Consider the following 57,671-nt stretch of genomic DNA (forward strand, 5'->3'; position numbering starts at 1 on the left):
AAATACGGCTTGTAAGGATCTAGGATCGAAGGGCGCTGCTCTCGCTCCGAATATGTTGGTGTTTTAGCTGGTGCACGAAGGTAGCTTCGCACGGTATTTCTGGAAAGGTTGAGCTTTTTTGCAATCGCGCGAATGCCAAGCCCTTGCCTATGTAATACGTGAATATCCACTAATATCTCCTGAGTAATCATGTCACCGCCTAGCTATTAATCCGGCGGCTATAGTGCCTCAGGTGGGTCAATTTTCATTTGGCGTTAGTGGGTCATTTTTACATTGGCGTTAACACATATGTGCTTAGCGCTTAATAAATACGGCTTTTTTTGCGAAAAAAAAGAATTGTTAAACGTTGAACCAAAACTATATTATCGGCCCTCACAGAACTGAAGAGCAACACTATTGATGTAACACTGAAAGTAACACTTCTAAAATCAAATATTTAAAACAATCAGTTAAATCAAATAGATAGTGAAAAATTAAAGACCCTCTTCTGGGCAGTAATTCAAAAAAAACCCGAATAAATTCAATATTTATTCGGGTTTTTTCGTTTTCGTCTGAAGAGCTACCTGTCCCAAAAAAAGCCCAGCATACCGCCAGTTTTTTTCGAGGCTCCGCCCCTTATCAAAGAGCTAGAGGTCTTCCAGCGTCAAATACACCAATGTCTGATTCAGCAACTGATAAGCCACCTCTCCAAATGTCATAGGCCCAGTTAACTTTCCAGTCTTCTTCCCTTCAAGCTCTGAATACAAAAAGTTTAAAATGCAATTACAAGAAAACGCGATAGCATTACTATCACCACTTGGCAGGGATTGATTAAATTCAGTCACGTAATCATCTATAGGTTTTGCAAAAAAGTATTCTACATCAGGGAATACCGGCGCATACAAGTTGACCGTGCCATCGCACACTTCTTGAATACTCACATTCACCATTACGCCAGAATAGTTCGCAACTAACGGCAAGCGCGTATCAATAGACTTTTCTTTTATATATTCAGAGAAGTTAACGTCTTCACCGTTCACTTTACAAGTCGCGACCTGAAAGCCGTTGTCAGGAAACTTTATGGAATCACCCTCGCCCTGCGAGAATAAATTCACCGTTTTAATATGTGCAACCTGCTGATCGGATAACGGAATATGTATGGCGGCCGCCTGCGTATCACTCAACAGCCCTCCAGCAGGCCCGAAACCGACCTTTGCGGTTCGCGTCTCTAACTCATCAAGATGAACGCCTGCTATCCACCCAATAATAGGCGAGAAAAACATCTTCTCAAAATCAGGTGCATTCTGAGCGTAAGACAAATGAACATCCGAGCTCGCAGGTAAAATTAATATAGTGCACCCATGCTCAGGCGCTTCCAACGAAATACGGGAAATAGTGTTGGCATCATACAATGTTAAGCGAGGTAAATTATTTGAGGCTAAACCAGAAATTACATTTACATATAATTTATCTTGATCGACTTTACCACCCTCGTCCGTCATAAAATACGGAATGGTACCACCAATCCAATTACCCGATGGCAACGATGCGAGCACACGCTCATCGCCAGAGATAACCATGTAATCACCTTTAGAAATCATACTAACAACTTCATCTCGGCTTACTGCCAAGCTTGAAAATGATACGGAACCTGCTGCAGACATCTTCTACTCCGAATACTTAAAATTAGACTACGGCGACTTGCTTAAGCAAAACACCGACTTCCTGACGCATAGACTTTTGATTGTGAGCAAGAAACTCTCGAATACGACGAGCCGCCTCCAGTTTAATAACGGCTTCTGGCTTCTGGCTGCCGACTCACTTGAGCCCTCAGCTTAGCCAGCAATAGGCGGTAGGCAACATGATTGCTCGGCACGAAACCTTCGTCTTCCAATATTTTCTGCCAAACCTCATGCTGCTCACTAGGCAATGCGACTGCCGATTTCTGGCGTATATCCATCGCCCTATTAAGTAAAACTAATTCAGGCTTCAACGATCGGTAATTCTTGCGAACATACTCCCGAATAGTTTCAATTGCCTGAACTTTTTGCTCTTTAGAGCGACCCTGAACAAAGGCCGTTCTCTGACGAGAGACCAAAAGACTCAATGGTATAGATTGCGAATTTAACGTTAAACGCCCGCTTAACAAGTCCAACCAAACAGGGCTTCTTAACGCAGGTAAAACCAATCGCTGCCGGCTCTTCACCGCTCTTGCGCGCTGCTGCAACTTAGCAGAAGTAATACCACATACCTGCTCAATCTCAGCATCCAGCTGAGCGCTATTCTCAGTAAAAAATTGTCGGAGCTCGAGCATCAAACCAACCCGCTCCGCAACAGATGTTGCTTTTGCATACGCCAGCTTCAGTTTACTCAGCAAAAATTTCAGCGGTAATATGTGTGTCCTTACAATTAATTTATCGCAAAGTACACGTTCCCAAACAGGATCAATTTCTGTAGGAAGATAGGCCAAGGCTCTTGCATGAACAGGAACTTTTTCAAGGTCATCCTGAATGGCCTTCAATGTTGCCTCGCCAATATTATAAAGATCTGCAATCACACCGGCGTCAACGCCCTTAATTTGTGCAACTGCCACCTGTTGGCGCAAGAAGTTTGAGTAATGCCGGGCAGGATGCCCAAGAAATGACGGCTGACTTACCAGCTCTCGCGTAAAAAACTCATCATTAGAAAAGGCGGACTTGGGAACCTTCGCGCTAATCAAGCAACTATAAGTTCCAATATTCATATAACGCCAGCGACCAGGAACAGAAACATCAGAAGAATCTTTTTTGGTCGAATCAAATAAACCGAATCGGCGTCTTTTATCTTCTACCTCAAGCTCAACATGAAAAACTTTTTCCTGCTCGTTAATTTCTAGAGATTTAATCGCCCAAGGAGGCTGAATACCTAGAGCACGCTCTAGATTATGAAGATCATTTCGTTCCATCCTGCACCCCTAACCATTAGCACAGACGTGACGCAAATATGCGCCCAGCAATTTGCTGCAATCGATACACAGTAACCCAGCAAGTATACATCCAGTTAAGTTACCACAAGTAAAAAAACGCCTAACGCAATTCTGAATTGATAAAAAAGCCTAAACCTTTTTTAGGCCCGCATGGAAACAGAATTTCAACGTTAATGCAATTTATTCTCGCTATCTTGATCTAGATTTGATTTTTACAATTATTAACTTAACCACGTTTATTCACGCGATAAAAAACTGTAAAAAAATCTGAATACGCCACGATACAAATGCGATCCGAAAAAAAACAATTCACCGCTCATCGCCCGAGCAACTCCACTTATCGATCACATACAAATGCGCTAGCGTATTTATTAAGTAATTCAATCGCCGGATTCATACTTTCTTCAAAAACTAATGACGAGTTAACACTTTCTGGCACCCAAAAACGTTCTGTGGCACCCGTAAGTTTCACATATTGCAAAACATGTTATGTAAACTAAAGCGACACACTGACCTTTTCGCGAGATAAGGAAATTCTTTTCTCTGTGAGGTAAATCACCGCAAAAGTTATCGGTTTTATTTTTGCAACACTTTCGAGATGCGTATGAGGAGCATGTAGTACATGGCTATCCCTTTGAAATTAAGAGTTGGCATTATTGGTTCGGGTAAAATTGGAACCGATTTACTAATAAAGATTCAGCGGTCAAAACAACTGCAGTGCGATCTGTTTGTTGGTCGAAATTTAGACTCCCCGGGCATAAAAAAAGCCCAATCTCTTGGTGTCAAAGTCTCCGACAAAAGTCTGCAAGCATTTAAAGACTACGAGGGGAAACTCGACCTAGTCTTTGATGCAACATCAGCCGCTCACCACCGTGAACATGCAATCTACTTTGAGCGGGAAGGCATTAAAGCTATCGATTTAACACCCGCAAAAGTCGGTCGATTTTGTATCCCGACGATTGATGCCGATGCCGTTACGCACGAGCCTAATATTAATATGGTGACATGCGGAGGACAGGCCTCCATTCCTGTGATCAATACATTGTCTAAAACATATTCAGATATTACCAAGCTCGAAGTGCGCTCTCACCTTGCCGCCGATTCAGTAGGGCCTGGTACACTCGCCAATATAGATGAGTACTACACCAGCACTGCCTCTGCAATTTCAGCCTACTCCTGCGTGCAAGATGTACTAGTTGATCTGCAGCTCGAAAAAAGTAAATGGAAGCCCGACATGCTCACCTGTATTCGGGCGTACACAGACGACTCTGACCTATCCAAGCTGTATGAGCCGCTTCAACAACGCGTTGCCGAGGTAAGAAAGCAAGTGCCTGGCTACAACATTGTGGGAACACCTACATACAAAAATGGCGCTATCGAACTATTAGTTAGCGTAAGAGGGCAAGGCGACTGGATTCCTGCTTATGCTGGTAACCTAGACATAATCAATTGTGCCGCTATTGCAATTGCTGAAAATTATGCAACTTATATGGGGATAGAGCCTATCCAAGAGCATGAGAGTACAAGCGAAGCCACGCACGGAGCCCTTGGCGCCATCTGGGGAATGCTAGGCAAAGGCAACAAAGGCATGGCCACAACAGCTTAATGATTGAAGCGTGACCGTCGTTTGACGCCGAAGAACTGTTTGTTAAACGACCCTTCACGGCTGGATTCCTCATGTTAAACTGCGCCCCTTTTTCATTATCAAGAGACGCATAAACATGACCGATTCAGCCAACAATCCCTCTCTAGAATCCTCTGAAAGCCGTGTGAGCTATGGTATTGGCCTGCAAGTAGGCAAGCAGCTTTCGTCAAACACCTTTGACGGAATGAACTTCCAAGCTGTCGCCCTTGGCGTTGTTCACGCCTTAGAAGGCAAAGAGCCAGTCGTGCCTGAAGCCGACTTACAAGTGGCTTTCGCAGAAATACGTCAACGCGTAGAAGCCGACGAAGCCGAACGCTCTAAAACATTTGCAGCTGACGGTGAAGCATTTTTAGCCGAGAATTCCGCTAAACCAGGTATTACCGTTACAGAAAGTGGACTTCAATATGAAGTTTTAACGGCAGGTGACGGCGACAAGCCTTCTGCAGCATCAACCGTACGCACCCACTATCACGGTACGCTCATCGACGGCACCGTTTTTGATAGCTCGGTAACGCGTGGCGAACCTGCTGAATTCCCCGTCAATGGTGTAATTGCCGGCTGGACAGAAGCATTACAACTGATGCCCGCAGGATCTAAATGGCGATTATTCATCCCTTATCAACTGGCTTACGGTGCACAAGGTGCTGGCGGAGCAATTGGTCCATACTCGGCACTCGTTTTTGAAGTAGAACTGATCGCAATAGTCTCTTAAGGCTGGATGACACATCATGTGGTTTAAAAACCTGCGGATATTCCGCCTAAACCGAGCGTTCGACACAACACCGGAAGCTCTCGCGGAAGCACTTGAACCTTTTGGGTTTCAGCCCTGCGGCAAGCTCGACCCCGTCCGTTACGGATGGGTACCGCCGCTCGGGCGAAACGGCACCGAATTGATTCACGCTTGTAATGGCAACATTATGGTCTGCGCAAAGCGACAGGAAAAAATTCTGCCCGCTGCCGTCATAAAAGAGGAAATGGAAGAGCGCATTATTGCCATCTCCGCCGAAGAAGGTCGCTCCGTAGGGCGAAAAGAACGCGACAGCATCAAAGACGAAGTTATTTTCTCTTTGATGCCGCGTGCACTAGCAAAATCTTCGTTCGACTTTGCTTATATTGCGCCCAACGAAAGCTGGATGATCGCCAACGCATCTTCAAGTAAGCGCGCAGAAGAACTTGCAAGCGGTTTACGAGAAGCACTTGGCTCGTTTCCAGCAATACCACTTTCCAGTCACACCGCGCCTGTAGCCGCAATGACCAGCTGGATAAGAGATGGCGCTGCGCCTGCCCCATTTACACTTGGCGAAGAGTGCGAACTGCAAGCCGCGAAGGAAGGTCGAATAATTCGCTGCAAGAACCAAGATTTAACAGCAGACGAAATACTCAACCACATTAATTCCGGCATGATTGTCAGCAAACTTGCATTAACGTGGAAGGATACGATTCATTTTATACTGGACGACCAATTGGCCATCAAGCGCGTAAAGTTTGAAGATACGCTGCTCGATAAAGCCAACGATCGTCATGCTGAATCGATGGCTGAACAATTTGACGCCGATTTTTCCATTATGGCAATGGAGCTAAAACACTTTATTAGCGACTTGCTCATCGCGCTTGGCGGAGAGAATACTTCAGAATAGTTTGACCACTTTTGCATTCAAAAGCGAAAAACTTGCAGGCAAACGTATAAACCCGCTGGGTCTTACTAGAGAGGGTTTATACGTTTATTTTTATAACTCGTCAAAAAGTTCAAGCAGAAAGTTCGGCAAAAATGGGCGACCACGCTCATTTAGAGAAGTCGCTGTAATTTTAGCGAGGAGAACCGGCGTATCACTACCTTTCCGAAAAATACCTTGGTTAAAATTAAAACGAATTTTAGAAGAGCGAACCAATGAGGTTCCCACCCAAAATACTTCACCCGGCCTTAAAGACTGCTTGTAATCAAGCTCTGTACGAATAACCACCAAATTAATCTTTTTTTCCGCTAACGCCGCAAAATTAACCCCAACCTCCAACAAAAATTCATGACGAGCATGCTCTAAATATTGCTGATACACACTGTTGTTCACGACACCCTGCAAATCACATTCGTAGTCTCTTACCTTCAACTCCAACTTATGACTATATTCCATTAAAATTTTACCTCTAACAATCTCACATCAAAAATTAATACGGCGTTGGGGCCTATCTTATTGCTTGCCCCGCGCTTCCCCCAAGCCAATTCAGGCGGCACGACCAATTCATAACGAGCACCCGGTTCCATTAACATCAACCCTTCGCGTAAACCGGGTATAGCCTCAGACATTAAAAATTTATCTGGCATGCCCGTTTTATAAGTATCGGCTATCACACCTCCATCAGCGCTCAACACTCGCTGGTTCACCACAACGGTGTCGCTTTCCGTTGGTCGGCTACCGTCGCCCTCCTCAATAACACTGTACAACAAACCACTTTCGGTAATCATCGCCTCTGCTCGCAAGCTATACTTTTCTAGATAGGCCTCACCTAGCTTCCGATTTTGCCCTGCCGAGCCTTTATTTAGCTTTTTCTTCTGCTTCATATTCGTTCATACCGTTGTCATTGAACCCCGCGCCATGCCAGAAACAGCCGCACCCTATTAAAACGTAGTAACAGTTCATTTTACACACTCCACCCATCACGCTGACCAAGACAACAGAGTACTCGAAAATCTATTCGACTTACAAAGCAAACAAACGTTTGAACTTATTGACAGTACGCGAAGAGCTATAGCCTGAAGGGGTGTTAATTAAGAAAGGAAAAAAATTTGCCGGCGAGGGACCACGAAAACTACAGACACTCATACGCTATCAGCTAAATGCGTCTTCGGTAAGAAAGATCAAAGAAGGGAGAGAACACACTATAGACATGACGGCCGAATACAAATAAAAACCCAAGCCGCCGTTAGTGCACTCGTTAACTAACTAAAGCTTGGGTCAACTATTAATGACGTCTCTACATGTTACTCAAGATAACGCCATTCGCCCTATTACTTTACAAATGCGGCAGCTGGTAACGATCGAGAACTTGACGAAGAATATCGGTTATTTCCTGACGTAAATGATAATGCCGAGCCTTCGCTTTTTCCCAGTCTCCTATCGCTATCGCGTCGAAAACTTCGACATACGCTTGCGTAGAACTAGAAGGTTTGGGTCGCAATTTCAAGGTTATATTACGCGCTCGGTGTGCTTGTGCACGAACAGTTCCAACCAGTATAGCCAAGCGCTTATTACCTGATAACGATACAAGCAACCGATGAAATTTTTCTTCGGCATGCGCCCACGCATCAATATCATCTACGCTAAGTGCTTGCTGCATTTCATTTACGGAATCTTTCATAGGCATTAATGTATCCGCCCCAAGATTTTGCTTAGCCAGCAACTCTACCGCTGTACACTCTAAACCCGTTAAAACCTGACTTATTTCTATAATGTCGGCTGGAACTAACGGTAATACTCGCATGCCGCGACGAGGTATTAGCTCAATTAATTTTTCCGCCTCTAGCCTAATGAGAGCTTCTCGAACTGGCGTCCGACTAACGCCCAAACTGCGCGCAATCTCGGGTTCTAAAGCTTGATAACCTGGAGGGTATTCATTCCCCAGAATACTACTTTTTAATTTTCGGTAGGCTTTTTCGACTCGTGATAAGCCCGCCTCTTCTACTTCGTATTGTTCGCTCATAATCGCATTCTTATATGTGCAATCTAATGTGTTTTATTTTTATATCCACTGGCAAAAAAACCAGCGCCCCCAATCGAAACAAATTGTATCATTCGCATTCGATTTAAGGGGAAAGATAACGGACGGAATTCGCAATTCAAAGTATGTTTACTTAAAATTCCTACTTTCGTATCAACCTTGCCATGCAACTCTCTTGCGTTAATGGATGCAAGTGAAGTTATGCATGGTAAAAACTAATGGCCGTATCATTAATAAAATAATCCTTTTGTTTGACTACCTTTTGTTGGCTCCTGCAATTTGATTAACGAATTCATTTCATCCCACACTTGTGTTTTCGAAACACCATACTAAAAACTGAAACTATTATGGCTACACCCCCTACAACAGTACTTTAAAATGACCTCCCCCAAACGGCTTTAGTTATGCTTTAATTGTAGGGATGTATTAGGTAGGCTGTTATGAAACCCTTAAAAACGAAAGCTCAGTTACGCCAAGAGTTAAATGACCAGATAAACCAATTTCTTGCCACAGGTGGCGAGGTGGAGAACGTTGCGTCCGGACAAAGTGGGAATACAGATAACACCCACCTATTTTCGAATAGTGCTAGCTTCCCGCCAAAACAAGAGAGAACCCCCGTCACCGAGGTGATCAAGCAAGTTGACGCTCGCCGCCATAACGGCACCCACTCACCCTTAAACCGTACTCGGCGCCCACATAAAAAATTGATCACCGACGATTTTGGTGAACCGCTTCGCTGGGTATGGGTAGATTAGGCTCCACAACGAACCCCAAATATGATGTATTGGCTATTTAAAACTGAGCCCGATGCTTACAGTATCGAAGATCTCGCCGCCGAGCACTCCGCCACTACTCGCTGGGACGGTATTCGCAACTTCCAGGCACGTAATTTTATTCGGGATAAACTCTGCAAGGGTGACGAGGTTTTGATCTACCACAGCAGCTGTAAACCTACCGCCATCGTGGGCACCGCTAAGGTCGTAAGCAATCCCTACCCAGATCCCTCTCAGTTTGATCAACAATCGACATATTTTGATGGTAAATCGAGCACAGCAAACCCGCGCTGGTTCAGTGTCGATATCACCCTGCAAAAACGATTTCAAAAACCTCTGCCGCTCGCTCAGCTCAAAGCGACCGAAAAGCTCTCTGGCATGGTTCTCCTGAAGCAAGGGCGTTTGTCTATTCAACCCGTAACGCCTGAAGAATTTAACGCAATCATGGCACTATCGTCTCGCTAACCCCTACATCGCTCTACGCTCCCGCCACTTAGATCACGCCGTGGCCAATCGCTATTAGGTAGCTTACGAGTGTTATTGCTCCTAGGCACACGAAGATTATGCCCAGCAAGCGCAACGGTTTAAATTCTTTGCGCTCGACGGCATTCACATTACTGGCTAGGTAGGCGTCTACTTTTTTCTGATCGTCAGGATAAAGCTCAGGCATTTAAGTTCTCTAGAAAGGCTTACAACACGTTTAACAAAAGTCGCTAGTGTAGCGCAGCCCCTAAAAGCATTCATCCCTCAGGCCCATCACGCTCGATGAACCTACCGCAATACGCGTCGCTAACAGCTCCACTTCGGGTAATACACGCTGAAAATAATAACGCGCGGTGGCCTGCTTCGCATGCACCAAAATTTCATCATCTAACGAATTTACCTCAATGGCCGCCCTTAACCACATGTAACCGTAGCAGAGGTATCCCATCATATTCAGGTAATCAACGGCGGCAGCGCCCATAGCGTTCGCATCACGCGTTGATTGCTCCATTATATTGGCCGTCGTACTTTTAACGCGGTCTATGGCAACACGCAGCTGGGGGGCAAGCTCTAGACCAATACTGACATGCCCCGCGCGGCTTAGGTAAGTATTGATATCAACAAGCAATAGGCCCAATAACTCAGCATTGCAGGCGATAGTTTTTCGGCCCATTAGATCCATAGCCTGTATACCATTGGTGCCTTCGTAGATTTGCGTAATCCTAATATCGCGCACATGCTGCTCTTGCCCCCACTCTCGAATATAACCATGGCCACCGAAAACCTGCTGGCCTAATACTGCAGTATCAAATGCTCTGTCCGTTAAAAATGCCTTCGCAATAGGCGTAAGCAACGCCACCATTTTCTCCGCGTGCGCTTTTTGTTCAGGGTTTTCACTGAACTTCGCTAAATCCAACCATTGCGCAACAAAAATGTAGAAAGCCCGCCCACCTTCATTTAACGCTCGCATCGACATTAACATTCGCCGAACATCGGGGTGGACAAGCAAAGGATCGGCCTCTTTGTCGGGGCATGTTACACCGCTAGGGCTTCGGCTTTGTAACCGTTCACGCGCATATTCCACCGCACTTTGATACGATGCCTCGGCCAAACCGACTCCTTGAATGCCCACCGCCAAGCGCTCGTAATTCATCATCGTAAACATCGCCGCTAAACCGCGGTTCGCCTCACCCACCAACCAACCTGTTGCACCATCAAAATTCATGGCACAAGTCGCCGAGCCTTTGATGCCCATTTTCTTTTCGATTGAACCGCAATGCACATGATTGCGTTCACCCAGCCCACCATCTTCTCCGGGCAAAAACTTAGGCACCAAAAATAAAGAAATACCACGAGAACCCGCAGGCGCATCGGGCAGCTTTGCGAGTACCAGATGCACGATATTCTCGGCCATATCATGCTCACCCCATGTAATAAATATTTTCGTGCCGGTTAAACAATATTGATCATTTTCAAGTGGTTCAGCGCGCGCGCGAATCAACCCCAAGTCAGTGCCTGCGTGTGGCTCTGTCAGGTCCATAGCGCCGGCCCATTCACCGCTATACATTTTCGCTAAATATCGCGCTTTTAACGTTTCGCTTGCATGTGCATCAATCGCTAAACAGGCGCCCGCCGTAAGCATAGGCGCCAAACCAAAGGCCATACAACTGCCTTGCAACATTTCTTCTACCGCAGCCACTAAGCTTTTAGGCATCCCCATGCCTTCATGTTCGGGATTGCCCGCTAACGCTCCCCAACCGCCCTCGCAATAGTGCTGATAGGCATTTTTAAATCCATCGGGGCTAGCGACCTCCCCCCGATCAAACTGGCACCCTTGCTCATCCGCACCTCGGTTTAAGGGGGCCACTACCTCCTGCATTAATTTCGCAGCTTCCTCTAATATGGCATCGGCGGTTTCCATATCCACATCATCGAGCGCAGGCATAAGCCGCCAGTGATCCTCTGCATTGAGCTGGTGTTTAAGTACAAATCGAATATCCTCAAGTGGAGCTCGGTAAGCAGCCATTAGCTTCTCCTATACGTTATTATTTAAAAGTAGGTGTTAAGAAGAAGAATCTCCAGAGCAATATGCGCCCCAGTTGATCACATATTGCTTCAGAGTAGGGGAAGGTTAAACGAGTTGATCTAGAATTGTGCCTGGCTCTCGAGAACTAAGGCTAGTATTGGCAATACCCTGACTAAGGCGAGAGCTTACGATGTTATCGGCCGCCCGTACCGAACGGCTACCAATATCATCCGAACGACTTGCGGGTTCTCGATCTTCAGTGCTAGCGCCATTAGAAGCAATCACGCCATCTTTATTGCCATCGACGTCTGAGCTATCACTTTCTTCCGTAGAGGCCGTTTGCTGCGCAATAATTTCTCTTTGTGCATCCGCCTGTAACCGTGACGCCTCTGCGGCCACCCGACGATCTTGCGGTGATGGCTCCGCGGGCGCTAGTGCCGCACGCTTAACGATCTCAGCTTTTCGTAAGGTTGCCTCTGGGGATGCTTCACGCCCAACATTAATGGGCACCTCTCCACCTACGGCATAACGAACACCGTCAGGCCCATTTTCATATTGATACTGCGCAGCACCAGCATGCTGGCCACCGACAGACGAATGCGCTTGCTCGTGCGCCCGTACCTCTCTGTCCCGTGATGCCAAACGCGATATTTCACGCTGATCCAGCTCAAGCTGTCGTGCCTCACGCGCATCCTGTTCTCGCCCCACTTCTGAAGATAACGCCAGTGTATCTTCAGTGTCGTTGCCACTGCTGTCCCCAGCTAAAATAGTTCCGAGCCCCTGGCCTGCCTCTTCGCTTTTATCTGGCGAGACACCCAAAGGAGGAGAGTCGGCAGCACCGCTTCGAAGCTGCTGCCGGCCGCTGGCCGCCAACGGCTCCACAGGTTTGAGTGTTGTATCTCTTGCAGACGCCCTCTCATCTCCCTCTGGCGGCTGGCCAGAAGGGTTAAAAACGGCGATCTGATTCGCCAAAGGTGCGGGTAGGTGACTACCAATCATAACGCTCTACCAAACAATAACGAGTTTTATACTCGACTATAAAGCTAGCGGCCCTAATGCGGAGGGCGTCGCCTAGCCTCTTTACGCTCTTCCTCATCTATAGGAATGAGCAATGCCTCTGGCGGCTGGGGCGTTCCTAACAGCCAATGGATAAAATTCATAATAACTTCACGACTTAACATCAATTAGGCTCCCAAGGGCATCATCCGCCACAGAGATAAGTTTGGCAGATGCGGTAAACAACTGCTCTTGACGTCGCAATTCAATCAAAGGTTCAGCAATACTGCCACCTGAATCGGACTTGTTGGAACGCTCTACAGCAGCGAGAGGCTCGTTCGTTGGCAACGGTTTTTGATCAACCGCTTGAGTAGCCGGATTCTCACGCACATTTGCTTTGGCGATTTCATCCGCAGACTTCAGCATTTCTCGCTGACTGTTCTGCATACCACGCAGACCTTCGCTCATCACTGAATTAATCATGGGAAAACCTCATCCGGCAATAAACTTCTTTCACCTAAAAAGTGTACGCAGGTTAGCGGATAATAAACAGTCAAAATGGCGCCGTTTACCGCAATAAGTAAGACTGTTTGGTGGTAACAGAAACGTCATTTGGGGAATTTGTTTATATATACCGCGCAACAGCGCTGAAGACATAAACAAAGATGTCAAATAGAACTGAATCGCATAAAAACGGTAGCGACTGAACGGTAAACCGGCGCAAAAAAAACGCCACTTAGCGCCGTTCATTAAAAAGGGCTTATAACCAAAGATTACAGCCCCTTTTATAAAGTAAATATTAATAAACCGCCTATTCTCGCCACGTTAAAAATTGCAGCTTAAAATCACACCGCCAACAATTCCAGCTATTAAGACGTATCTAAAAGTTAATGCAGGAAGCCTAGTACCGTAAGTTAGTACAGTACTTTACTTGGAAACGGAAAAAATACCTGTGTGGCAGCAATACCAACACCGTTACCCGCTACACCCTGGGACACGAATCGAGCTCCCGTTAAGATGAGTGATTTTTTAGACACCAAACTTTGGGCTAGCAATAACTGCGAAGACGTAAGCTCTGCACGATCGAAATTAAGTTCGTGAAACAGAAACGAATAGAACGTGTTTATTTGCTGTGCATTGTAATAAGGGCAAGGCGTTGTAATGCACACAATACCCGAGGAGCTTACCTCTAAAAAACTGCCTACGGGAGCATTATTATTAGCGCTTCCCCATACGCCCGTTGCCGTCAACATTTGCACATCGAACGTATTATAAGCCCATTCAAAATCACTAAGAACACCGCTTACCAACGCACGCCCTTCGCCAATAAGGCCTTTAAATTCTGTAATTTGGGCGCTGCTTAAACCGAGTTTGGCAAACTCTATACTCGCAACATAAATCGGCGATGGTTCAATAATAACTCCAGCGTCAGCCTCATCAAGCGAAGGAACATGAGTGGATACACGATTAACTGGCGTCAACCAATAACCGCCACAAAGAGGAAAAACGCAACGACGATAATCCGGCGCAACCGAATACACTAATGTATTAATCGATCCAGCCTCCAACGACGATCCAACATTATTCTGAGCCCAGACGTTCGTGGCCATTAAAAAGGCACAACTTAAAACAAACACATGAATTAAACGCTGTATATTTTTCATAATTATTGTTCCCTATTTAAATTTGGATTAAAGGCCACTACCACACCAATATTCATTTGTTTTTACTTCCAATGGCCGAAAGTGATTCTAGGCGGCCTACCCGCGAGTGCAATACATACATGTGGATACAGCTGTCAATAAGGCAGATAAGCCCCCTTTTTTTCACCTTTTTACACTTCTTTACGCCAAATTATCGTAAAAAGAATACGTCAACTTATGTCCCTTGCTCGCGAGCCAACCAAGAGTCTCGTCGAAAAATACATTAAACCATACAGAAATTTAACTTATTAAATAGAACAGACCTGCATTACGTATACAACGATATATTTTCAATTAAAAACACACCAAACAAATACCTCACATCAACTGACAAAATAAAAAAACCAAACAAATAAATACATTTCTGTTAACCAGTATCCAATATCCTTCACATTGTTTTTATTTATATCTTTATTTATAGCAACCGCTTCCGCTACTATCCTCGACCTTTAATCCGTTCATTTATAACAATAATATTGTGGTGTTTCTTGCTACGCCAGATCAATCTCGTAACGCACTAACGCGCACAACATTGCAGCGCCTACATTATCGACGAAGATTAAATTTAGACGGATTTTCTTGATGTCGCGCCCTCTATAACTTTGGCGTTTAACATTCGTCACTAAACAATAATTTTGCTCCGCTGTATTGAGCTAAACACACTGGGAAACGTTATCTCAATGCTGCCAACCGACAACGTTATTCCGGTTTCTCCGATGACCGACGGTTTTTAACCGGCGGCACAATCGCAACAATCAAAAGTAATCATTACATTTAAGGATTCACTATGTCCCCACAAGGGCTTTTACATTTTAAACAGGCGTGCAAATCCCTATCGTTTGCTGCATTAATCTCCACTCTCGCGCCCAGTGTTTTTGCTGCGTGTGATTACACTATTGATAACGAATGGGGAAGTGGCTTTTCGGCGAAGATTGTAGTGTCAAATAACGGCACCAGCGCATTAAACGGCTGGGAAGTTAATTGGGAATATACCGGCGACAACCGTGTAGGTAATGCATGGAATGTTAATTTTTCAGGCGACAACCCTTACACCGCTAGCAACCTTGGCTGGAACGGTTCTATTCAACCGGGGCAATCCGTTGAATTTGGCTTACAGGGCACCACATCAGGCGGCGCGGCAGAAATTCCGACGCTTACCGGCGATGCATGCGACAGCAGTGCCTCCAGCTCATCCAGTAGCAGTTCCACGCCTTCGAGCAGCAGCTCGTCAAGCAGTTCAGTTAGCAGCTCTTCCACACCGTCAAGCAGCTCTAGCAGTTCGGTAAGCAGCGTCTCCAGTAGCAGCTCTTCCACACCGTCAAGCAGCTCTAGCAGTTCGGCTAGCAGCGTCTCCAGCAGCAGTTCTTCGGTTCCCTCTAGCAGCAGTTCTTCCAGCAGCTCTGTCGGTAATGGCGAAGCGCAATGTGATTGGTACGGCACTCTCTATGCGTTATGCGACAACCAAAGTAGTGGATGGGGATGGGAAAATTCTAGCAGCTGTATCGGTCGAGAAACCTGTGAAGGTCAAGACGGAAACGGCGGTATTGTCGGCGGCGGAAACAGCTCAAGCGAGTCCTCTTCCAGTAGCGATTCTAGCTCTAGCTCTAGCTCTAGCTCATCATCCTCTAGCTCTAGTAGCAGTTCTACTAGCTCTAGCTCATCATCCTCTAGCTCGAGCAGCAGTTCTAGTTCTAGCAGCTCCTCTAGCTCCAGCACTGCCGGTAATGTTATTTTTTCAGAGGACTTTGAATCCGGTACTGATGGCCAACAGCCGTCTGATTGGGACAACTTCATCTCATGGCAAGCAAATGGCCCTAACCCCAATGGTTCCACATACGCACTAGTTGAAACGGGCCGCGCCCATGGTGGATCTAACGCTGTACATTTTAGCGGTGGCGCTAATCCCGCGATGATTGCTCGTGCAATCCCATCGGGTACTGACACACTCTATGTACGCGCATGGGTTTACATGACCCGTCAACTGGGTATGAATCCCGGTGACAACCACGAAACGCTCATTGCGTTACGCGGCTCCGCAGGCAACGCCAATAACGAAGTGCGTTTTGGTGAAATTAAAGGGGTTATTGGCACAAACGAAGTTCCAAGTGACAACATTGCACCGACAATGGAAAACTGGGGAAATGGCCCTGCATTCGCGTCTGACACTTGGCACTGCGTCGAAGTCGCATTCCTTTCAGAACCTGCATACGACACGTTGAACGCATGGGTTAACGGTACGTTGGTACACACCATCGATGAAGGTTCCGACTGGAACAATGGCGCGTTAGGCGCAACTTGGATGAGCGACAAGTTTACCGAGATTGCCTTTGGCTGGCATAGTTTTAGCGACAATAATGTCGACGTATGGATGGATGATATTGTGGTATCCACCGGATCGATCGGCTGTAACTGATTAGTGACAACTACAATGCTAACGTAAGCGTTATCCTTACAATACAGCGTGGCCTGTATGCCTTTGGCTATGCTGTATTGTAACGCTACAAGATGCTCGACAAGCATCGAACGCAGAAAACATATTCCTACAGTATCAGCCTGCCTTAATCACGCCCCAACAACCAATCAGTCGTTTTATCCCAGCTAAGGCCAGTTTTTTCTGCCAACTGTTTTTTTAATAAAAGATAATCTGTTTTGGTTAGCAGCGCTATTGGGCCCGAATACATTCCACCGCCTTGCCCGCCGTCATACACATGTACGGCAATTCTATTGTCGTGAGCCAATAATGTAGACGAAAACTCGTAGGCTCTATACTGGCGATAAAAATTCTCTTGCTGGCTAGTCGATTCGTCACCCGTACGACCAATACTCACACCGTTGATAAACGTCTCATCCACATCATCGATTTGACCTAACAATAACACCAGCGTTGTATCTTCTGCCATTGGCAAAGGGCCAAACTGTTTGCGATACCATGCGTGCCCATTGTACGGGCCGACAACTGACTCCCAATAATGCGGAATAAAAACGGATAAAAATCCTGTGTTATCGCTTTCGTTATTTTTCCAATTTGGATCATGCCCTTTACGAAACTCCCAAACACCCCCTAGCGATAATAAGGGCTGTACCAATTCAAAGTGATATACCCCTATTTTACTGTCATAGATCCCTCCGCCCATACGAACATCGTACACACGAACGGCAATAACATTATCACCATCAAAATTCAGAATGTCCGATGGAATAGCGTACGTACGCTCACTCCCCCCACGCAGCCAATACGTTAGGTGGATAACTGCCAATTCCACCAATTTTATGCCCGTTAATAAAGACTTCATCAATGTCATCTATGCGCCCCATTATGGCGTAAAGCGCTTGTGATGAAGCTTCCGTGCTCAACTGAAAATGACGGCGATACCAGGCAAAGCCATCATAGTCGGCGTAGCCCTGATCTTCCCATTTCGACGGAACTACGAGCGTATCCCATGCGCTATCATCAAAATATGGCGCAGCCCATGCGGCGTTATCACCTGTCATAAAACGCCACCGTCCTTGTAAATCAACAATTTTATTATCGTTGTCATCAAGCACAAACGAAACAGATTGCGCAGCGTTATCCGCACTAAACAAATGCCATGTACCCCAAGAATCATCGCGCCCCGTAACGTTGCTAATCAAAGGCAAAAGCACATAGAAAAAGCCTAACAGGATGGCTGTAAAGGCCCCCGCATTACCGCACTTAGATTTGCGGTCTGACATTTTAAAAAAATGTTTTATATCCATTTAGCTACCCTCGGGCTCTTCGGGCTTTGATTTGGCCTCAGAGCCTTTTCTACGATTGACCGCCTCTCTCAGTAGATACTCGATCTGTCCATTCACACTACGAAACTCCTGATGAGCCCACGCTTCAATTTCATTCCAAAGCTTGGGGTCAATACGCAGAGCAAATGATTTTCGTTTTGGACTGACCATAAAAATGAGTACACCTGACAAATGTCTTAAAAAATTAATAGGCTTACAGAGGCAGAAGGTCGTTCATATCCCAATAAGCGTCCATCAAACAGGTGAGGCCCGCTCTTTACCTCACCCCTCTATCTTAATTGTACAAAGTACCAGTATTCACAACGGGGTGTACATCCGACTCTGCACACAGTACAACTAACAGGTTGCTCACCATCGATGCTTTACGCTCAGCATCCAGCTCGACAACGCCGCGCTCAGCCAACTCATCTAGCGCCATTTCGACCATGCCTACCGCTCCTTGCACTATTTTCGCGCGAGCCGCTACTACCGCTTCTGCCTGCTGTCGTCTCAACATTACTTGTGCAATTTCAGGTGCGTAAGCAAGATGGGTTAACCGTGCCTCATCCACCTCTATGCCGGCTTTACCTAAACGTTCTTGCAGCTCGTCTTGCAACGCTTTATTCACGGTGTCGGTTGCTGAACGCAGTACTAACTCGTCACTTTCTTCTTGATGATCGTACGCATATCGACTGGCTAAGTGTCTAACAGCAGATTCACTTTGCACCGCTACATAATGCTCATAATCATCCACATCAAAAGTCGCTTGTGCGGTATCTCTTACGCGCCACACCACCACTATCGCAATTTCTATTGGGTTGCCGCGCTTATCGTTTACTTTCAAACGGTCACCATTAAGGTTACGAGCGCGTAGCGATATTTTTTGCACACGTGTTAGCGGGTTCCGCCAACGAAAACCACTGTTATGAACGGAGCCTTTGTAAGCGCCGAATAAAATAAACAAGGCCGCGGTATTAGGCTGCAACGTAAACAAACCAGCAAAAATAAAAGCACCTGTCGCAGCTGACATTATCGCTAAAATAACAAGCAATGGCACACCCGTGCCCACCCCAAAACCAAAGCACACCAACCCCGTGACCACGGCCGCAACACCTACCAATAGCATTAGCCACCCGCTTTTCGCAATAATCCTTTGCTCTACGTTGAATGTAGAACCATTGTCTTGATTAGCCATTTTCACATCTCCGGTTACCAATCGATACCAAAATGATATCACTTTGAGATCATCTGTCAATGTACACATTCCGGCTATCCATAGTCTCACCACAAAACCGGCAACTTAGGCGTCAATGAAAGGGCTGGAATACAGACTGTAAGCGATAAGACATAGCCCTCCGCAGCAGTCTTGGCGCTATGCGGTGGATTGGGTAAAAGAAAGAACGGAAAAGAAGAGTAAGAAAGCGCTACTCGGCCGCAGCACCAGGTATTAATACGTCAAACTGAAGGTACTCTGCCGCCAGGGCTGGCGTTGCATGATCTAACCATGGAACAAAGCCTAAATACGCATCGGGCAACAAGGCTTTTAACGTGTCGAGATTCTCTTGTACCACACTCATGTCAGGATCAACTTGAGTTGCCGCCCACCCCGCCACGCGAAGGCCGTCTCGCTGCACCGCCTCTAAGGTTAATAACGCATGGTTTAAACAGCCTAGTTTTAGACCAATTACAATAATCACGGGTAAGCCTAACGTTTTGGCAAAGTCTGCCGTGGTCTGATTGGGCGAGAGCGGTACACGCCAACCGCCAGCACCTTCAATAAAACACACATCGGCTTTTCCGCCTTTGGGCGACGGCATCATGGCACCGCGCGTATAACCTACCAACGATTCAACCGACAAGCGCTTCTTCTCACGTGCGGCAGCAATATGTGGTGCCATCGCGTCGTTAAGTAACACGGGATTAACCTGACGGTAAGGAAGCTTTAACGAGGCCACCTGCTGAAGCTGTAATGCATCCTCATTCCGAATGCCGTCAGGGGTCTGAACACCGCCAGCCGCCAGCGGCTTTAGGCCCAATGTTTTATACCCTGCGTGGTTAGCGCATTCTATAAGCGCAGCCGTGATCAAGGTTTTTCCAGCGTCGGTATCCGTACCTGTCACAAAAAAGGCGTGGCTCATTTAGGCTTTTCTCAAATATAAATAATAAACTTCATAGCGTGCAGGCAGCCCACGATCGGGATCTAGCCACGCGCTGTAGGCCTGCTGCAAACGGCTGAACGTACTGCGCCCCATTAGCCCTTGCTGCCGTCCTTCATTAATAGTGTGTGCCCCAATACCTTTAAGCTCACGCATTAAATCGATAACGTCATGGTAATACAGTACAGGCGTTTCAGATTTGTAGGCAACAATGGTAAAGCCCGCTTGTTCAGCGACTTCTTTGATGCTTTCCAACGGCATAAACTGGTTAACATGTGCAAATTCATCTACCTGTTGCCAAGCCGATTTTAATTCAAACAACGTCTCTGGCCCGAGTGTTGAAAACGCAAACCAGCCACTTGGTTTAAGCGCTCGATACACCTCCTCAAACAGCTGCTGAAGATTTTCACTCCACTGAACCGTTAAACTCGAAATACACCCATCAAAGGTGCCATCAACAAACGGCAACGATTCCATATCACCGAGGTGCCACTGAATTTGCTCCCCCAAACCTAAGTCATCAAATTTTTGTTCGGCCTGCTCCAACATGCCTTCGGCGATATCAAGCGCATGTATTCGACCTTCTGGTTGAGCGATAGCGGGAAATTCTTGCAGCATGCGCTCCATGCAATAACCGGTACCACAACCAAGGTCGAGCAACGTCTGGCCAACAGAATCATCCGTTCCTACGCTAAACTCCACCAGAGAATCGACCACACGTTTTTGCAGGCGCGCAAGCGTATCGTACTGCTTAGCGGCACTGCTAAAAGAATTAGCAATGCGTTTTTTACGCTGACTTAAACGCGAAGGCTGATGTTCTAAAAATGAATTAATCGCAGCCGCCACATGACGAGGATGACTTAAATGCGGGGCATGACCCGCGCCGGCAATGGTCTCTACCCAGTGGCTTGGCGCCAAGCGTTGCACCATTCTACTTGCACCAAAAGGCACGAGGGCATCGCCTTTACCAAAAATATGTAGGCCAGGCTGCGGCAAGGTACGCATAGCCGTGCGGTTGTCGATATCCGCCAAGTATCCCAACGATTGATGCCACGCTTGCTGCTGCTCTTCGGCATTAAAATCTTGGCCATTTTTCAGCAAATCACCTACCGTACGACGCTCGCTATCCCCCATTGTCTGTAACGCAAAAAACCGTTTAATGGTTGCGTCACTATCGCGCACAAAGCTCTCACAAAAATCCGTATAGGTTTCGGGCTCCATGGCATGCTTCCAAGGTCTTTTTCCCACACCCGCCGGAGACTCGTCGCGAACAAAACACGGGTTACTGGCTATGGTAATTAAACGACCTACTTTTTCTGGATGACGGCTCGCCAGTTGCGTAGCAATCATTCCGCCAAGGCTCCAGCCAATGAGCGTTGTGTTAGACGGAAGCTGTCGCGATAGTTGCAACAGTAGCTCTTCGCTATCAATAACACTCAAGTCGCGATTAAAACCGAAACCGGGCAAGTCAATAAAGACCATGTCGCGCTCGTCGCCAATGGCTTCCAGTAAGGTAGGTAAAAAAGAGTCCCACATGCGGCTGTCACAACCCCACCCATGCAAGAACACCAGTACAGAACGGTCGGCGATAGGGTTGGTGGGCGCCACTTCTTTTTTGCGCAACAATTTGGTGAGACTGTCATTAATAACAGTCGTGCTCTTTTCCGCGTTACCCGGCGTTTCTATATCAGTCATATGCTATTCCTGCTCTTGCGTCTGTGCGTAAGCAAAGGCTTCGAGTAGTTGGGCCACTTGTGATGGCGTGTGTTCTGCGGTGAACGTTACCCGCAATCGAGCAGTACCTTCCGGTACCGTCGGTGGACGTATCGCGCTAACCCAGCATCCTTTTGTGTGCAGGTGGCGGGCCATATTCAGCGCTTGCTGATCTCCTCCTACCATTACAGGCTGAATAGGGGAGTCAGAGTCCATAAGTGCCAGCCCTAATTGCGCACAACCTGCGCGAAACTGGACGATAAGCTGTTGTAAATGCTGGCGTTTTGCGTTGTTTTTACGCAACAGCGCTAAACTTTTACGTGTGGCTGCGGCGACAGCAGGCGGCAGTGCTGTGGTGTATATATACGAGCGTGAATACTGGATAAGGGTCTCGATTAGCACCTCACTTCCTGCGACAAACGCACCAAAAGTACCGAATGCCTTGCCCAGAGTACCAACCAATACCGGTACCTGGTGTTGATTCAAGCCAAAGAGTTCGACACTTCCTGCCCCCTCTTTGCCAAGACAGCCGAAACCATGGGCGTCATCTACCATCAACCAAGCACCATATTCAGCGGCTAATGTGGCCATGTCCGGCAGCGCGGCGAGATCGCCGTCCATACTGAACACCCCGTCGGTAACGATAAGCTTTCGTGCGTGTTTACTGGCTTGTAGACGCTTTTCGAGGTGGGCCATATCGCTGTGCGGGTATCGAGCAAAGTCGGCACGAGCCAAAAGGCCACCGTCAATAAGGGAGGCGTGATTAAGCTTATCTTGCAACACTAAATCGCCCTTACCTACCAGCGCATTAATGACGCCTATATTGGCCATATAGCCAGTCGAAAATAACAGCGCACGCTCACGGCCCGTAAAGGCGGCGAGTTCTTCTTCGAGCTTATGGTGTTCTTCACTGTGGCCATTGACCAAATGTGAGGCTCCACTGCCCACCCCCCATTGTCCTGCACCGTGTTGTAGAGCGGCTATCACTTCGGGGTGATTGGCTAGACCGAGGTAGTCGTTGCTGCAAAAATTTAACAACTCTACGCCATTCTCTTGAATAACCGCCGACTGAGGAGATTCCACCACGCGGCGCGAACGGTAGCGATGTTGGTCACGACGCTCTTCGAGCTGTGGTTTTAAGGTTTTGTCTAGATTCAAGGAGAGCCTCAATTAACTAGTTTTTTGAACTGGCACAGAGGCTGAGGGCGTAAACGGAGTGATTGCATCTAAAACCCTCGACCTTAGGAAGGCAGAGGATTTATAAAGAGCCCCGGCTCGGGCTCTCGCCATTGCGCCATTGTCAGATCACACTACAAGCCAAGCTTAATTCGCCGCATCGTAAAAAAACTGGTCCATCTTCGCTTCTACTATTTGGTCGGCAATCGCCTCATTTTGCTCTTGCTCTGTGTGCAGCTCTTCGCGAGATTCAGGTTTAATGCCCAAGCGGCTGAACAGCTGCATATCTTTGTTCGCTTCGGGGTTAGGAGTAGTGAGCAGTTTTTCGCCATAAAAAATGGAATTGGCACCGGCCAAGAATGCCAACGCTTGCATTTGATCATTCATATCTTCCCTGCCTGCCGACAACCGAACATGCGATGCAGGCATTAACAGGCGCGCTACGGCTACGGTGCGAATAAAATCAAATGGGTCTAAATCGGCTTGCTCTGCCAAGGGCGTACCCTCAACCTTTACCAACATGTTAATCGGCACCGATTCTGGGTGCTCTTTCATATTCGCCAGCTCTAGTAATAAGCCCACGCGATCGTTTTCTTCCTCGCCCATACCTACAATGCCGCCACAGCACACTTTCATGCCCGCCGAACGAACATTGTCCAGGGTGTCTAGTCGGTCCTGATAAATACGGGTAGTAATGATGCTGTCGTAAAATTCTGGCGAGGTATCAAGATTGTGGTTGTAGTAATCCAACCCTGCGTCGCTTAGCTCAGTCGCCTGCTCGGCAGATAACATTCCCAGCGTCATGCAGGTTTCCATGCCCATGTCTTTTACGCCCTTTACCATGGAGGTGACATACTGCATATCTTTCGCTTTAGGGGAACGCCAAGCGGCCCCCATACAAAATCGCGTAGCACCACTGGCTTTAGCCGCTTTAGCTTCTTCCAATACTTTCTCTACCGCCATCAACTTTTCACGCTCTAGGCCGGTATCATAACGAGCGCTTTGTGGGCAATAGGCACAATCTTCAGGGCAAGCGCCCGTCTTAATTGAGCAGAGCGTGCTAACTTGTACTTCATTGGGGTTAAAATGCTGGCGATGCACCAGCTGGGCCTGGAAAAGTAGATCGTTAAAGGGCAGATCAAACAATTGCTGCACTTCAGCACGTTTCCAATTGTTGCGAAGAGTATTAGCGGCTACGTTCATAGGGTTCCTCACGCTAGCTAAGTCGGTTTCCAAAGGCGGACAATAAAGACGAGAGGGCTTAGTTGTCAACCTGAAAGCCATTTTAAAGTTTACAACTCAGTGCGACTAGCACATGGATCAAGCGAGTGACATTTCACAAGACTATTCAACAAGCGCTTCAGAAGACTCTTAGCCTACTGCTGCCCAACCATTGCCTTTTATGCGATGACCCCTGCTCTGATGCGCTTTGCGAGCAGTGTCAAAGAGATCTCCCTACCCTTGTGCTCTCTTGCGAGATTTGCTCTGTACCCCTAACGGCCACCGGTATTTGCGGCGAATGCCAACAGCACAAGCCAAGCTACGATGCGAGTGTTATTCCCTTTTTGTATGCCGGTCATCTACCAACACTCATCAATCAATTTAAACACCGAGGCCAGAGACGCGTCGGCACACTACTCACAAGCATGCTAGAAAACTCACTAGCTAAAACCTCCGACAAACCAGATCTTCTCGTTCCAGTGCCATTACACTGGCGGCACTTAGCCTTACGTGGTTTTAATCAATCAGAGATTATCGCGCAACAACTGTCAAAACAAACCGCCATCCCGCTTGCACACCCGCTCAAAAAACGTCGTGCAACACGCCACCAACAACAATTAACCCGTAAACAACGCCTCGCCAATAATCGGCACGCCTTCTACCTGAAGCAAGCGTGCTCTGTGAGACACGTAGGCTTGGTTGACGACGTTGTTACAACCGGCGCAACCGCTGAAATTCTCGCGCAAATGCTAAAACGTAATGGTGTCGATAAAATTACGGTTTGCGCGCTCGCTCGAACCCCAAAGCAGCAATAACAGCCCAATAGTTTGATCTTGACAAGCAATTAACAAATACATAACACAATACCGTTGCGTATACCCTCTGCAGGGTCAATAATTGTACGAACCATATCGCCTCAGGCTGCGCGCATGATTCCACGCTCATCGATCTCGACATCACTCAAGAAAGCGAACCTCACCGATATTTGTGCCACCGCTCTACTTGTCATCGCTAGCTCCGTTCTACTCGGGTGGGCACTAGAATACAAACCTCTCACCTCTTTTTCTTGGCAATCCGATTTGCCCACAATGAAAGGCAATACGGCCATTAGTTTTTTAATGCTTGGGATGGGGCTATTGGGCTTACGGCGTGGCTATCAACCTTTAGTAACATTTTGCGCGGCGTGTATTTTACTGGTTGCTGGTAGCGCTCAAATAGAATATTTTTTCGATGTTAACCTCGGCATTAACGACATTTTCTTCGACGACAAATGGTCATTGCGTAATCACGGCAGAATGTCCCTCGCTTCAGCCACAGGTTTTTGCATTGCCTCCGTACTACTGGTTAGCCATGACGCGCTTTCAGAAGAACACCCCCAGCTGTATAGCGTGCTCGTGCTCATCTTTTTGGCTGAACCCTTAATCGCCATAAATATCTATACCGCAAATATGGAATCTATTATTCGTCTTTCGTTTTTTTCATCTTATAGCTTACCTACCACCATCGCCTTCATGCTATTTATTATCGGGTTAATCGGAATAACCAAAACCGGAATGTGCGGCCTACTACACAGTAAAGATAGTGCGGCTCAAATGTTTAGAGTGTGCCTTCTTACTCTAGCGCTAGGGGTTCTTATTTTTAGCGCAGCGCTCAGCGCCCTTATCAAAATGCATTACCTTAATTCCAGCCTCGCCACAGCGCTCTTCAACACAGCGCTACTTCTGTTAATGCTCTTTTTAATGAGCCGCAGCCACCAGAGGTTGCAATTAGCACCGGTTATATCCGCTAGCACTGCAGAAAAGCTCAGTTTTGGCGTGCACGAAAAAGCCTTAATCGAAGTATTAAGCGCTTCGGATGACGGCATTCTTCTCGTTGATCAACGCAGGCGCATACTCACTGTAAACGAGGGTACTACGCGTATATTCGGTTGGGCGCCGGAGGATCTGGTAGGCAAGCCAATTGAACATCTTGTTCCCGAGCGATTCCGTAAAAGTGATGCCGCACAGTTTCACGATTTTCTCCTCTCAAATGAGCGCTGCCGAAATTTTGATACCCGCGGAAAAGCTTTAGGGCTCACCCAGCGGGGTCACGAAAAGGCGCTTGCTATCTCGCTTTATAAATGTAAAAAAATATCCAGCAAAGGCAACACGGAAGACTTGCACGTACTCAATGATGACGGCGTTGCGCCAGTTATTAGCAGTGAAAACATTGTTTATGTGGCCGCGATATTTCGAGAACTCAGTGGATTGGAAACCGAAATAGCAGATTTCAATAGCCGGCATTTCATTGATAGGCTCACAGGGCTGCCAAACCACCAAGAGTTTTTACGTTATTGCCGGCAATTTTCCGAATATGACCCCCGTAAAAGTGATCATTTTCTCAGCATTCTAGTCATCGATCTCGACAATCTAAAACGCGTAAACGAACGTTATGATCGAGAATTTGGCGATAGGGTACTTCAAACCATCACCACCACACTGAAGCATCGCCTTCGCACCACGGACAAATTATTTCGCAACCTGAAAGACGAGTTCATCCTCATTTCCGTCAATACGCCCCTAAACGAAGCCGAGTTAATGGCCGAACGTATGCGCACCTCGGTAAAAGTGTCGCCCACCAAGCTGGATGGAAAGAATATATATGTCACCTGCTCTATTGGTGTAAGCGCCACCAACAAAAGAGATCTAAATTTAAAGACCTGCGTAAACCAGCTCATCACATATCTACATGAAACCCGTGAAGGCGAAAGAGACCACGTAAAAACCCTCTCCGCATAACTTATTCCTTCTGCGGGTTTCAGCCAATATAGTTGCCCGCTGGCTTCGCTTTGCTTGTATGATCCACACCTCTATTCCCAATACTGCCAGCCTTTGCGAGCGACTTTTGACACAAACACCGTTTGAAAATCTCAACCCTGATAAAGTGATAGATGCTATAGAAAGCCATGGGTATTTGTCTGATTTACGGGTATTCCCGCTAAACAGCTATGAAAACCGCGTTTATCAATTTGGGGTTGAAGAAGGCGAGCCCATAATCGCGAAGTTCTACCGCCCCCAAAGATGGAGCGATGAACAAATTCAAGAAGAACACGCATTTTCTCTCGAGCTCGCCGAGATGGAAATCCCGATTGTGGCGCCCATAAAAAACGATAAAGGGATTAGCCTTTTTCATTTCGATGAACATCGGTTTTCTCTGTACCCTCGGCGCGGGGGGCATGCGCCCGATCTTGGCGACCTCGAAACGCTGTACCGTTTAGGCCAGCAGCTCGGCCGTTTACACGCTATTGGCAAGATTAAACCGTTTAAATATAGGCCTACGCTCGACCTACAAAGCTACGCGATTAACAGCCGCGACTTTTTGATGAGCAATGACTTTATTCCGCAGACCCTCACCGAGGCCTATAGCACGCTAAGCCAACACTTGATTGACCGCATGCAGCAAGTTTTTTCAGAAACCCCCTACGAAACATTCCGGATTCATGGCGACTGTCACCCTGGCAACATCTTATTGCGGCCAGAATCTCTCTGGATAGTAGATTTGGATGATGCGCGTAACGGCCCTGCCATACAAGATATCTGGATGCTGCTATCAGGCGACTACCCTCAAAAATGCCAACAACTCGCAGAAGTCATTGAAGGTTATGAAGAGTTCTGCGAGTTTGATCGACGCGAAATCCCCTTAATTGAAACTCTCCGCACGTTGCGCTTGATGCACTATGCCGCGTGGCTAGCCCGCCGCTGGAGCGACCCCGCCTTTCCTCAAGCATTTCCTTGGTTTAACTCAGAACGTTATTGGTCTGAGCATATACTAGAGCTACGTGAACAAATGTCAGCGCTGGACGAGCCATCGTTAAGACTTTCCGACGTTTAGACGCCTACAGATACCCAACAGCATGACCGAAGCCGACGTTATACAGCATGCACTGAAACGCCCTGAAGCCATCGAAGATTACCCCTTCGGCCCAGAGGCTCGCGTCTTTAAAGTGCGCGCGAAGATGTTTGGCTTAATTTCGTACTGCACGTGGCAACACCATAATGGCGTTGCCCGGCTCAACCTAAAATGCGACCCTCAAGAAGCACTGATGTTACGCGATGTTTTTGACGCAGTATTGCCCGGCTACCACATGAACAAAACGCACTGGAACTCTGTGATGCTCGATGGTTCAATCCCATCTGCTGAGATTGAACGAATGATCGATCGCTCCTACGGGCTGATTATTAAAGGGCTACGCAAACCTGAACGACACGCCATGGAAGTTCGCTGGGGCAAAGACGTACTGTTTCGATAATACCCACACACAAATAACGAACGCACTAGCATCTCTGCACTACACATTACAAACTACACCCAGAGCACAACCCCGTAATGGCAATACCACACCTTAAATGGTAAAGTTGCACCCCAATTTTGCTGGTGTTGATTGTAAAACGGTAAAACTGTTTACAAATCGGCAAGTTAATTGCTGTATCGGCTTCCATCTTCGCAAACCTCAGACTTACAGACTCATCCTATGAAAGAACTCTCAGACATCGGCCTAGTCGGCCTCGCCGTTATGGGCGAAAACCTGATTCTTAACATGGCGAACAAAGGTTTCACTGTTACCGCCTACAATCGCTCAACCGCAAAAGTCGATGCCTTTATGGCAGGCCGCGCCCAAGGCAAAAGCATTCGTGGCGCTCACTCTGTTGAAGAGCTAGTTCAATCTCTCGCCAAACCACGCAAAGTTATGCTGATGGTAAAAGCCGGTGCCCCAGTCGACGCCTTTATAGAACAATTACTGCCGTATTTAGACGCTGGCGATATTATTATTGATGGCGGCAATACCCACTTCCCCGACACCAATCGCCGCGTAGAGCTGTGCGAAAGCAAAGGTATATTATTTGTAGGAGCGGGCGTTTCCGGTGGCGAAGAAGGCGCGCTTACAGGCCCCTCTATTATGCCCGGCGGCTCGAACGCAGCGTGGGAACACGTCAAGCCCATATTCCAAGGTATTTCTGCAAAAGTTGAAGATGGCACACCCTGCTGTGATTGGGTGGGTGACAACGGCGCAGGTCACTTCGTTAAAATGGTACACAACGGTATCGAATACGGTGACATGCAGCTTATTTGCGAAGCCTATCAAGTGATGAAAGATTTACTCGGTATGAGTGCCGACGACATGCACGAAGTCTTCGCTGAATGGAACGACGGCGAACTCGACAGCTACCTCACCGAAATTACTCGCGATATTCTTAAAGTCAAAGACGAAGACGGCGCTCCACTCGTCGACAAAATCCTAGATACCGCCGGCCAAAAAGGTACCGGCAAATGGACAGGCGTCGCCGCACTAGAAATGGGCGTACCTTTAACGCTTATCGGCGAAGCCGTATTCGCACGCTGCCTTTCGGCACAAAAAGAAGAGCGTGTTGCAGCCTCTAAAGTTATTTCTGGCCCAACGCCTAACTTTACTGGCGACAAAAAAGCCTTTATCGAAGACTTACGCAACGCCTTGTTCGCGGCAAAAATTGTTTCTTACGCACAAGGCTACGTACTGATGCGTGAAGCGGCTAAAGAATATAACTGGGAATTAAACAACGGCGGTATTGCATTAATGTGGCGCGGCGGCTGTATTATTCGTTCAGCCTTCTTAGGCAATATCAAAGAAGCCTTCGACAACAATCCACAACTGGCTAACTTGTTGCTCGACCCTTACTTTCAGCAGCGCGTTGAAGCCGCCCAGCAAGGATGGCGTAACGTGGTCGCGGCGGCCACTATCAACGGTATTCCAGCGCCTACATTAACCTCGGCGCTTAGCTATTTTGACGGTTATCGAACGGCCCGCTTGCCCGCTAATTTGCTGCAAGCGCAACGTGACTTTTTCGGTGCTCACACGTACGAGCGCATCGATAAACCACGCGGTGAGTTCTTCCACACCAACTGGACCGGTCGCGGCGGCAATACCGCATCGTCTACTTACAACGCTTAAGCCTTTAACCCATTCTGGGTATCGCCTTACTAAAAACCTGCACCCTCTCGGGTGCAGGTTACTTAGAACACATCCTCTTCGTGCTTACCCCCTCGCTACGCGCACAACATTTCTACAATGTCTTGACCCGCAGGTAAACAGTCGACCGACACATCACTTTTTTAAAAAAACATTCAAGCCAACTTAACACGCGCAAGCGTTACAGAACTGTTAGTGGTAATTGAATAGACGCACAAAAAAACTATTTAACATTATTGTTTTCGTGCTTTTATGCATTGTTTAAACATAAAAAAGGATTACTAGAACCTTATCGACCTAAGTAGCCCATCAACCATTCCATTGCTGGACGTTTCTGGCCGTTACCTTCAACAAGGCCAATAACATTTGGGTGCGCATAGAAAATAGGGGCATGGTTTGCATGTACTGCAACTGTGTTTGGTCATTAGTGGCTTCGATATCGTGTTCGGAGATATACAGCGGCAAACCCAATATTGGAATCAAGCCCAACTTGTCTTGAATTTCTTATGCTGTCAATTCCTGTGAATAGTACAAACTGTGCGACTGCAAACCAAGCGCATTAATAACCCTTCCTCATATCGAGGCTCCACCTGTGTCGAGAACTGAACCCGTATTGCGGCACAACACCCACAACCAATACCCTCCTCCAGCCAACACAATCACCATGAGCAAGAGCGCTACAGATGCATACCGCCAATTTCCGCCAAGCAAAACCAGATCAATAATATTAACGTTTGTCTCAATATCCACTGGCCCACGCCGCTCCCCCCCAAACGAAATCGCAAGAATTTGGTCCAGCTGAAAAGCCTGATTTGATAGCGGTATATTATTGGCATCATGCCACCAAACGGGTGTGCGCAAGTCACTCAAATTAATCTCAACACTTGTCCAGCGGTTGGAGCACGAAAACCAAGACGTCGACACACGGTAGGAATGGTAATCTTCGGGGAGGGTATGGTTAGGCTCGAACAAACGGAGGTTAAACGACAACACATTCTCATGTGCGCACTTTACTTTAAACGCTACACGGGAGTATTCACTGAGGTCTAGCAACCGCTCCGCGCGCTCAAGCTTATCAAAGGCCATAATAAAATCTGCGTAGGGGTATTGCCCACTAGAGCTAAGCGTATAGGTAAAATCCAAGCCATAAGTGGCTTCGCCAACAGCAATAACAGAAGCCCCTCCGTCACGCTGATCGTTATGGATAACCGCGTCCCATGACGCAAAGCTATGCGGTGCAGGCAAAAGTGGCCCTCGCACTTCAGCAAACACCCAATACATGTAGCCTAAGAGCACCTCTAACGCTATTAGGCCTACCAAAACCCCACGGGTTTTTCGATGTTTACCGAGCATTTATGCGCCTTTTCAAAACATTACTCCAAAATCAAACCGGCCTTCATTCGCGAGCCCAACCACAAGACCTGCCCTTTCAAACCTCTTTAACAAATCTTTCCTGACGAAATATCATACAACGATTCATGCGCCATCGACAAACTCACCCTCACAAATAAACCTACGCCCGCGCGCGCCCAAGAGCCAAACCCGGAATTCGCTAAGTTCACGCTTGGATAAAACCCGCTCAAGGCATGACAGCCCTCACGCAATTCTGGCACAATCTTTCCCGCACCCACTAACCTCAGAGTTATCCATGCAACTGTACTACAGCGCCACATCCCCTTTCGCCCGTAAGGTCAACATGATGCTCCACTACACGGGCCAAATCGAAAACACCGAATTGGTGCTCACCAATTTTGAGAGCGACGAACTGCGACGGCTCAACCCGTTAGGTAAAATTCCCGCCCTAGTCGACGGCAAAACCACCTTGGCTGATAGCCCCATCATTTGTGAATATCTTGACGAGCACTATGAACAAGCCGGTAATCGTAGCGTTTTTCACTGTGGTCGCAGCTCCTACTATGCCGTGCAATCAGCACACGCCCTTGCCGACGGTTTAGTGCAAGCCGCCGTGAATATCGTATTTGAAAATAAACGTACAACCGAACCCTCCCAATACTGGATTAATCGCTGGCAATTAGCCGTAGAAACCGCCGTTAAGAATGTCGATTTAAAAACCATTGGTAGCGCAAGCGATGTCAATATTGCGACCATTGCGACCATTGCCGCCTTAGGCTATTTGGATTTCCGGCTCGATCATTACTTATGGCGACAGTGGAATACCCCATTAGCGAACTGGTTCGACTCCTTAAAAAGTGAACCCTGGGTAACGGCCACAACCCCCCACCAATAAAGGCTTTAACACAAAACGCCAGAACTGAACGGCCCAGCTATACTGAGTAAACATAGCCAATTACCGTTTAAGAGTCGCCCGCCTAATGCTCAGCCAATATCTAAAACAGCTTTTTTCCGACGACAGCGCTTCCGAAAATCAAACCACCGAAATCGAAGCGCTGCATAAAAAAGTCGCCCGGTTAGAGGCCGAATTAAACCTTGCGCAAAAAATTAAAACCGTCGCCGACCTTCAACGCAACAATCTCGAAAAAGCCATGGAGGAGCAAGAAGCGCTGCAAAAGCTGTGGATGTCAACGGCAACCACCATTTCCGATATTCGCGGCACCATGGCCGCAGCGGCTTCAGAGGCCCATGAGCACAAAGAAAAACTCACCGAATCGTCTATTAATTACCATCAAGTCAAAAATATTATTAGCGCTATCGCCACAGCATTAGGCGAAATGGATATCAAAACCAAGCGTGTTGCCAGCGGCGTAACCGAACTAGCGACCATTGGTGCCGAGATAGAAACCTTTGTGTCTCAAATTAAATCTATTTCCGATCAAACTAACTTACTGGCTCTTAACGCCGCCATCGAAGCCGCCCGCGCAGGAGAGCAAGGCAGGGGCTTTGCCGTAGTCGCCGACGAAGTAAGAGCGCTCGCCAGTAAATCGGCACAAGCCTCACAAGAAATCACCCGGCTAGTGTCTACAATTACCGACAAAACTGCCGATGTTTCGTCCTGTATTGATGAATCTGCAACCACCAGTAACGCGCTATCGTCCTCCACCAATGAAGTGGCCAGTATCGTTGATGATTTTATCGGCCTAGCTAATACTATGGCGCTGTCAATTTCTGTCTCGGCGGATAAAAGCTTTATTCAAACGGTAAAACTTGACCACGTTGTGTGGAAAACCGATGTCTATTGCCGATTTTGGTCAAATGATTCAAGCACCATCAACGACTTAACCGACCACAATCACTGCCGCTTAGGTAAATGGTATTACCAAGGTGAAGGCGCAAATCGCTATAGCCGTTTGCACTCATTTAAGGCCATAGAAGAACCCCACACGCTAGTCCACCAATACGGCATTACGGCCCTCCAATACACGCACGATAACGATAACGTTACCGCGCTTAAAACGCTGGAAAAAATGGAATCTGCTAGCGAACAAGTACTGGGCTACCTAAACACGTTAGAGACCGATATTACCGCCCAACACCAACGAGATTTTTCCTCATCGAACCAACCACAGGAAGTGGATTTATTTTAATATTTACCTACAACACCTTACCCATATTTCATTAGCCGCCATAACACTCGCAAACGCTTTCGTATTTGAGCGACACTTGTAATACACTCTGCCCCATGAGCCGAATCCCCCAAAGTTTTATCGACGACCTTCTCAACCGCCTCGACATTGTTGAGGTTGTAGACCACCGTGTAAAACTCAAAAAAACGGGTAAAAACTACGCCGCCTGCTGCCCCTTTCATGACGAAAAAACCCCGTCATTCAGCGTAAGCCCCGACAAACAGTTCTACTACTGTTTCGGTTGCGGCGCCTCCGGTAATGCCATCGGCTTTTTAATGGAATACGAGCGCCAAGGCTTTGTCGACGCGGTTGAAAATCTCGCCAAAACGGCCGGCATGCAAGTGCCACGAGAAGAGACCACCGAAAGCCGAGAACAGCACTTCAAACAAAAAAACCTCTACACCATTCTCGAAAAAGCGAGTGATTTCTACCAAGCCCAACTCAAAGATAACCCTAAGCGTGACCCTGCGGTTCACTACCTACAAGACCGCGGCCTCAGTGGGGCCATCGCAAAACAGTTTGGCATGGGCTACGCGCCGCAAGGCTGGGATAACCTACTCATAAAATACGGCCTCACAGAAGAAGATATAGGCCTACTTGTAGACAGTGGCCTCGTCATACGCCGCGACGATAACAACAAACTCTACGACCGGTTTCGCCACCGTATAATGTTTCCCATCCGCGATACCCGTGGCCGTGCCATAGGCTTTGGTGGGCGCGTACTCGACGACAGCAAACCCAAATACCTTAATTCCCCCGAAACAGATGTGTTCCACAAAGGACGCGAACTTTACGGTTTGTACGAAGCTCGCCAGAACACCCGAAACCTCGAACAACTGTTAGTAGTAGAAGGCTACATGGACGTCATTGCCCTCGCGCAATACGGCATAAACAATGCTGTCGCCACACTGGGCACCGCCTGTGGTGAAGATCACCTCAAATTAGCCTTTCGCTACGTTCACGAAGTTGTGTTTTGTTTTGATGGCGACAATGCCGGTCGCAGCGCGGCCAAACGCGCGCTACTCAACTCTCTTACGAGCATGGAAGATGGTCGCCAAATAAAATTCCTGTTTTTAGCTGAAGGCCAAGACCCAGACACCTTAGTCAGGCAAATCGGGACTGAGCGATTCCTAGAGCAAATTAAAACCGCCATCCCATTGGAAGACTTTTTGTTTGACGCAACCGCTGAAGGTATAGACATACACACCATGGACGGACGCGCACGTTTCAGCAAAGTGGCAGCACCATTACTGAACAAAATTCCCCTAGGTGTCTACCGTGAACTAATGTTCACCAATTTAGCGAAACGTACAGGGCTGAGCAGCGCCACAATCATGGAGCTAACGGCCGAAAAAGTGCAACTGGCGAATGTAGCTCCCACAGACACGCCCACCACTCTACCAAACGAACCCTCGCCGCCATCAACCAGCGAACAACCACCCGCAAACGACACTTACGCGAATAATGAATTGCACCCTGGCCTGCCACCGGCCGAACCCGAAGTAGACTATGAAGCCGAATACGGCAGCTTATTCCAAGGCGAAACTCCCGCAGTAGGCCACCCACCCAGCGGCCCCTTCCGTAAAAAAACGAACATCACGCTCAACCCCGTTACGGCCGCAACCCTACTACTGCTGGATAACCCACCGCTACTCCAGCAACTGACCGAAGAACAACAACTCACAACCCAGCCAACAGACGATGTAGAGTTGCGCCGCCTATTCAACCTCATCGAATACCTACACACGCGCCCCAACAGCAACTTCAATACCTTGCTGGGTTTTTGGGGTGGCGCCTACGGCATAGACGCACAACAAGAACTCGCCCAAATGCTGGCAACACATGAATTAACCCGCAACACCTCCTTGGCAACGTTCGAATCAACTAAGGTGCTTTGCCACGCTTTCGACAAAATCCGACACCAATACTCCACCCAAGACCTCAATCGAGAACTTGCCGAACTGAAAACGAAAGGCTTAAAAAACTTAACGGCCGACGAAAAAGATCGATTCAGGGCTCTCATACAGTCCTATAGACCCAAAACAAGTACCGATTCTTGATCTTAATCTCAGCTATGCTCAATTTGTCGTACTGATTACAACCGAAATCGTTGATATTCTAGATAGCAACCCCATATACCGGTATAATCGCCGACCCTCCAATATTCACACTTAATAGATGTCGCAGGAACCTTAATGAGCGAACAGGCCCAAAAGCAGTCTCGTATCAAAGATTTGATCAATAAAGGCCGAGAACAAGGCTACCTTACATACGACGAGGTTAACGACCACCTTCCCGACGACATCTCCGATCCGGATCAGGTCGAAGACATCATTCAAATGATCAACGACATGGGTATTCGTGTATACGAAGTCGCACCCGATGCCGATGAATTGTTAATGAACCAAGCGGAAGGCAGCGCCGATGAAATCGCCGCTGCAGAAGCCGCCGCCGCACTCGCAGCCGTTGAAACCGAAGCCGGCCGCACCACAGACCCTGTGCGCATGTACATGCGAGAGATGGGCACCGTAGAGCTACTCACTCGCGAAGGCGAAATAGCCATCGCGAAGCGCATCGAAGAGGGCCTACGCGAGCTTATGCACGCGCTCGCCTACTGGCCCGGTGCCGTACAAAAACTAATGACCGAATACGACATGGTCGAAAAAGAGGAGCGCCGCCTTAGCGACGTCATTAGCGGTTGGCTAGACCCCGCCGACGAAGTAGCCGCCGCCACTCCCGTCACCCCTCAATCGGCAGCGGACAAGAAAGAAAAAGAAAAAGAAAAAGCCGAGAACGGTGACGATGACGAAGAAGAAGCGAACACCGGTATCGACCCCGAATACGCCAAAGAACGCTTCGACGAACTCCGAGATCAACTGGCCAAAACCGAAGCCACCGTAGAAAAGTACGGCCGCGAAAGTAAGCAAGCCGGCAAAGAACTCGAGCAACTGGGTGAAGTCTTCAAATTCTTCAAACTACCCCCTCGTCAATTTGACCCCATCTATAACTACGTACGCCAAGTGCTCGCGCGCATTCGCGCAGAAGAGCGCGAATCTATGCGCTTATGTATCCGCCTAGGCGGCATGCCACGAAAAACCTTTATTAAAGAGTTTCCAGGCAACGAAATTAACGAAGCCTGGATCCCAGACATTGTTAAGAAAAAACGCGACTACTCAGAAGGCCTTCGCTCGGTTCAACCCGATATCCTGCGAAGCCAGCGCAAACTTCAACAGATTGAAAACGAAAGCGACCTAGAACTCGCAACCATTAAAGAAATTAACCGCCGCATGAGCATCGGCGAAGCTCGTGCTCGTCGTGCTAAAAAAGAAATGGTAGAAGCCAACCTACGTTTGGTTATCTCCATTGCTAAAAAGTACACCAACCGCGGCTTACAGTTCCTCGACTTAATTCAAGAAGGTAATATCGGCTTAATGAAAGCCGTTGATAAATTCGAATACCGTCGTGGCTACAAATTTTCGACCTACGCCACCTGGTGGATTCGTCAGGCCATTACTCGCTCTATCGCGGATCAGGCCCGTACCATTCGAATACCGGTACACATGATCGAAACCATCAACAAGCTCAACCGCATCTCTCGCCAAATGCTTCAGGAAATGGGCCGCGAGCCTACCCCCGAAGAACTGGGCGAACGCATGGAAATGCCAGAAGAAAAAGTACGTAAAGTACTTAAAATTGCTAAAGAACCCATCTCCATGGAAACCCCTATTGGTGACGATGAAGATTCACACCTAGGGGACTTTATCGAAGACATTAGCATAACGTCGCCAGTGGAAGCCGCCACAGGCCAAGGCCTAATGGAAGCAACCAAATCCGTACTAGCGGGCCTAACAGCGCGTGAAGCGAAAGTACTGCGCATGCGCTTCGGCATTGAAATGAACACCGACCACACGCTAGAAGAGGTCGGCAAGCAATTCGACGTAACACGTGAACGAATTCGTCAAATCGAAGCCAAGGCACTACGCAAGCTTCGTCACCCAAGCCGCTCAGATCATTTGCGCGGCTTCCTAGACGAGTAATCAATAAAAGCAGTAGTTTTTACTGAAGCGGCGCACTATAATGCGCCGCGTTTTGGTTAAAGATGAAAGCATTTCATCACCCAAAACAACGTACCACACCGGTTACACACCGGATTTTTGTTTGATAGCAAGGCGCGCCGCCAATAAGGGAATGAACATACTCCGGTATGCGATTGACCGAAACGAGGACGCAACAGAACTAGCGGACAAAAAAACAAGTTCAAGGGCCTTTAGCTCAGTTGGTTAGAGCATCCGACTCATAATCGGCAGGTCCCCAGTTCAAGTCTGGGAAGGCCCACCATTTTTACTTTATAAATCAACGTGTTATAGAAAATATTCGTTTTTTCTAATTCACTCAGGGTTCAAAACTACGTAACCCTACACCCTCCTACAATTTCGACTCTCATATTAGCAACAATAGAATATTTTTTTGGGGTTACGCTGGGGTTACAACAGCACAACAACCATCTTCAAATATTTTGGGCTTGCCCGCGTCATATTTTCGCTTCATTTTTACTTGCAACAGCTAACATCTCCAAGTACAAACTAAATAAGCAACTGGCTTGGACACCAAACATGAAATAGGGGGCGTCATGGAAATTGAGATTAAGCATTGCAACAACATTGATTCAGCGAAGGTTTCACTAAGTGAAGGCAAGTTAAATATAAAGTTTGCCCCAAACGGAACAGGGAAAAGCACAATTGCCAAAGCAATACTGTTCAGCGCATCCGGCGACAATGAATCATTGGCTGAGCTAATCCCCTTCAAGCTCCGAGGCGAAAATTCGGATGACCACAGCCCAGAGATAACCTGCACGGATCACATTGACAAAGTAATGTGCTTCAACGAAGACTACGTCAGCCAATTTACGTTTAAACCTGAAGAGCTTCTCAGCAATAGCTTTGATATTTTGATTAGATCTGACTCATACAAAACGACCGAGCAAGAAATTGAAGACATAGTTCAAACGATGAAGCAATTATTCACCAACAACCCTAAGCTGGAGGAATTGATATCAAACCTTAAAGAGCTTGGCGGTGCGTTTAAACTAACAAAATCAGGCTTATCAAAATCTTCCACTGGAATGAAGGGGTTGTCAGGGGGCAACAAAATAGAGCACATCCCCTTGGGACTAGAGCCATTTCAACCATTTATCCAGAGCCCAAGTGGAGTAAGCTGGATCGACTGGCAAACAAAGGGCTGTAAGGAATATTCAGAAATTTCCGATAGCTGTCCCTTCTGCTCAGCAGACTCAGCAGAAAAAAAAGAACAAATTAAACAAGTAGGGAAAGAATACGATAAAAACGTCATTAAGAATTTAGTGGGAATCATCAATATAATTGAAAAATTAGGAGATTATTTTTCAGACGATACCAGAGAAAAATTAGCCGCCATCACTTTACTAAAAGACGGACTTGATAAAGAGCACGAAGCATTTATCGTCAGTGTTAAAGCCCAAATTGACAATCTAATAGAAAAGCTAGAAAAGCTCAAATCGCTTTCAGGATTTCACTTTAAAGACGGCGATAAGGTGGCAGAAAAATTACCTTTTTACAAATTAGATCTTCAGTTTTTCTCTGAACTGAACTCAGAAGCAACGCGAGAAGCGATAACATCACTAAACACCTCCATTGACGGCATCATAGACAAAGCTGGCGCCCTTCAAGGTAAGATCAACATTCAACGCAAAGAAATCAACAAGCTTATAGAAAAGCACCAGACAGACATCAATAGTTTTCTAGCATACGCAGGCTACCGGTACAAGGTTGAAATTACTGGAGAAGAAGGTCACTCTCAGCTAAAACTACTACACCTTGACCACAACCAACATCTAAGCGGAGGTAATCAGCACCTCAGCTTTGGAGAAAGGAATGCTTTCGCTATTGTGCTATTCATGTATGAGTGCTTAGCCAAAAAGCCAAATTTAATCATACTAGATGATCCCATATCGTCTTTTGATAAAAACAAGAAATTCGCCATTCTAGAAATGCTCTTCCGGCGGGATGCATCGTCGTGCCTCAAAGGGAAAACCGTTTTAATGCTGACACACGATGTAGAGCCGATAATCGACACACTAAAGTCCGTAAAAAAACAGTTTAACAATCAAGTTAAAGCATCGTTCCTACGCCTCAGTGGTGGTCAAATATCGGAACAAATAATCGGCGAAAACGACATTAAAACATTTGCTCAAATATGCCAACATGCGATGAATTCACAATGTCACGATATCGTAAAACTTATTTATTTAAGACGTCATTATGAAATTCTGGATGATAAAGGCGATGCATATCAGGTTCTATCTAATCTTTTTCACAAGCGTGATAAGCTAATTGACACAAGGGAGCCTAAAGATGAAAACGAGCAGTCACCAGAAATGGAAGCCAGCAAACTCATCCGGGGTACAACCGAAATAAAAAATATTGTGGAAGCGTTTGACTACAATACTGCTCTCGAGAAAATGCAGAACCAAACAGATTTAAAAGCTTTGTATCATGAGCTTCAAAATGGATATGAAAAACTACAGGTCTTTAGGCTCTTTGGGATTGACGTTAAAAACTCTGTTGTTCAAAAATTCATCAACGAAACTTATCACATCGAGAATGAATTTATTTGCCAGCTAGATCCGTCTCAATTTGATCTAATCCCTGAATATATTATTGATGAGTGCAATAGTTTTGCAGAAATTCCTGACCTCTAACGAAATGACACCAAAAATATAGAATGTCAACTTAAATGACTTCATGCTATCCACCACTTCTGAATATCAACACACCGATCCGGGTCAACCGGATCGATCAACTCCATAAATGTAATTGAGTTTAACCCTGTCCTACCGGAAAAGCTGTCAAGCAACACACTCAACCTAGAAAACCTCGCCTTAAATTCGTGTTGATCAATGGAAAATTCGGGGAAGTGACTGTAGAAAACTTCCCCTATTAGATTAATCGTTTTCTCAGACTTAACCTCATTGGAACCCAGAAGCGACGTTTCGACTGATTAAATCCAATGCCACTAGCAATGTTTGCTCAGGGTCTTCAATACCTCGACCGCCCCACTTACTACCTAACTTTTCATCCAATAACCCATCAATCAATTTACGAGTTGTTAGCCTCTCCATTACGCCACCGAAAGAAAGGACGCCCACAGATCATTGTTACTGACCATGCAGATGGCCTCACGCTCTCTAACGGAGTGCTGTTTGAATCTCTCGTAAACGGCAATAGGTGGCGGACACGCGGGTTGATCCATCCAGTACAAGAGTAAACACACTCAATTAAGAGCGTGGGCATGAATGGCAGCGATAACAGCACCAAAATCATACTTTCCTTCCGCTTCGGTGTTCGGCCTTATTTCCGCAAATGCGAATGGCTTTGCCAAGGTGAGTAATTACGCCTAACCATCGATAATATTTTGGTCGGCTGGGCTTGTAGTGCAGGTGTCTAACCCGACGATATCGACATATTGCTCGTCAGGATACAAGGCAAATTCTCCATATAACGACTAGATATTAAATCGCGCAGGCAAAAAAAACCTCCATTAATCTAAATGAAGGTTTTTTGCAGCGTTAAGCGTTCACAGCATATTTTAACTCATCACGCTAACGCTAGCGGAGGGCGCTCGCCTACAACGTTTTATTATTGATGATGTAATACGCCTTGCGCTCGAATGTCCTCGCTTGAGACACCAACATAAATATTAAAGTTGCCCTGTTCAACTAACCAACCGTTGGTTTGAATATCCCAAAAAGCAAAATCGCGAGGCTTCAATTCAAACATTACCGTTTGTGATTCCCCCGGCGCGAGTGTAACTTTTTTAAAGCCTTTTAATTCTTTTATCGGGCGCGCAACGCTAGCGACCGCATCCCCCAGATACAGTTGTACTACTTCGGCACCCGTTCGTTTGCCTGTATTTTTAAGGGTGACGCTGATAACCGTTTTTTCTGCATTTGCGTCTACGACTTTAGGCACTGATAAATTATCGATGTCGAATTGCGTGTAAGAAAGGCCGTGCCCAAATGGAAACTGCACCTCAATACTCTGCGCCTCAAACCAACGGTAGCCAATAAAAACACCTTCTTTATACAGTGCGGTATTGTCATTGTAGTCGTCGAGTTTTATCGGTGCTGTATCGGCGTATTGTTTTGGTAACGTTATCGGCATTTTTCCTGCTGGGTTTACAGCCCCCGTTAGCATACGCGCATAAGCATGGCCGGCTTCCATTCCGCCATACCAGCCCCAAACCAACGTACTTATGTCATTGGCCCACGGCATTTCTACCGCTGAACCGGCGATAATAAATACCGTGGTAGTCGCATTTGCACGATGGAGCGCCGTAATAACCTCGTCTTGATTGCCCGGTAGGCGCATGCTTTCTCGGTCGTGCCCTTCTCTATCGTCGCTGTGACTAAGGCCACCAAAATACAACACTAAATCAGCCTTTTTTGCCGCCTCGGTATACACGGCTTCGCTCACAACCTGTATGCCGGGCGCGTCCCAACCTAGCGTAAAATAAGTATTGCCGTCGTACTGCAACTGGAAGGTATACGCTTGCCCTGCGGTTAAATTAAGCGTTTGCGATAACACTTTTTGGCCGTCTGTATGCCAACTTGCCACCGACTCTCCATCCACGTGTAACTGCGCATGCCCACTACCGTGAAACTTTACGATATGCTCACCACTTTCTATGGGCACAAGTGTAGCTTCAAGCGTTAAATATTGGGTGTCGGTATTGTGCGCCCAACGCTTACTAGATTGTGGCCACTCAGTCACATTCAACGGTTGCTGCCGTTCAGCATCTTCAAACGAAATTACGCGCCACACGGGTGTGCCCGACCCGCCATGACGTGTCGAGATGTAATCGGCTGGAATAGGTTGCAGTGTGTCGCCAGTGCCTGCTCGTAAATAAACAATATTAACGTCATCGCCCAATAGCGTTTGCAATCCCTGGAGGGGTGTAATCTCGTAATTTGATTTTACCTGAGAAGAGCCGCCACCACGGCCATGGGGTAGATTGGCGTTGGGCCCCATAACAAGAACATTTTTTAAGGTGTCTTTTTGAAGGGGCAATAATTGCTGATCGTTCTTTAGCAAGACTATGCCTTGCTCTGCCAATGTGCGTGCCGCCCTATGGTGTTCTTCAGTATTCCGTAGCCCTTCTTGCCGCAGCGGGTCCATCATGCCTACGCGCAACTGCAAGCGTAGTATACGTCGGACTTTCTCGTCGATTATGGCCTCAGGAATTTCGCCCTCCTGCACCTTGGCCAAAAGAGGGGCCGCAAAATAATAATCGTCATAGTCCTCTACGAGCGTTCCCATTTCTAGGTCGAGGCCATTCATTGCCGCATCGACTGTATTAATATCTACATGCCAGTCGGTTAGTAATACGCCATCAAACCCCCAATCTTGTTTTAAAATTCCATTCACCAAGTGGGCGCTTTGATTAGCATTGGTGCCGTACACTTTATTGTAAGCACCCATTACGGAATAAACGCCGCCCTCTTTTACCGCAGCCTCAAAGGCGGGTAAATACACTTCCCTTAATGTACGTTCGTCTGGTTGCGCATCAACGCCCCACCGATTAAGTTCTTGAGTGTTTAGCGCATAATGTTTAACGCAGGCCGCTACATCGTGTTGTTGAATCGCGAGAATTTCTGGTACGACTAGTTGCGCGGCCAGAAAAGGGTCTTCACCAAAGTATTCAAAATTACGCCCATAGGTGGGCAATCTCGCCAAATTAACACCCGGCCCCAGAATAATGTCTTTATTCCTATGTCGCGCTTCACGCCCTAATACGGTGCCGTGTAGCGTTGCCATAGCCGGATCCCAACTCGCCGCTATAGCCGTTAATGGTGGGAGATAGGTTGCGTAATCGGTATCCCAATCAGCCGGTGCCCAACTGTGCCGAGAAATTTCATGGCGAACACCATGAGGGCCGTCGCTTAAGTGCATTTCTTCAATACCTAAACGTTCTACCCCTGCCACCGTGAATTTACTATTCGCATGAAGTAAGGAGATTTTTTCGCTTAAAGTTAGCGCTGCTAGTAACCGCTCTACCTCTTGCTCAATGGCGGCAGGGGTCGTTTTGCTAACACTGCTCGGCATTACAGCCAATTGAGAGGTGCTTAATGGTTTCGATAAAGTCATGGAAATAGGAGAACAACCTGTAAAAGTAGTCAATACAATACAACCAACCAATAGGAAGGAAAACGTTTTCATGGGAGATCCTTTGTCGTAATGATATGGCGCCGATGGTTCTTATTATATCGACAGCAACCAACACTGAGGGGCGTAAAAAAATAACTATAGCAGTACGCATGTCAGCTTTACGGCAACGGCATCCACTCAAACAGGTAGAGACAATTGCGGTTTAGCGATTACGTTTAGAGGGGCTTAAGTAAGAATAACGAACAACGCCTTATGGCATTATAACGCTGTAGGGAAAAACTATGGGTAGCCACGCGGTATGGAGTACCGTGACAATAGCGTTCTTCTCTCTTGCCTACCCCATTAATTCCGGCGCTGGCAAACGATAATGAGAGTAAAAACACTTATTGTCATGATGGAACAATTGGCTAATCGATAAACGACCGCGCATTAGTTACCGCTTTCGATAAAAAACACCGTAAACAAGTAAAGCAATAATGGCCAATACTAACGCTAGCCCTAACATAGCCCATGCATTCATCCGCTCTTTGGCTTCGCCGCTAGAGGAGACCTGAGCCGAAAAGTTAATGGCGCCCTCTGTCTGCGCATACGCCGTATTTACCGCTGCGCGGGGCGTTGCTGATTGGTTGCGTTTCATCTGGGCTTTTGCTTCAGCTTGCTCGTCTAGCTCATCTTGTAATTGACTATCCATGCTGGCGGCGTCTACGGGCGCTTTAGCGGGCTGCCCCAAATCAAATAGGATATCGTCTGCGATATTGGCATTCACAAAGGGCTTAACAGCCGCGAGTTCTTCTTCTGTATGGGCTCGGGTAATTGAGTCTTGCACCTCCATCACCAACGTAACAGAATCAAGCGGAATACCGTCAACGGGGTTCAACACATCTTCGCTAACCGCGTCTTCATGAGCGTACTCGCTTTCTGTGCGTCTAAATTTAATTGTGCCGGACATTTCATGAGACATCACTTCTTCAAGATTGTAGCCCTTACCCGCTTCGATAATCCCATCTTCTGTTTGCATGAGCATTTGGCCTCGCTCATTATAGGTTAAGCCATCAACCAACCTTAAGCGCCCAGTGCTACACCCAGCGAGGGGACAACCATATTCAGTATTACCCGCAACAAAAAGCAAATCACTTTCGCCCTTGTCGAATAGCGGCAGGTGGGGCAACATTAAAAATTTTGTTTCATCTGATGGTCCGCCAACAAAACGTAGCGTAACGGTGTTTTCCGCAGTAGAACCTTTAAGGATATTATCGACGCGATAAGTCACAAATGTATGCGGGATGCCGCCTGAGCTATCGGTCGGCAGCGATTTTTTGTATTCCACATTGATAACTTCGCCTGAGAACACTAATTCCGACTCTTTCGACAGACCATCTAAGTCGTACTGTGCCTGCTCTTTGTGCTGCTGGGATCGAACAGCCGCCACTCCGCTTGCGGCTTTCAGAAAAATCGCGGGAATCAACACTATCAAACAAATTTTTCTAAAAAAACTCATAAATACATCTCGTCTATAATAGTAAACATGGGCCCTAAAGAGCCCATGTATTCATACCTTAAACAACCCTTTAGTAAGTTCGGATACCTACGTAAGTTGCATTGTTCGTTTCTGACTCTTCAGAAAGAATATTGCCATCATCGATTCTTACACCAAGGTAGTAATCTTCATTTACCGTTAAATCCGAAGGAATGGTAATAGTTGATTGACGAAGTGAAGGTGACGCGTTACGTACAAGCACCATAGGCTTAGTTCGAATCAAGCGGTCGCTTGTGGAAATAAACGCGTTGGTCGAGATATAAAACCCTGCATCTATATACTGCGCGTTCTCACCATTATTTTCAAAACTAAATTCTACTTTATACGTTGATCCAGGCTGCACATCGTAAATAGGTTCATCATCAACCCAAGTAGAGGCCACAACAGAACCGCCCGTTGTAAATAAACGGGTTCGACCGTGGGTAGCATAGCCACCACTTGATCCCGTGTGTCTCCAATGATTTACAGCAAGATCTTCAATATTACCGCTGTTCGCACCGTACATATCGTATAGCGCGGTAGAGGCATCTTCACCAAGACCAGGGTAAACCAGGCTACCATTAGTTGTGGTATAAGTTCCGCCACCCATAATGCTAGCAACGCTCGTGGTGTGATCAAGCCCCATGGTGTGCCCAATCTCGTGCAATGCAATCAACTGGAAATTTTCTTTACTGCCGCCATAAGCGAGATTGTGAGCCTTTGAATTAGATGCGGTGTAGTCAACCGTATTCAAATAGCGCATATCCGCTTCATCAATTTCACACGTACTGGAATCACCCCAGAACCAAGCCTCGGCGATAAAGCCAGGATTTGTCATGACGCTCGACCACCAAACTTCACTTTGATTGTTATTAAATGACATGCTCGTATCACCATAACTTAACGAATAGCGAAGTGGGCTTGGGTTTCTATTGGCGATATCAACGGCTTTACCCAGGGCATTACCCCAAGTACTACCGCTATCGAATTCTACGTCTTGCGCGCTAATCGTTACGGCATTAGTGCCCCACTTCCACTCCACACCCGGTGAACACTCAAAAGTCTCGTACGCGAAGGAAAACGGACTAATCAGCGCTAACGAAACAACGGAAGGTAAAAGATACTTTTTCATAAACCACCTTAATTTAACGTGTTAACAAAATTAGGCAGAATCGTATATGAATTATATTATTCATACTATTAAGAAAACAAATTTGTGAGACGCATGAAGCATTTATAAGATATAAATATTATATTTATATCTAGCCCCGCATTTCTTACAAAAAATCAATATTTATCTATAAAAATGCAACATTACTACGGTAGCCTATTAATAAAAAAATAATAAATTTTTAGCAGAAACAATTTAAACAAGGTAAACCAGCCACTCAATACACTTGAACCGTCGCGCTATTCACGTGCTGCAAACGAGGCAGACATTACCGTGCCCATTTCATTGTGAAAACGCATTGCGGTACAAAGGGATGAATCGGGTTCGGAACTTTGGGCCGCTGTACTGACAATGGCAGGGTTCTATTCCAACTGCAGAGCCAATGGCATATACACCTAACGTGACAAGGGAGAGGGATTAAGACGGTATTACGTTCAATCCCTCCCGCTCCCCCACCCAATTAATGCCGTGCTCTATCACTAGCGGGCTATCCATTATCATTGTTATGGATTGGGAATCACCGCATTGGCGCGCATAAAGAGAGCCGTAATGCGTGGAGTAAAAAACTGCACCCTTCGGTTATGCATTGACTTATCCATAAAGGCGCACAACACTCTAAGAAGTAGCCTATTGTCTTTCATCAACACGCCAAGTAACCAAAGGATAAAAAATGAAGGAGATTGAAACGCTCAACAGCACCGTGGTATACCGCAACAAATGGATGACCGTTCGGGAAGATTGCATTCAACGGTCTAGCGGTCATCAGGGTATTTTTGGTGTCGTAGAAAAAACTGATTTTGTCGTTATTATTCCCGTCGATAACGATTATATTCATATTGTTGAACAGTACCGATACCCCGTAAAAGCGAGATTTTGGGAATTACCCCAAGGATCATGGGAGGAAAACCCCAAGGCCGATCCAGCGCTGTTAGCCGCGGGCGAACTACAAGAAGAAACCGGGTTGCTATCACGCAACATGCAGTACATTGGCCATCAATATCTCGCCTACGGATATTCAAATCAGGGCTATCATATCTATCTCGCAAAAGACCTCGTACGAGGCGAGCAAGCGCTAGAAGCCGAGGAAGAAGGCCTTGTCTCAAAAAAAGTGACTATCGAAGAATTTGAGCAAATGATTCTAAGCGGAAAGATTAAAGATGCTACTACCGTAAATGCCTATAATCTTGCAAAACTAAAAGGCGCCATTTAATAGCAGTATTTTATTGTTGATGGTAGGGCGTTAACGAGAGGAACACCATAAGCTCTCATGTAACACAAACAAGCGCTACTACTATTAATTGTACGTTGACAGGCCATATGCATTGTGTAAAATGCGCCCAACTTCAACACAACACAGGAGCACTCACTTATGACCATTTTTTACGGACACCAACTTTAAACCCTTCGAGTGCTTAAACTGGGAGGTTATTAACACACCTTCCACGTCAGTTTTTAAAACCCTGACAGGGAAACTTGTCAGGGTTTTTTTATATTTTTAGGTTGTTAAAAACAACCCTTTAAATTCTCCGAAATTACTGCGCAATACTGGAAGGAAAAACATATAAACGCCTTAATTCGGCAGGTAATACTGTGCGCCTTATTTAGGCAGAAGGATTCATAATGCCCATTAAAATTGAACTCAATAAAAAAGCAAAAAACGGTATTAAACCCGTCAAAATATATACCCGAGATATCGATAACCTAGCGATGACGCAGCTAAAAAACATCGCTCAACTGCCCATCATACATTCACATATTGCCGCGATGCCCGACGTGCATGCAGGCGTTGGGGCAACTGTTGGCTCTGTAATACCAACGTTAAACGCCATTATTCCGGCCGCTGTGGGTGTGGACATTGGTTGCGGCATGATTGCCGTTAAACTGTCCCTTCGTTCTGCACAATTACCGGATTCACTTTCGGCTATTCGTGCTGCCATAGAACGTGCTATACCGGTTGGCTTAGGGGCGCACAAAACAATAAGCATCCGCGCGAGCGCCTGTAAAAAAATTGAGAACTCAGTCAATACACTTTTTGAAAAACATCCTGAATTATTAAAATTGCAAAAGAACGCGCACCAACTATGGGCCAAACAAATGGCTACATTAGGCGGAGGCAATCATTTTATAGAGATGTGCATTGACGAATCGAAACAAGTTTGGCTAATGCTGCACTCCGGTAGCCGAGGCATTGGCAATAGTATCGGGCGTCATTTTATTCAGTTAGCCAAAAAAGATATGCAGGGTCACTTGCACAACCTGCCCGACAAGGATCTCGCTTATTTTCAAGAAGGTAGCCCGCATTTTAACGACTATGTAAACGCGGTTAATTTCGCGCAGGACTATGCCCGCCTGAATAGAGAGGAAATGCTAAAACTCGTACTGGCTGCAATATCGCCGTTAGTACCACCGTTCGTGTTAGAAAAAAAAGCCATTAATTGCCACCATAATTACGTAAGCAAAGAGCACCACTTTGGCGCCGATGTTTACGTCACGCGTAAAGGTGCAATTCATGCAGCAGAAGGAAAACTCGGCATAATACCCGGTAGTATGGGGGCCAAATCCTATATTGTACGCGGTAAAGGTAATACCGATTCCTTTTGTTCTTGCTCGCACGGTGCTGGCCGACGCATGAGCCGAACTGAGGCCAGAAGACGATTTAAGAAGGAGGATCTATTAGCGCAAACACTCGGAGTAGAATGCCGAAAAGATAAGAAAGTAATCGACGAAATACCCGCCGCGTATAAAGACATAGATGAGGTGATGTCAAACCAACGTGATCTAGTAGACGTAGTACATACCCTAAAACAAGTGCTCTGCATTAAGGGATAAATAATCAACAAACAAAAGGCGCTAAGATGGCCAAATTAAACAAACCCCGAAATTTACACGCCTGCCACCCCATACTGAAAAAAGGTGGCGTACACAGAAAATCCAAAAGCGGTAAACGCGCTGCGGCCAAACACGAAACTCGCCAAAAATCGAGTGAGTGGCTTGGCCGCTCTTCTTCTCTATAAGCCATTTAATTTATAGCGTACAGCGCTTTACGCTACCCCTCTACTACCCCTATTACTACAATCCCTCTAGTACACACCTATTAAACCTCTAGTACGCCGCTTGCTATTGCAGCACCCTGCACAACCATCCGTTAATCGGCTTGGCTTATGCACGATGGTAACTATCCCGCCCTTTAGGCTATAAAACCTGTTGTACGTTTCCTATTTATGCCGTGGATAGGTATCCTTATACTCTACGGTGGCGAACCCGCCCTTTATCGTAGCTTTTTTTGACAATAATACTGACTACACCTAACAATATCCGGACGGTAGACAATGGAGCGAAATATGGAAACCGAGCTGCAACAAATCAATGCTATATACCAACTTATCACTAAATTTTTAGTCGATTATAGCTTCCAGCTCGTAGGGGCCATTTTAGTCTTTCTGCTGGGTTTGTTTATCGCCGGAAAAATAGGTAAAGCGGTGCAACGATTTGCGGAATCTCGTGGAGTTGATATTACCCTAAGCCGTTTTATTGGCAGCACCGTAAAAATGATTTCACTGGTGATGGTTATCATCATTGTTCTCGGGAAACTCGGCATTAGTGTTACCCCTTTTGTGGCCGCGGTCGGCGCACTAACCTTTGGTGTAAGCTTGGCAGCACAGGGGCTAATTTCGAACTACGGCGCTGGCGTTAATATAATTATAGGTAGACCTTTCGTAGTTGGCGATACCATTTCCATTTGCGGTGTTAGTGGTGTTGTAACAGAAGTTAATCTTGGCCATACCCTGCTTATTAACGAAGACCACGTCACCATTACCATCCCAAACAAACATATTATTGGCGAAATTTTACATAACTCTAAACAAGAATCATTAGTTGAAATGTCGATAGGTGTTGCTTATAGCAGTAATATGGACGACGCTGTTCGCGTGATTACGCAGGCGATTAATGAGAGCGAAGGTTTCAGCTCTACCACGCCCCCAATAGTAGGCATAGAAAATTTTGGAGACAGTAGCGTTAATATTGGTATTCGTTACAAGGTACCAACGGCCTCGTTATTCAACGTTCAATATCAGGTTAACCGTAATATTTTCACCTCACTACACGAGGCCGACATTAACATCCCTTTCCCTCAAGCCGAAGTACGCATGCTATAACTATTTATCGAGGGTATAGCCATCAACTTGCAAACTGCAAAAATGCTTCAAAACTCCATTCAGTAGTTTTTTACGGTATCAATCGAGTAAATCACCTAAATTCACGGCATGAGCAGGGTCGATTCCAAAACTTTTTATGTCGGGATTGGGTGGCTCCGCTACATCGATTGTTACACGAATGGTTGTGTTAGGTTGTCCGGGGCGTTCGAGTGTAATCTCATATTGGACACGTTTAAGAAAATTGTCGCCTTGCGGCGCACGCCAACCACTGGGGGTTGGGTTTTCCCACGATATAGCCGTCGCTTTAACGCGTGTGCGGCCTCCAATAGAATCCGTAATGGTTGCGAGCTGTCGAATATAGCTTTCAACACTATCATTTTGCCAAACAAGGTTTATTTTACGCGGCCCCCACATCATACCGGCTGCGGCTTCGTCGCCGAACCCCGGCCCCCACAAATGCAAGCGTTGCCATTGACGATTTAATCCCGCTTCTTTAACTGAAAAAAGATTACCGCTGCTATTAAATTCGGGGGCGCGTCGGCGTGTCGCGGTTACATCTTTGGATTTGCGCGCTAATCTACGCGGGAAAATAATCCCTGCGATAGTAATCGCTATACCCCCTTCGTTAGGCGCGTCTCGCACTACGATGCTTTCTATGCCTCCCGTACCCGCTATACGCTGATCGAAATCGGGCAATCTTGCGCGCGAGGCTGGGTCCAATATAAAGTCGGGCGCTAAGCGAAACTTTGCGTTAGGGTACGAACGTAATGTCGACGCCCACTGATCCATTTGGCGTGACATTTCATCGACGGGCATTCGTAAGCGGCGAAACATTTCGATAAATCGATCGACTTCAGTGTCCAGCATGCCAAGCGTACGACCTTGAGTTATCAAGCGTAATTCATCCGGCGTGTGAAGCGCAATAGGTGATCGCGTTGGGGTTGCTGCCGGTGCCGTACGTGCTCGTGTTCGGGGGCGTGCCGGAGTGGGGGTAGGCGTTGCGGCCGTGGCCTTAACCTGTGCCGCCTTTAGTACGCTTTCTAACGAACGCGCCTCGGCGAGCGCTTCTGCCGCCAGAACTTTGTTACCTTTACTCGAGGCTTCTAACGCTTTTGCTTCTATTTTTAATAACTGTTGATGGAGGTCTGGGTCGGCATCCACTACGCGCTGGTATTTCGCGCGTAGATCTTGGCATAGATCTGAACATCGGATAATCCTGCCACGTTCGGTTAACGTTAAAGTATGCTCTTTATCCACGGTTTTTATCTGTGTTAGCGGCTCCGATTTAACCGCCATTTTTGCCACAACGCCTTGTTGATCTTTCGCTGGAGCCGTACCCACATTGGGCTTATTTTTACGTAGAAAAGGCGGTGCAGCGTTTGTTATCTCGACATTGTTATCGCTACCCATTTTTATCCAACCTTTTTCTAACCAAGATTGATACGCACTGCCCTCCACTCGCTTTTGATAGACATCTGGAATTTGTCTAAGGGTGCTGTAGGCCGAGATTCCCATCATGGCGCCCTGCTGAATAGCGGAATAGGTCACGCTCGCTATCATGTTCGCCTCTTGATCTTTGGGCAGTCTCAATTTTTTTATCGCATCAATATCTTCTTTTACTTTCGCATTGAGTAAATAAATATTAGCGCCTAGTTCTGTCACATCATAAATAGCGATTAATCGATCAAGGCGCTGAACAGTCAGCATGCGCGATAATGTTGCGGTACGCGCTGCCAGCGTTACCTTCGTGAGCGTACCCACAACAACTACAACAGCGCCGATGATATTAATAATATCCAGCGCCGTTTCAGTATCCAACTCAAGCGTGCCTTTTTCCTTACGATTATTCATATTGCGTATCGACATGGCCGCACTAATCACGGCCAACGAAACCCCTAACGCCATTACCACGGCGGCCGCAGCTGGGCTCAGTGCGCCGGCAGTGGCAATGGTTCCGGCCACAAGCATAATGATGCCTAAAGCCGCCAACGCATATTCTAAATACTCGAAGAATGTAGTAACTGAGTTGCTCGTACCGCGTATAGACGTTTGCGGTAATCGATATACAATTTTTCCGTTACCGTATTTATTATCTTCACCAAATTTCACAAACGCAGATTGCACCGCATCTTGCTGTGTAGAAGAGGTTCCGCCAACGTAAATCATGTCGCCCTTTTTGGGCGCATCGAAGGTGACATCTACAAGCTTCATTTTGTGATTGCCATTTTCCGGATCCGCATCGGGGTGATAGCCCGCAACCAACATTAACGGCACTACGTTGCCGTCATCCTTTTTAACCAGCGCCGCCACAACACGCAACGCGGGATAACCCGGTTTGAACCGACTTTGTGCATCACCAACTCTAATGCCTAATCGCGTCAGTTGTTTGTTTTGTTTTTGCAGCACACTCACATATTCATCTATTGCCGTTAGATCGCTGTATTGCCGTGGGCTATACATTTCACGAATAAGGTTGTACACATCGTACTGTGCCCTATCGTGATTTTTTAATCGAATAATAAACGGATCTGTTGAAGCGTCACCGCTCGACGAGAGTTTCTTGGCCCTATCATCTACAATAAATTGTCGAAGCTTTTTGGCTGTTGTCATCAGCTTAGTGGTATCTTCTATATCCTTTTGGGTTAACGACAATAAACCACTCGATTCTCGCTGCTCTAAACGGTCAATATCATCTTGGTAACCCTTCTTTTTATCGTCTGTTGCTTTCGCCTGCTTAGCTTTCAGGCTCGCTAATTGATCCCATTCGGTAAACGCCGTGTTATGCGCAAGCGTGCTGGCATCGTACACAAAGAATGGATGCCCCGCTGCGCTGGCGTGCTGCACCCAATTCATATCTTGTTTGTAATGTGGTGCCGCTCTGCCAACGAGTAGATACTCGCCAATACCAAGATGCTTCATGGCGATGGATTGGTTCGCACTGCCATCGGTTTTAAACGTTTTAATGGGCGTTTTAAGGTTTTGCGGTGAATTTTTTACAAATTGATCCGCTTCTTTTGCAAGTTCAACTGGGGGTATTGCGGTTTTATCACGCATGAACGTTAGGGAATCGGGTAACGGTACGACATCCCACGAGTACGCGATATGTCGAGCCATTGCAATAGAGGCGCCGTGTAGCAAATCATTGCCGTGGACATGATGCGTTTTCAACCCCATCCGAAACGTATTCGTTGCAGTTGTAATGGTGGTGTTATCTTTATTGATATCCGCAGACGCAATATACGAGGGATAAGGGGGGAGCACCGTAATATTCTCTTCAGGAATACCATTTTCCATGACAAACTTTGAGAGCAACTCGACCCGTGCATCGCGCTGAGTTTCTGAGTTCAGTTTTAAACGATAGTTTTTGGCCGCAAAGTTTAATAGTGCCATAGCATTATTAATGCTACGCAACCCTCTGGCGGGCTTGTTCTTTTTTCGTAGTTTTTCCGTCAACCCCCAAACAGCCTGATACGCACCTTGCGTAATCGGATTTTTGTACAGCACTACGTCTTTTCGAATAGCCTCCAAAAAAGCGATATCATCATAGACTTCATAAAATATAGTATTGGCCATTTCAAGGCCATTGTATTTTACACTATCGTCTTTTGTGCTTTCATATTCCAACAAGTAATCTCGGTATTTATCGAGTTCTGTTTTTCTCGTTTTCATTTGTTGGGTAAAAAAATGAAAACTATACCAGCGTGGCAACCGCATCTTTTCAGATTTAGATAATCGCCGCATGTCGGCCCACAAATGCTTATTAGCATAAGCCGAGGACAAGCTCGCGAACTGAGAGTCATCGAAGTATAATTTTAGTTTTTTACTTTCAATAAAGCGTTTTATCAGTAAGAAAGGATCTATTGCAAAACCGAAGCTTTTAATTTTTTCGTTTGCATAGGCTTCTCGGCTATCTTTAAAATGACCGTAACGAGCGTATTTCTTCTTGGATTTTTCAATAAGCGTTGTTAGCTCTGAGGCTAACGCATCGGTATATTGCTCTTTAATAAGCGTTTTCAACGCAATTCGAATTAACTGGATCGTTTTCGGCCCTACTTGAAAAACGGCTTGTGAGGTCATATTAAAATAGACCCCTTCAAGTGAAATATCGATGGTAGCCGTTGGAATTAATTCTTGCGATAGCACCGACCGTTGTGCCGCATCGGGGTCTTTTTCGCGTTGAATTTTACGCTGTATTCTGCCGCTTTGTTGCTGCACAACGTGCGTGAGTTCATGTGCGACTAAATGCTTTCCCGCGCGAGTTTGAGGCGCATAGTGGCCTGCGCCAAAAACAATATTGTTATTATGAGTATACGCTTTTGCCTGCAGACTTCTGGCGGAATCACTCGCGGCGCCACCATTGTGTACGCGAACCGAGCTAAAATCGTAACCAAAACGCGGTTCGAAATAATGCTTTAACGCGGCTGAAAGGGGTTCGCCACGGCCTTGCAAACCTTCCACCGTAGACTGTATAGCCGGTGTTAGTTCTGGCACAGTAGCGCTGTGTTCGGGTTCCCGCTGAACAACGCCGCCCTCACGTTCTTCTTCTCGACGATGCTGCTGTTCGCAGCTCGCACATTTTCGATTAATAAGATTACTTGCGGGGCTAACAGGCGTAATCATTGGCGTAGATTCAGAACTTAGGCTCTCACTATTAGTGATCTTATCGGCCACGCGATCTGCCTCTTGCTCGAAGGCATCGTTACTCGCACCAACACTTAGCTTTTTCTGCAGTAGATTATTCCCAAGGTGGCGAGGACAAACAGTGGCACCAACAGCCTGTACCGCCGGTTGTTTGGGTATTGCCGGCGCTTTACTATGCCCGTGGCTACGCGTATTTTTGTTAGCGCTGGATTTTGTATCAAACGTCATATAAAAATTCCATTTAGAACCTTAGCCCCACGCCGCCCGTTGGCCCACCCGACCGAATCCCTTCATCCGATATGATTACGTAGCCCCCTACTCGCCAGAAAAATCGGGTGCCCGTAGCGCCCATTTCTTGGCCAATACCGATCGCCCCTAAGGCACGATAACGGTTGCGGAGGTTCGCGGTATCGGCGGTAGGTACTTCGGCTAACACACCGGCTTCTATATCAAAGAAAAGTGGGTTATTTACATTTATACCGTCTTCCAATGCTCGCAGACCCATCGCGCCGCCCAATAACAATCGGTCTGGGGTGAGGTAAAGGCCTCGCACACCCAACCGTAAACCATGAAGGCGGCCTAAAATCACATCAGCACCGAGCATTCCTGTACCGCCAGATGAGCCACTAGCATGGCTAGACCCACCTCGTAGCTCAACCAAGCCATTCACATTAGGCGACGTTTGTTTAGGCGGGGGAACCGGTACCGGCTCACCAGACGGTTTGGGAAACGCGCGCCGTACAGGCCTATTTTGCCGTGCAGCTCGCTGACGAATACGTCGCTCCAACTCGTCGATTTCCGCAGTGAAGGTACGCAAGCCGTCTAGAAATTGCGGCTCTATCTCCGCTAGCTCAACATCCCCGTGCCCCGTTGAAAACCCAATATCCTGTCGGCCGGCATGAATAAACCACACATGCAGACATTCGTGGTAGAGCGTAGAGGCCATAGCCGATTCAGGATCGGTATGGGAAAAATGCAAAAGCGGATTTCGTCTCGAAGGCCAAGCTCCCCCAAGGATAATTCCACGGTTATTAGGGTTGCGTGGTGCAAGGGTTCTAACCCATACGTTATAGCGAGGCTGGTTCGGGCGATTGGGCTCGAAAAAACCTGATGCATCAGAACGGTGTGCTGGAAGGGTATCGGTAAATACAACATGAATCTGTGAACGACAGTGTCGCCGCCCACGACAAAACAACCGCCATAGTGCATTAATCAAATTCTGGCCTGAGGTCGTACGCAACATGCGCGACTTTGCCTCCTGCGCAACACGGTTTCGCCCCGCATTGGTAGGCCACTGTATGGGCGCCACAACGGCGTTCCAACTATCAGGCGCATCAACTCCCGGTACGCGCTGTACGTATTGAGAACCCACGGGTGAAATACCCACCGACGATGGCCCCCCCGTTTGTTGCAAGACATGTGTAAGCTCGTGCGCGAGTAAGTGCCTGCCCGTTACACTGCGCGGATTATATTCACCTGACGAAAACACAATATCGCGCCCGTAGGTAAAGGCCCGCGCAGAATAATGCTGGCTTAACGCATTCGCCGCTGGATTTGAGTGTATGCGCACGTGTGAAAAATCTGTACCAAAACGAGATTCAAAAAAATGTTTTGCGCCTTGCTCTAATGGTTGGCCTTGAGCCGTCACGCCCGTTGGCAATGCAGCCGGCCTAGCGTAAGGCGCTCCGCCACCAGAAGGTACAGTAGGCGAAATTTTTCGCTGAAGAGTTTTGTCGTCTTCTTGCTTACAGCTTGCACATTGGCGTTGTACGCGTGCATGAGATTCGGACGATGCCGCTGAGCGAGGATGCCATTGACGCGGCCTCGATTCTTGTTTAGCACGGTTATCATTCGCGCTTGACATAATACGTGCCGCCACACGATCGGCTTCCTGCTCAAAACGATCGTTAGAACCGCCTATTTTTAATGCCGGTTGAAGGCAAGGCAATACCGGCGTCGACCGCACCGCACTGTTTCCCATTGCGCGCTGAATAAGTAAATGGTTTTTTTTGACCGGAGCGTTTTGTCGTGGGTTTAGGGTTAAGAAAAGACGAGAAATGCTGTGGTGCTATCGATCCTTTATTGGCTGAAGAGGCGTATGGGGTAATACTAGGCGTTCGTCTTAGCATGGTATACCCCCCGCCGATTAACTC

Annotated in this window: 48 protein-coding genes and 1 tRNA gene (2 of these 49 cut by a window edge); 21 read left to right on the plus strand and 28 right to left on the minus strand. The window is 46.9% G+C overall.

Annotated features, from left to right (window positions below; all coding sequences use genetic code 11):
* The 3 genes from istA to H5647_RS00505 form a co-directional block, all read right to left on the minus strand.
* Positions 1-191, minus strand: partial view of an IS21 family transposase gene (istA, locus tag H5647_RS00495; RefSeq protein WP_045855576.1) — the 5' end (the start) only. It extends 829 nt beyond the left edge of the window; the window shows 191 of its 1,020 coding nt (coding positions 1-191); its start codon is at positions 189-191; its stop codon lies off the left edge, out of view.
* Positions 192-626: 435 nt separating this feature from the next.
* Positions 627-1,643, minus strand: coding sequence for a DUF6976 family protein (locus H5647_RS00500; protein ID WP_045855577.1), 1,017 nt, complete (start codon positions 1,641-1,643; stop codon positions 627-629).
* Between the two features lie 122 nt (positions 1,644-1,765).
* Entirely contained in the window at positions 1,766-2,923 is a 1,158-nt protein-coding gene (locus H5647_RS00505) for a hypothetical protein (RefSeq protein WP_236074713.1), read from the minus strand.
* Between the two features lie 643 nt (positions 2,924-3,566).
* On the opposite strand from H5647_RS00505, the gene H5647_RS00510 reads away from it, so the two are divergent.
* From H5647_RS00510 to rdgC, 3 genes are all read left to right on the plus strand, one after another.
* Positions 3,567-4,550 carry an acetylating acetaldehyde dehydrogenase gene (locus tag H5647_RS00510; protein WP_052691773.1) on the plus strand — a complete coding sequence of 328 codons (984 nt, stop codon included), beginning with the start codon at positions 3,567-3,569 and terminating at the stop codon, positions 4,548-4,550.
* Between the two features lie 115 nt (positions 4,551-4,665).
* Positions 4,666-5,301, plus strand: a complete 636-nt coding sequence (locus tag H5647_RS00515) for an FKBP-type peptidyl-prolyl cis-trans isomerase (protein WP_045855578.1) — start codon at positions 4,666-4,668, stop codon at positions 5,299-5,301.
* Positions 5,302-5,317: 16 nt separating this feature from the next.
* Positions 5,318-6,226 (plus strand): recombination-associated protein RdgC, encoded by a 909-nt coding sequence (gene rdgC / locus H5647_RS00520; RefSeq protein WP_045855579.1) that lies wholly within the window; start codon positions 5,318-5,320, stop codon positions 6,224-6,226.
* A 90-nt stretch (positions 6,227-6,316) separates the two neighbouring features.
* Here the strand turns inward: rdgC and H5647_RS00525 are convergent, their stop codons facing one another.
* The 3 genes from H5647_RS00525 to H5647_RS00535 form a co-directional block, all read right to left on the minus strand.
* Positions 6,317-6,718 (minus strand): acyl-CoA thioesterase, encoded by a 402-nt coding sequence (locus H5647_RS00525; protein ID WP_045855580.1) that lies wholly within the window; start codon positions 6,716-6,718, stop codon positions 6,317-6,319.
* Entirely contained in the window at positions 6,718-7,146 is a 429-nt protein-coding gene (locus H5647_RS00530) for an FKBP-type peptidyl-prolyl cis-trans isomerase (protein ID WP_045855581.1), read from the minus strand. The genes H5647_RS00525 and H5647_RS00530 overlap by 1 nt, the downstream gene beginning before the upstream one ends.
* Before the next feature lie 452 nt (positions 7,147-7,598).
* The gene (locus H5647_RS00535; RefSeq protein ID WP_045855582.1) at positions 7,599-8,285 is read right to left on the minus strand and encodes a GntR family transcriptional regulator; all 687 of its coding nucleotides are present in this window, start codon (positions 8,283-8,285) and stop codon (positions 7,599-7,601) included.
* 458 nt (positions 8,286-8,743) lie between these two features.
* Between H5647_RS00535 and H5647_RS00540 the strand changes: the two genes are divergently transcribed.
* Both H5647_RS00540 and H5647_RS00545 read left to right on the plus strand, forming a co-directional pair.
* Positions 8,744-9,058: a hypothetical protein gene (locus H5647_RS00540; RefSeq protein ID WP_045855583.1), complete on the plus strand. Its 315-nt coding sequence runs from the start codon at positions 8,744-8,746 to the stop codon at positions 9,056-9,058.
* Between the two features lie 21 nt (positions 9,059-9,079).
* Positions 9,080-9,541: an EVE domain-containing protein gene (locus H5647_RS00545; RefSeq protein WP_045855584.1), complete on the plus strand. Its 462-nt coding sequence runs from the start codon at positions 9,080-9,082 to the stop codon at positions 9,539-9,541.
* A gap of 28 nt (positions 9,542-9,569) precedes the next feature.
* On the opposite strand, the gene H5647_RS00550 is transcribed toward H5647_RS00545, so the two are convergent.
* The 5 genes from H5647_RS00550 to H5647_RS00570 form a co-directional block, all read right to left on the minus strand.
* Positions 9,570-9,746 (minus strand): DUF3094 family protein, encoded by a 177-nt coding sequence (locus H5647_RS00550; protein ID WP_045855585.1) that lies wholly within the window; start codon positions 9,744-9,746, stop codon positions 9,570-9,572.
* A gap of 60 nt (positions 9,747-9,806) precedes the next feature.
* Positions 9,807-11,585, minus strand: a complete 1,779-nt coding sequence (locus tag H5647_RS00555) for an acyl-CoA dehydrogenase C-terminal domain-containing protein (protein ID WP_045855586.1) — start codon at positions 11,583-11,585, stop codon at positions 9,807-9,809.
* A 105-nt stretch (positions 11,586-11,690) separates the two neighbouring features.
* Positions 11,691-12,584, minus strand: coding sequence for a putative metalloprotease CJM1_0395 family protein (locus tag H5647_RS00560; protein ID WP_045855587.1), 894 nt, complete (start codon positions 12,582-12,584; stop codon positions 11,691-11,693).
* A gap of 168 nt (positions 12,585-12,752) precedes the next feature.
* The gene (locus H5647_RS00565; RefSeq protein ID WP_045855588.1) at positions 12,753-13,064 is read right to left on the minus strand and encodes a hypothetical protein; all 312 of its coding nucleotides are present in this window, start codon (positions 13,062-13,064) and stop codon (positions 12,753-12,755) included.
* Positions 13,065-13,495: 431 nt separating this feature from the next.
* Positions 13,496-14,245, minus strand: a complete 750-nt coding sequence (locus tag H5647_RS00570) for a DUF6748 domain-containing protein (protein WP_045855589.1) — start codon at positions 14,243-14,245, stop codon at positions 13,496-13,498.
* Between the two features lie 826 nt (positions 14,246-15,071).
* Here H5647_RS00570 and H5647_RS00575 point away from each other — a divergent pair.
* Positions 15,072-16,697: a cellulose binding domain-containing protein gene (locus tag H5647_RS00575; protein WP_082086905.1), complete on the plus strand. Its 1,626-nt coding sequence runs from the start codon at positions 15,072-15,074 to the stop codon at positions 16,695-16,697.
* Between the two features lie 145 nt (positions 16,698-16,842).
* Here the strand turns inward: H5647_RS00575 and H5647_RS00580 are convergent, their stop codons facing one another.
* From H5647_RS00580 to bioB, 8 genes are all read right to left on the minus strand, one after another.
* Positions 16,843-17,577 carry a hypothetical protein gene (locus H5647_RS00580; protein WP_162926253.1) on the minus strand — a complete coding sequence of 245 codons (735 nt, stop codon included), beginning with the start codon at positions 17,575-17,577 and terminating at the stop codon, positions 16,843-16,845.
* A complete protein-coding gene (locus H5647_RS00585; protein WP_045855591.1) occupies positions 17,498-18,022 on the minus strand; it encodes a hypothetical protein in 525 nt (174 codons plus the stop codon). The genes H5647_RS00580 and H5647_RS00585 overlap by 80 nt, the downstream gene beginning before the upstream one ends.
* On the minus strand, positions 18,023-18,211 hold the full coding sequence (locus tag H5647_RS00590) for a hypothetical protein (protein WP_045855592.1): 189 nt from the start codon (positions 18,209-18,211) through the stop codon (positions 18,023-18,025).
* Positions 18,212-18,335: 124 nt separating this feature from the next.
* Positions 18,336-19,235 carry an SPFH domain-containing protein gene (locus H5647_RS00595; protein ID WP_045860910.1) on the minus strand — a complete coding sequence of 300 codons (900 nt, stop codon included), beginning with the start codon at positions 19,233-19,235 and terminating at the stop codon, positions 18,336-18,338.
* A gap of 229 nt (positions 19,236-19,464) precedes the next feature.
* A complete protein-coding gene (gene bioD, locus H5647_RS00600; protein WP_045855593.1) occupies positions 19,465-20,178 on the minus strand; it encodes a dethiobiotin synthase in 714 nt (237 codons plus the stop codon).
* Complete coding sequence (gene bioC, locus H5647_RS00605; protein WP_082086906.1) at positions 20,179-21,891, minus strand: malonyl-ACP O-methyltransferase BioC; 1,713 nt, start codon at positions 21,889-21,891, stop codon at positions 20,179-20,181.
* Positions 21,892-21,894: 3 nt separating this feature from the next.
* Positions 21,895-23,067 (minus strand): 8-amino-7-oxononanoate synthase, encoded by a 1,173-nt coding sequence (gene bioF, locus H5647_RS00610; protein ID WP_045855594.1) that lies wholly within the window; start codon positions 23,065-23,067, stop codon positions 21,895-21,897.
* Between the two features lie 165 nt (positions 23,068-23,232).
* The gene (bioB, locus tag H5647_RS00615; RefSeq protein WP_045855595.1) at positions 23,233-24,288 is read right to left on the minus strand and encodes a biotin synthase BioB; all 1,056 of its coding nucleotides are present in this window, start codon (positions 24,286-24,288) and stop codon (positions 23,233-23,235) included.
* Between the two features lie 125 nt (positions 24,289-24,413).
* On the opposite strand from bioB, the gene H5647_RS00620 reads away from it, so the two are divergent.
* The 5 genes from H5647_RS00620 to gnd all read left to right on the plus strand — a co-directional run bounded on the left by H5647_RS00620 (position 24,414) and on the right by gnd (position 30,271).
* Positions 24,414-25,121: a ComF family protein gene (locus tag H5647_RS00620; protein ID WP_052691777.1), complete on the plus strand. Its 708-nt coding sequence runs from the start codon at positions 24,414-24,416 to the stop codon at positions 25,119-25,121.
* Positions 25,122-25,235: 114 nt separating this feature from the next.
* Complete coding sequence (locus H5647_RS00625) at positions 25,236-27,083, plus strand: diguanylate cyclase domain-containing protein (protein ID WP_045855596.1); 1,848 nt, start codon at positions 25,236-25,238, stop codon at positions 27,081-27,083.
* A gap of 106 nt (positions 27,084-27,189) precedes the next feature.
* A complete protein-coding gene (locus tag H5647_RS00630; protein WP_082087137.1) occupies positions 27,190-28,176 on the plus strand; it encodes a serine/threonine protein kinase in 987 nt (328 codons plus the stop codon).
* A 22-nt stretch (positions 28,177-28,198) separates the two neighbouring features.
* Positions 28,199-28,594 (plus strand): MmcQ/YjbR family DNA-binding protein, encoded by a 396-nt coding sequence (locus tag H5647_RS00635; protein ID WP_045855598.1) that lies wholly within the window; start codon positions 28,199-28,201, stop codon positions 28,592-28,594.
* Between the two features lie 222 nt (positions 28,595-28,816).
* Entirely contained in the window at positions 28,817-30,271 is a 1,455-nt protein-coding gene (gene gnd / locus H5647_RS00640; protein ID WP_045855599.1) for a decarboxylating NADP(+)-dependent phosphogluconate dehydrogenase, read from the plus strand.
* Positions 30,272-30,598: 327 nt separating this feature from the next.
* On the opposite strand, the gene H5647_RS22030 is transcribed toward gnd, so the two are convergent.
* Positions 30,599-30,772 carry a hypothetical protein gene (locus tag H5647_RS22030; protein WP_236074715.1) on the minus strand — a complete coding sequence of 58 codons (174 nt, stop codon included), beginning with the start codon at positions 30,770-30,772 and terminating at the stop codon, positions 30,599-30,601.
* Positions 30,773-30,862: 90 nt separating this feature from the next.
* Positions 30,863-31,642, minus strand: coding sequence for a carbohydrate binding domain-containing protein (locus tag H5647_RS00650; protein ID WP_045855601.1), 780 nt, complete (start codon positions 31,640-31,642; stop codon positions 30,863-30,865).
* Between the two features lie 295 nt (positions 31,643-31,937).
* Between H5647_RS00650 and H5647_RS00655 the strand changes: the two genes are divergently transcribed.
* The 6 genes from H5647_RS00655 to H5647_RS00680 all read left to right on the plus strand — a co-directional run bounded on the left by H5647_RS00655 (position 31,938) and on the right by H5647_RS00680 (position 40,567).
* A complete protein-coding gene (locus H5647_RS00655; protein WP_045855602.1) occupies positions 31,938-32,537 on the plus strand; it encodes a glutathione S-transferase in 600 nt (199 codons plus the stop codon).
* An 85-nt stretch (positions 32,538-32,622) separates the two neighbouring features.
* Positions 32,623-33,792 carry a methyl-accepting chemotaxis protein gene (locus H5647_RS22355; RefSeq protein ID WP_045855603.1) on the plus strand — a complete coding sequence of 390 codons (1,170 nt, stop codon included), beginning with the start codon at positions 32,623-32,625 and terminating at the stop codon, positions 33,790-33,792.
* A gap of 95 nt (positions 33,793-33,887) precedes the next feature.
* Positions 33,888-35,891 (plus strand): DNA primase, encoded by a 2,004-nt coding sequence (dnaG, locus tag H5647_RS00665; protein ID WP_045855604.1) that lies wholly within the window; start codon positions 33,888-33,890, stop codon positions 35,889-35,891.
* 135 nt (positions 35,892-36,026) lie between these two features.
* The gene (gene rpoD / locus H5647_RS00670) at positions 36,027-37,868 is read left to right on the plus strand and encodes an RNA polymerase sigma factor RpoD (protein WP_045855605.1); all 1,842 of its coding nucleotides are present in this window, start codon (positions 36,027-36,029) and stop codon (positions 37,866-37,868) included.
* A 224-nt stretch (positions 37,869-38,092) separates the two neighbouring features.
* Positions 38,093-38,169, plus strand: a tRNA-Ile gene (locus tag H5647_RS00675).
* A gap of 292 nt (positions 38,170-38,461) precedes the next feature.
* Complete coding sequence (locus H5647_RS00680; RefSeq protein ID WP_045855606.1) at positions 38,462-40,567, plus strand: AAA family ATPase; 2,106 nt, start codon at positions 38,462-38,464, stop codon at positions 40,565-40,567.
* A 267-nt stretch (positions 40,568-40,834) separates the two neighbouring features.
* Here H5647_RS00680 and H5647_RS22045 read toward each other — a convergent pair whose 3' ends face one another.
* Positions 40,835-40,987, minus strand: coding sequence for a hypothetical protein (locus H5647_RS22045; protein ID WP_236074717.1), 153 nt, complete (start codon positions 40,985-40,987; stop codon positions 40,835-40,837).
* Here H5647_RS22045 and H5647_RS22380 point away from each other — a divergent pair.
* Entirely contained in the window at positions 40,972-41,133 is a 162-nt protein-coding gene (locus H5647_RS22380; protein WP_408034017.1) for a DUF3732 domain-containing protein, read from the plus strand. The two genes, H5647_RS22045 and H5647_RS22380, sit on opposite strands and share 16 nt — an antisense overlap.
* Before the next feature lie 371 nt (positions 41,134-41,504).
* On the opposite strand, the gene H5647_RS00690 is transcribed toward H5647_RS22380, so the two are convergent.
* From H5647_RS00690 to H5647_RS00700, 3 genes are all read right to left on the minus strand, one after another.
* A complete protein-coding gene (locus tag H5647_RS00690) occupies positions 41,505-44,084 on the minus strand; it encodes a beta-glucosidase (RefSeq protein ID WP_082086910.1) in 2,580 nt (859 codons plus the stop codon).
* Between the two features lie 382 nt (positions 44,085-44,466).
* The gene (locus H5647_RS00695) at positions 44,467-45,531 is read right to left on the minus strand and encodes a hypothetical protein (RefSeq protein ID WP_045855607.1); all 1,065 of its coding nucleotides are present in this window, start codon (positions 45,529-45,531) and stop codon (positions 44,467-44,469) included.
* A 70-nt stretch (positions 45,532-45,601) separates the two neighbouring features.
* A complete protein-coding gene (locus tag H5647_RS00700; protein ID WP_045855608.1) occupies positions 45,602-46,681 on the minus strand; it encodes a matrixin family metalloprotease in 1,080 nt (359 codons plus the stop codon).
* A 709-nt stretch (positions 46,682-47,390) separates the two neighbouring features.
* Here H5647_RS00700 and H5647_RS00705 point away from each other — a divergent pair.
* From H5647_RS00705 to H5647_RS00715, 3 genes are all read left to right on the plus strand, one after another.
* On the plus strand, positions 47,391-47,930 hold the full coding sequence (locus H5647_RS00705) for an NUDIX domain-containing protein (RefSeq protein WP_045855609.1): 540 nt from the start codon (positions 47,391-47,393) through the stop codon (positions 47,928-47,930).
* A gap of 410 nt (positions 47,931-48,340) precedes the next feature.
* Entirely contained in the window at positions 48,341-49,549 is a 1,209-nt protein-coding gene (locus tag H5647_RS00710; protein ID WP_082086911.1) for an RtcB family protein, read from the plus strand.
* Between the two features lie 512 nt (positions 49,550-50,061).
* Positions 50,062-50,877 (plus strand): mechanosensitive ion channel family protein, encoded by an 816-nt coding sequence (locus H5647_RS00715; RefSeq protein ID WP_052691778.1) that lies wholly within the window; start codon positions 50,062-50,064, stop codon positions 50,875-50,877.
* Between the two features lie 78 nt (positions 50,878-50,955).
* Here H5647_RS00715 and H5647_RS00720 read toward each other — a convergent pair whose 3' ends face one another.
* The 3 genes from H5647_RS00720 to H5647_RS00730 all read right to left on the minus strand — a co-directional run.
* On the minus strand, positions 50,956-55,746 hold the full coding sequence (locus H5647_RS00720) for an eCIS core domain-containing protein (protein WP_045855611.1): 4,791 nt from the start codon (positions 55,744-55,746) through the stop codon (positions 50,956-50,958).
* A 13-nt stretch (positions 55,747-55,759) separates the two neighbouring features.
* Positions 55,760-57,499, minus strand: coding sequence for an eCIS core domain-containing protein (locus tag H5647_RS00725; protein ID WP_045855612.1), 1,740 nt, complete (start codon positions 57,497-57,499; stop codon positions 55,760-55,762).
* A 165-nt stretch (positions 57,500-57,664) separates the two neighbouring features.
* Positions 57,665-57,671, minus strand: partial view of a hypothetical protein gene (locus H5647_RS00730; RefSeq protein ID WP_045855613.1) — the 3' end only. 434 nt of this gene lie beyond the right edge of the window; only the last 7 of its 441 coding nucleotides appear in the window; its start codon lies beyond the right edge, outside the window; it ends in the stop codon at positions 57,665-57,667.

It is taken from the genome of Teredinibacter purpureus (assembly GCF_014217335.1).
Taxonomy (GTDB): domain Bacteria; phylum Pseudomonadota; class Gammaproteobacteria; order Pseudomonadales; family Cellvibrionaceae; genus Teredinibacter; species Teredinibacter purpureus.

Excerpts from the sequence above, each read along its gene's own strand:
- H5647_RS00500 (WP_045855577.1), bottom strand. The coding sequence starts at position 1,643 with ATGTCTGCAGCAGGTTCCGTATCATTTTCAAGCTTGGCAGTAAGCCGA.
- H5647_RS00505 (WP_236074713.1), bottom strand. The coding sequence starts at position 2,923 with ATGGAACGAAATGATCTTCATAATCTAGAGCGTGCTCTAGGTATTCAG.
- H5647_RS00510 (WP_052691773.1), top strand. The coding sequence starts at position 3,567 with ATGGCTATCCCTTTGAAATTAAGAGTTGGCATTATTGGTTCGGGTAAA.
- H5647_RS00515 (WP_045855578.1), top strand. The coding sequence starts at position 4,666 with ATGACCGATTCAGCCAACAATCCCTCTCTAGAATCCTCTGAAAGCCGT.
- rdgC (WP_045855579.1), top strand. The coding sequence starts at position 5,318 with ATGTGGTTTAAAAACCTGCGGATATTCCGCCTAAACCGAGCGTTCGAC.
- H5647_RS00525 (WP_045855580.1), bottom strand. The coding sequence starts at position 6,718 with ATGGAATATAGTCATAAGTTGGAGTTGAAGGTAAGAGACTACGAATGT.
- H5647_RS00530 (WP_045855581.1), bottom strand. The coding sequence starts at position 7,146 with ATGAAGCAGAAGAAAAAGCTAAATAAAGGCTCGGCAGGGCAAAATCGG.
- H5647_RS00535 (WP_045855582.1), bottom strand. The coding sequence starts at position 8,285 with ATGAGCGAACAATACGAAGTAGAAGAGGCGGGCTTATCACGAGTCGAA.
- H5647_RS00540 (WP_045855583.1), top strand. The coding sequence starts at position 8,744 with ATGAAACCCTTAAAAACGAAAGCTCAGTTACGCCAAGAGTTAAATGAC.
- H5647_RS00545 (WP_045855584.1), top strand. The coding sequence starts at position 9,080 with ATGATGTATTGGCTATTTAAAACTGAGCCCGATGCTTACAGTATCGAA.
- H5647_RS00550 (WP_045855585.1), bottom strand. The coding sequence starts at position 9,746 with ATGCCTGAGCTTTATCCTGACGATCAGAAAAAAGTAGACGCCTACCTA.
- H5647_RS00555 (WP_045855586.1), bottom strand. The coding sequence starts at position 11,585 with ATGGCTGCTTACCGAGCTCCACTTGAGGATATTCGATTTGTACTTAAA.
- H5647_RS00560 (WP_045855587.1), bottom strand. The coding sequence starts at position 12,584 with ATGATTGGTAGTCACCTACCCGCACCTTTGGCGAATCAGATCGCCGTT.
- H5647_RS00565 (WP_045855588.1), bottom strand. The coding sequence starts at position 13,064 with ATGATTAATTCAGTGATGAGCGAAGGTCTGCGTGGTATGCAGAACAGT.
- H5647_RS00570 (WP_045855589.1), bottom strand. The coding sequence starts at position 14,245 with ATGAAAAATATACAGCGTTTAATTCATGTGTTTGTTTTAAGTTGTGCC.
- H5647_RS00575 (WP_082086905.1), top strand. The coding sequence starts at position 15,072 with ATGTCCCCACAAGGGCTTTTACATTTTAAACAGGCGTGCAAATCCCTA.
- H5647_RS00580 (WP_162926253.1), bottom strand. The coding sequence starts at position 17,577 with ATGAAGTCTTTATTAACGGGCATAAAATTGGTGGAATTGGCAGTTATC.
- H5647_RS00585 (WP_045855591.1), bottom strand. The coding sequence starts at position 18,022 with ATGGATATAAAACATTTTTTTAAAATGTCAGACCGCAAATCTAAGTGC.
- H5647_RS00590 (WP_045855592.1), bottom strand. The coding sequence starts at position 18,211 with ATGGTCAGTCCAAAACGAAAATCATTTGCTCTGCGTATTGACCCCAAG.
- H5647_RS00595 (WP_045860910.1), bottom strand. The coding sequence starts at position 19,235 with ATGGCTAATCAAGACAATGGTTCTACATTCAACGTAGAGCAAAGGATT.
- bioD (WP_045855593.1), bottom strand. The coding sequence starts at position 20,178 with ATGAGCCACGCCTTTTTTGTGACAGGTACGGATACCGACGCTGGAAAA.
- bioC (WP_082086906.1), bottom strand. The coding sequence starts at position 21,891 with ATGACTGATATAGAAACGCCGGGTAACGCGGAAAAGAGCACGACTGTT.
- bioB (WP_045855595.1), bottom strand. The coding sequence starts at position 24,288 with ATGAACGTAGCCGCTAATACTCTTCGCAACAATTGGAAACGTGCTGAA.
- H5647_RS00625 (WP_045855596.1), top strand. The coding sequence starts at position 25,236 with ATGATTCCACGCTCATCGATCTCGACATCACTCAAGAAAGCGAACCTC.
- H5647_RS00635 (WP_045855598.1), top strand. The coding sequence starts at position 28,199 with ATGACCGAAGCCGACGTTATACAGCATGCACTGAAACGCCCTGAAGCC.
- gnd (WP_045855599.1), top strand. The coding sequence starts at position 28,817 with ATGAAAGAACTCTCAGACATCGGCCTAGTCGGCCTCGCCGTTATGGGC.
- H5647_RS00650 (WP_045855601.1), bottom strand. The coding sequence starts at position 31,642 with ATGCTCGGTAAACATCGAAAAACCCGTGGGGTTTTGGTAGGCCTAATA.
- H5647_RS00655 (WP_045855602.1), top strand. The coding sequence starts at position 31,938 with ATGCAACTGTACTACAGCGCCACATCCCCTTTCGCCCGTAAGGTCAAC.
- H5647_RS22355 (WP_045855603.1), top strand. The coding sequence starts at position 32,623 with ATGCTCAGCCAATATCTAAAACAGCTTTTTTCCGACGACAGCGCTTCC.
- dnaG (WP_045855604.1), top strand. The coding sequence starts at position 33,888 with ATGAGCCGAATCCCCCAAAGTTTTATCGACGACCTTCTCAACCGCCTC.
- rpoD (WP_045855605.1), top strand. The coding sequence starts at position 36,027 with ATGAGCGAACAGGCCCAAAAGCAGTCTCGTATCAAAGATTTGATCAAT.
- H5647_RS00680 (WP_045855606.1), top strand. The coding sequence starts at position 38,462 with ATGGAAATTGAGATTAAGCATTGCAACAACATTGATTCAGCGAAGGTT.
- H5647_RS22045 (WP_236074717.1), bottom strand. The coding sequence starts at position 40,987 with ATGGAGAGGCTAACAACTCGTAAATTGATTGATGGGTTATTGGATGAA.
- H5647_RS00690 (WP_082086910.1), bottom strand. The coding sequence starts at position 44,084 with ATGAAAACGTTTTCCTTCCTATTGGTTGGTTGTATTGTATTGACTACT.
- H5647_RS00695 (WP_045855607.1), bottom strand. The coding sequence starts at position 45,531 with ATGAGTTTTTTTAGAAAAATTTGTTTGATAGTGTTGATTCCCGCGATT.
- H5647_RS00700 (WP_045855608.1), bottom strand. The coding sequence starts at position 46,681 with ATGAAAAAGTATCTTTTACCTTCCGTTGTTTCGTTAGCGCTGATTAGT.
- H5647_RS00705 (WP_045855609.1), top strand. The coding sequence starts at position 47,391 with ATGAAGGAGATTGAAACGCTCAACAGCACCGTGGTATACCGCAACAAA.
- H5647_RS00710 (WP_082086911.1), top strand. The coding sequence starts at position 48,341 with ATGCCCATTAAAATTGAACTCAATAAAAAAGCAAAAAACGGTATTAAA.
- H5647_RS00715 (WP_052691778.1), top strand. The coding sequence starts at position 50,062 with ATGGAAACCGAGCTGCAACAAATCAATGCTATATACCAACTTATCACT.
- H5647_RS00720 (WP_045855611.1), bottom strand. The coding sequence starts at position 55,746 with ATGACGTTTGATACAAAATCCAGCGCTAACAAAAATACGCGTAGCCAC.
- H5647_RS00725 (WP_045855612.1), bottom strand. The coding sequence starts at position 57,499 with ATGGGAAACAGTGCGGTGCGGTCGACGCCGGTATTGCCTTGCCTTCAA.